The following is a 54698-nucleotide window of genomic DNA, read 5'->3' as shown; positions in this document are numbered from 1 at the left end:
TGCAGCTCGCTGCGGCTGCCCCAGTACGGTGCGCGCACCGAGACCCCGAACGGCGTCGAGAAGAAGCCGGTAGGCAGGAGGCCGCCGCCGATGCCCACGATACTGACGTACCCGTCGACGGCCACGGCGGCGCGGGCGATGTCGAGGGTGCTCTGCACGCCGACGAAATCGAAGACGGCCTGCGCGCCCTGCCCGCCGGTGAGCGCGCGGATCTCGTCCGCCGTGTCCGGCCCGGACATCAGCGTGTGGTGGGCCCCGACCTCGGCGGCCAGGGCGAGCTTCTCCTCGTTCTGATCCACCGCGATCACCGTCACCGCTGAGATGGCCCGAAGTATCTGAATTCCGACGTGCCCGAGGCCTCCCGCCCCGATCACGACCGCCGTCGCTCCCGGAAACAGCCTGTCCTGTGCCGCCCGGATCGCGTGATACGGCGTGAGGCCGGCATCGGTCAGGGACACCGTCTGCACCGGGTCGAGGTCGCCCAGCGGGACGAGATGCCGGGCGTCGTCGACGATCATGTACTCGGCCATGGCGCCCGGTGCGCCCAGTCCCGGAGGTGTGATCCCCAGTTCGGCGGCGCGCGTGCAGTAGTTCTCCCGGCCCTGCGAGCAGGCGTGGCACTGCCCGCATCCCCAGGGTCCGTAGACGGCATAGGAGCCGCCGATGTCGATGCCCTCGACTCCATCTCCCAGCTTGTGGACGATGCCGGTGCCCTCGTGGCCGAGCGTGAGCGGCAGACCGTACGCGTACTGATCGGCGGGCAGGTCCATCAGGAACCAATCCGAGTGGCAGAGCCCGGCGGCCGTCACCCTGAGGCGAATCTGCCCGGGGCCAGGTTCGGGGATGTCGATCTCGACCACCTCGGGACCTTTGCCGACCTCGCGATACTGAACAGCCTTCACATCGTCCTCCTTCGTGCGCACGGGAGTGCTGTCCTACTCTGCTCGCCTCCGCCCCCAAGCGATAGCCCGCCGGTGACACTCGACGAGATTGGCGACGCGAGCGCGATCCCGCCAGGATGGCCGAGTGAGCGTCGAGACCAGCAGAGACCAACGTCAGCCTCTGACGGCGGAGCGCCTGAAGAGCTTCACCGACGCGGTCGTCGCGATCGCGATGACGTTGCTGATCCTCCCGCTGATGGAGAGCCTCGGCGATGCGGCCGACGAGGGACTGCTCGCCGGCACCTGGCTCAGCGGCGAATGGCCTCAGCTGTTCAGCTTCGCGCTCAGCTTCGTGCTGACCGCGATCTTCTGGATCATCCACCACCGCCTGTTCGACCGCGTCCAGCACGTCACGATCGCGCTGCTCTGGCTCTCACTGGCGTGGATGCTCACGATCGTGTGGCTGCCCGTGGCGACCGGTCTGGTCGGCCAGCTCGCCATCGACCCGGTGCAGAAGGTCCTCTACATCGGGACGCTGCTCGCCACGAGCCTGATCCTGCTCGCCATGCGGATCTACATGCGCCGTCATTCCGAGCTGCACGCGATCCCCGATGACCGGCAGCGCGAAGGGATGATCGGCGCCGTCACGATGTCGGCCCTGTTCGCCGCGGCGCTCGTGCTCGCCGTGGCGGTTCCGGCGGTCGGCTATCTGGCGCTGTTCCTGGTGCTTCTCACCGTCCCGCTGACCGGATGGCTGTCGCGGCCGCGACGACGCTGACCGCGACTGGAAAGCGCGGGTGCTCGGCGGCGACCGGGAAGCGGCGTCAGCGGAAGAGAAGTCCCAGGATCCCCGATTGGCTCAGCAGCCAGAACAGCACGACGGCGCTGATCGCGACGATCGACACCCATGAGACTCCGCGCGTGAGCCGGCGGCCGGGCGGCGCGACCCCCGGTGGCGGGCGCAGCAGCCCGGCGGGAGCAGCGAACGGGAGGGCGCCCGGTCCGGATGCCGCCACCCCGGCCAGGCCGGGCGCGGAGGCGTCATCGGACCCTCCGCCCGCGAACGCCGCAGTGGCCGAAGCCGCGGCCGCGGCATCCGCCTGCAGTCTCTCGTCGCGCCAGCGCGCCCACTGGGCGAACTTCTCCAGCAGCGCCGCGACGACGGAGAACAGCCAGGCCCATGTCGTCGGGTCGAGACCGGAGAACTCGCGTTTGCCGTACAGGAAGAGCCAGTCATCGACGATCTCGACGTCCAGCGCGGCGGCATTGTCGATGAACCGCGCCATGATGTCGGGGGTGAACAGGTACAGCGCGTCGCGCTCGTACCCCTCCGGGCAGTACAGCGAGAAGTGCCGGTCGAAGTCGCCCTCCAGGCTCAGCCGCTGGTCCTTGTCGAAGGTCGCCGGCAGGTTGGAGCCGAACAGTCCGTTGTTGCTCGTGGCGTCCAGGACGATGTGCGGGAGCGGCACGTCGAGTTTGATCGCGACGTACCCCCACCGGTGCGTGGTGCGGTTCTTGCCCGAGCCGGTCGTGTACTGATAGTTCGCGAACTCGACGAACCGGGGCCGCTCGCCGCGAACGAGGTCGTTCGCGGACCGGGCGCTGCCGACCCCGAAGATCATGCCCGGCAGGGCGGGTGAGGACAGCGTCGGGACGTAGCTCATCCCGTTCGCGGTCGCGAAGCGATCCAGGCGGTACCGGCGCTCCTGCCTGACCCGACCGCCGCGGATGAGGAACAGGATCACGGCGGCGACGGCCCCGAGGACCAAGATGATCGGCAGAAGGCCGCCCAATGCCGAGATCAGGAACGGGGTTCCCGTGCCCGCGGACGCGAGTGAGCCGACGATCGATCCGGTCACCGTCACGACACTGGCGAAGATCAGGACGAAGGCGCCTCCGATCACGATGGGAACGATGGTGGCGGATCCGACCGCACCGCCGCTCTGCTTGAGCCGCTGCGCGTGCGCACGGATGGCGTTGCGGTCGGCCGGCTCGACGAGCGGCCGTGGGTCGAAGGAGAGGCCGGCCTGCGGTGCACTCATCGGTTCTCCGGCCCCCGGCATCCTGTCCATGCCGATCACGCTACCCGGCGACGTGTTCCACGCGGCGAACGGCGAGCAGCGCGCGCCGCGTCGAAAACGCGGGACGGAGTGGACCGGCGGCCTCTCCCGTGCGACCGGCGAGAACAGAACCCCCGGGGTTTCACAAGCGGCTCCACGCACGGCGCCGCGCGGTGCGGATTCAGGAGCGCGCCGCCGATCCGCTAGACTGTCAAGGTTGTCCGGCAGCGCCCCAGTGCGCGGAAGCCCGTGACACGTGCACACACCCTCCTGCTGTCGGGAAATGCCCGGCAGCCGTTCTAGTCCGAAGGAGGTGGGTCAGTGACGCACCAGTACGAACTCATGGTCATCTTCCAGCCCGAGATCGACGAGCGCCTGGTCGCTCCGAGTCTCGACAAGTTCCTGAAGGTCATCACCGCAGACGGTGGCTCGATCGACAACGTCGACATTTGGGGCCGCCGTCGTCTCGCGTATGAGATCCAGAAGAAGACCGAGGGCATCTATGCCGTCGTGAGCTTCACCGCGACGAGCGCTGCCACGCAGGAGCTCGACCGTCAGATGGGCCTCAGCGAGCAGATCATGCGCACCAAGGTCCTCCGCGCCGAAGAAGCGATCGCGATGATCGCCTCCGAGAAGCAGCGCGCCGACGAGAAGGCAGCGCGCAAGGCGGCCCGCCCGGCGAAGCCCGTCAAGCAGGACGCGTAACGACGATGGCCGGCGAGACGATCATCACCGTCGTGGGCAACCTCACGGCCGATCCCGAGCTGCGTTACACGCAGACCGGACTCCCCGTCGCGAACTTCACGATCGCGTCGACGCCGCGCAACTTCGACCGCCAGGCCAACGAGTGGAAGGACGGTGAAGCGCTGTTCCTCCGCGCGAGCGTGTGGCGCGAATTCGCCGAGCACGTGGCCGGATCGCTGACCAAGGGCTCCCGCGTCATCGCGACCGGTCGCCTCAAGCAGCGCTCCTACGAGACCCGCGAGGGCGAGAAGCGCACGTCGATCGAACTCGAGGTCGACGAGATCGGCCCTTCGCTGCGTTACGCGACCGCTCAGGTGACTCGCGCGGCGTCCTCCGGCGGCGGGCAGTCCCGTGGCCAGGTCTCCGAAGAGCCGTGGTCGACCCCTGGCACCCAGACGGCTCCGGCCGCCGGGGCACCCGCAGCGGCCGGCGGCGACTCGTGGGCCGCTCCCGGCGCATACGGCGACGACACACCGTTTTGAGTCGAGTCGGATCAGTGCCGCGAAGCGGCGTTGATGCGACGGCGACTCAGGGTCGAGAAGCCCGCGAGGCGGGCGTATCGAGACCTTCAGTTCCCGGAAGCTTCTGACGAGGCATCCGATCTTCTTCAAGTAAAGGAAACAACATGGCTGGAAAGTCAAGCGGCGACCGCCGCAAGCCGCGGAAGGGCGCGAAGAACGCAGCCCCGGCGAAGCCGACCCGCGTTGGCCTCATCGACTACAAGGATGTCGCCACACTCCGCAAGTTCATTTCGGAGCGCGGGAAGATCCGCGCCCGTCGTATCACCGGTGTCTCGGTGCAGGAGCAGCGTCTGATCGCACGTGCGATCAAGAACGCGCGCGAAATGGCGCTCCTGCCTTACGCCGGCGCCGGCAGGTAGGGGAACCGGATATGTCGAAGCTGATTCTCACGAATGAGGTCGCCGGGCTCGGAAGCGCCGGCGACGTGGTCGAGGTCAAGAACGGGTACGCCCGCAACTACCTCATCCCCCAGGGCTTTGCTGTGGCGTGGAGCCGCGGTGGCGAGAAGCAGGTCGCGTCGATTCGCGCCGGCCGCGAGTCGCGTGCGATCCACGACCACGAAGAGGCCGTCGCACTCAAGGACGCCCTCGAGTCGAACAAGGTCAAGCTCGCCGTCAAGGCCGGTGCCGAAGGACGTCTGTTCGGCTCGGTCAAGACCGGCGATGTCGCGGACGCCGTCAAGGCCGCAGGCCTGGGCGATCTCGACAAGCGCAAGATCCAGATCACCTCTCCGATCAAGTCGGTGGGCGAGCACGAGGCGACCGTTCGCCTGCGCGACGACCTCACCGCCGTGATCACGCTGCTGGTGGTCGCAGCCAAGTAGCAACACCGCTCGGGACCGCACAGGCGCATCAGCGCCGAATCGGGATCCGGGTATGACGGATGCCGCAGACGCCCTCCCCGAGGGTCCTGGTCTGCGGCATCCGCCTTTTCGCGACCGTCTGACCGGAGCGTGCGGCCCGCGCGGTCACGTGGAGAGCTCGTCCCCCTCGCGCGTACGGCGCCGGAATTGTGCACAGGGCGTCGTTGCACATCTCAACCTTCAAGTGGTACTTCAAGCACATCTGATTCCACAGCGTCCAGGGTGATAAAACCCTGGTCCGGATATGAAAATATTCTTGGAATCGGCTGAATGAGAAAGTTATCCACAGGTGTTGTGCACAGGCTGGGCGGCGTTTCGCGCAGCCTCTCCACAGAGTTATCCACAGGCGCTGTTGCGGGCCGTCTCGCCCCTGCCTAGCGTGGGGTGCGCCCAGGGGGAATGACGCGCTGCCGTCGGTGCAGACGGCTGTCAGGGGTTCGTGTTCTGCTGAACAGGGCGAGGGATGCCGGAGGCATTCGACGTCGCCTTGCCGGAGTGCGTCCGCGCCCAACGCAACCCCGGGTCGTAGCTTTTGCATGGCCAGAAACGTGGAGGACAGTGCATATGTCGATTGCCGACATCTCGGAGGAACGCCTCGGTGGCCGCCGGGAGCACGAGCGCACCCCCCCGCACGACCTGCTCGCCGAGCAGAGCGCCCTGGGCGGCATGCTCCTTTCGAAGGATGCCGTGGCCGACGTCATCGAGACCCTGCGCGGCGCCGACTTCTACGTTCCCAAGCATGAGCTGATCTTCGAGGCGATCCTCACCCTCTACTCGCATGGCGAGCCCACCGACGTCGTCGCGGTGACCGACGAGCTGATCAAGACCGGCGAACTGCAGCGCGCCGGCGGTGCGGATTACCTGCACACCCTGACCTCGATCGTGCCGACCGCGGCCAACGCGGGCTACTACGCCTCGATCGTCGCGGAGCGCGCGCTGCTGCGCCGGCTCGTGGACGCCGGCACGCGCATCGTGCAGATGGGCTACTCGGGTCAGGGCGAAGCGCTGGACCTGGTCAACAACGCGCAGGCCGAGATCTACGGCGTGACCGGGGCCGACGCCGCCGAGGACTATGTGCCGCTCGAGGTCGCCGTCAGCGCGGCCATCGACGAGATCGAGGCCGCCCGCGGTCGCGACGGTCAGATGACCGGCATCCCGACGGGCTTCTCGGGGCTGGACCAGCTCACCAACGGTCTGCACCCGGGCCAGATGATCATCATCGCCGCGCGTCCGGCCATGGGTAAGTCCACCCTCGCGCTGGACTTCGCCCGCACCGCCGCGGTCAAGCACAACTTTCCGACGATCTTCTTCTCGCTCGAGATGGGGCGCAGCGAGATCGCGATGCGCCTGATGAGCGCCGAGGGTTCCGTGCCGCTGCAGAACATGCGCAAGGGCACGCTCGACTCGCGCGACTGGACCACGATCGCCTCGACCCGCGGTCGCATCAACGACGCACCCCTCTACATCGACGACAGCCCGAACATGACGCTGGTCGAGATCCGGGCGAAGTGCCGACGACTCAAGCAGCGCGAGGGGCTGAAGATGGTCGTCATCGACTACCTGCAGCTGATGACGAGCGGCAAGCGCGTCGAGTCGCGCCAGCAGGAGGTCTCGGAGTTCTCGCGTGCGCTGAAGCTTCTGGCCAAGGAGCTGCAAGTGCCGGTCATCGCACTGTCGCAGCTGAACCGTGGCGCCGAGCAGCGTGCCGACAAGAAGCCCGCACTGTCAGACCTGCGTGAGTCGGGGTCGATCGAGCAGGACGCCGACATGGTCGTACTGCTGCACCGCGAGGCCGCCTACGAGAAGGACAGCCCCCGCGCGGGCGAGGCAGACCTCATCATCGCCAAGCACCGCAACGGTCCGACCGACACGATCACCGTCGCGTTCCAGGGTCACTTCTCCCGCTTCACCGACATGGCCGTGGGGCTGTAGCGCACAGTCGGATCGACACGACGGCACCGCGGGTACACGCGTCGGGCGACTCGCGCCCAGCGGGCCCACATGCGCGCACGAACTAGACTGGATGGATCCGTCCTGTGAACGCAGGAACCACTCCGCGCCAGGAATCCCCGTGACCAGAACCCCCGCAGCCCGCACCTTCGATGTGCGCCACGTGCAGCTGGCGAGAGCTGCCAGCGCGGCGATCGCGGCTGTCATGGTCACCTTCTCGCCCGATCACTCCGCGGCGGTCGGTCTGTCCATCTTCAGCGGGTTCGTGCTCGTGAACGCGCTGGTCCTGCTGGTAGCCGCGTGGCTGGTGTATCCCTCGGGCCAGCGCTGGCCGGCCGTGCTCCTGGGTGTCCTCTCCGTGGCCGCCGGTATGGCCGGCGGTGTCGTACCGCTGCGGTCGGTCACCACATTCTTCGTTCTCGTGATCGCGTGGGCACTGACGACCGGACTGGTCGAGACGATCGCCGGCGCGCGGAGTCTGCGCGAGGCTCGTCGTCTGCAGCCGCCGGCGGAACCCGCCCGCACCGAGTCTCGCGACGCGCTCGTCATCGGCGTCCTCACCCTCGTGCTGGGCCTGGCGCTGCTGCTCGTTCCGGCGCAGTACGCGTTGCAGTACCGGGTCGAAGACGCGAACGCGACCTTCACGCTCACCGGGATCATCCTGGCCGTCGGCATCTTCGGCGCCTACGCCGCGATCGTCGCGGTCTACCTCGGCATCGCCGGATTCTCGCCGCGCAAGCGGCAGCCCGTCACCACCGAGAGCGCGGAGGCCACCGCGCCCGCGACGGCGCGGCCCGCTGAGCCCACACGCACGACGAACGACGAAAGGGGCGTCTCATGACCGACGACAAGCCCACCCGCCGAGACCTGATGAAGCCACTGCAGCTGCTCGGGCTCGCCTTCGGGGCCGCGGTGTTCGCGGGCATCGTCACGCTCATCGCGATGGGGTTCTTCCAGCAGCGCGGCCCGGAGCAGGCGCCCGCGGCGCTGCAGCTGGCCCTCATCTTCGCCGGCGTCACCTTCATCGTCGTCCTGTTGTCGGTCTCGCTCCTGCTCCTCGCCATCGATCCGGCGCAGGTGACCAAGACGATCGATCGCCCCGTGCTGCAGCCGCGCGAGAACCCCGACACCGCTGCGGGCGGCACGCGTTCGGACGGCGCGGATCCGGATGCCGAGGCATCCGGCGGCACGCACATCTGACGCGAGCGGGATCGGGCTAGAGCTCGTCCACCAGCTGCGACGCCAGCCCGACGTACGTCGCGGGCGTCAGGGCGAGGAGGCGCTGCTTGGCCGCGTCTCCGATGTCCAGGCCTCCGACGAACTCCGCCAGCTGCGCACCGCCCACGCGGCGCCCGCGGGTGAGCTCCTTCAGCAGCGCGTAGGGGTCGGTGATCTGCGAGCGCCCGGCGGCGATTTCGGCACGCACCACGGTCTGGATCGCCTCGGCGAGCACCTCCCAGTTCGCGTCGAGGTCGGCATCGAGCACCGGCTGCGCCAGTGAGATCTCACCGAGTCCGCGCTGCAGGTTGTCCAGTGCGAGCAGGGAGTGCCCCAGCGCAACGCCGATGTTGCGCTGAGTGGTCGAGTCGGTCAGGTCGCGCTGCAGCCGTGAGGTCACCAGCGTCGCTGCGAGAGTCGTGAGCAGCCCGCCGGCGATCTCGAGGTTCGCCTCGGCGTTCTCGAAGCGGATCGGGTTGATCTTGTGCGGCATCGTCGATGACCCGGTGGCGCCTGCGACGGGGATCTGCGAGAAGTAGCCGAGCGAGATGTAGGTCCACACATCGGTCGCGAGGTTGTGCAGGATCCCGCCGGCGTGCCGCACCCGGTCGTAGAGCTCGACCTGCCAGTCGTGCGACTCGATCTGCGTGGTCAGCGGGTTGAACCCGATCCCCAGACCCTCGATGAACGTCCGGGTCAGCGCCGGCCAGTCGACATCGGGGTCGGCGGCGAGGTGGGCGGACCAGGTGCCGGTCGCGCCGGAGAACTTCGCCAGATACTCGGATGCCGCGACCTGCGCCGCGACCCGCTCCAACCGCCAGACGAAGACCGCGATCTCCTTGCCCATCGTGGTGGGCGTGGCGGGTTGCCCGTGCGTGCGCGCGAGCATCGCGGCATCCCGATGCTGCTGGGCCAGCCCGCGCAGTGCGTCGATCACCGCGCGCAGCTTGGGCAGCCAGACCGTCGTGATCGCGCGCTGGACGGTGAGCGCGTAGGAGGCGGAGTTGATGTCCTCGCTCGTGCACGCGAAGTGCGTCAGTTCGGCGACCGCCTCGAGACCGAGGCTCGAGAGCCGGTCGCGCACGAGGTACTCGACGGCCTTCACATCGTGCCGGGTGACGGCTTCCTTCTCGGCGAGCCAGTCGATCTCGACCTGGCCGAAGTCGCGATACAGGGCGCGCAACTGCTCCTTGTCCGTCTCGGGGAGAGGCGCGGTGCCGAACAGCGACCGGTCGGTGAGCGTGAGGAGCCATTCGACCTCGACCTCGACGCGCGCGCGATTCAACCCCGCCTCGGAGAGGTAGTCGGCGAGCTCGCCGACCGCAGCGAAGTAGCGGCCGTCGAGCGGGCTCAGCGGCTGGGGAGGAAGAGAAGACACGGGACTCCCGTCGGGACGCGTTCCGACCGCCGAGCGATGGATTCGCGGGGGCGGATCGCGGGGTGAGGACTGCCGGGCAGAGCACCCGGCGTGCAGTCCGATCATACCGAGCGGCCGCCACGCGTCCCTTGCCCGACGGGACCGCGGTGCACCGCCACCACCCGGTGCGGCGCGCGGGAGGGTCGGCGGGTGGGGTGTTGCCTGTCGGGGGTTTCGCATAGCCTGGCCGGGAACTTCCGACGACCCCCCTAGATCGGAGTGCGCCGTGCGCCGTCCCCCCGTTTTTCCGGCATCCATCCTCACCGTCGCGCTGGTCGCCGGACTGTCGGGGATGACTTCCCCCGCGGTGGCTGCCGATGGCGCGCCCGTGATCAACGAGTTCTCGGCCAGTACGACCGGCACCGACGTCGAGTATGTGGAACTGCTGGCCGCACCGGCCACCGATCTGTCCGGCGTGCGCGTCCTCGAGATCGAGGGCGACGCCGGCGGATCCGTGCCGGCCTTCGGCGTGGTCGATGAGGTCATCTCCTTCGCGGCACCGGACGCATCCGGTCGCTCGCTCGCCACCCTCGCCGCCAACGCGCTCGAGAACGGCACGATCAGCCTTCTGCTGATCACGGGGACGATCCCGGCCGCGGGATCGGACATCGATGCGAACGACGATGGGGTCATCGACGACGGCCTCGGGTTCTCGGTGGTCGACGCCGTCGCGGTCAACGACGGCGGCGCGGGCGATCTGACGTACGGCGGCGTGGCCCTCGGGGTCTCGTACGACGGCTTGCCGTTCGCGCCCGGCGCGGCCTCGCGCATCCCCGACGGCACCGATACCGACCTCGTCGGCGACTGGGTGCGCAACGACTTCGACCTTGCCGGCATCCCGGGCAATGCGGGCACGCTCGTGGCGGGTGAGGCCGCCAACACGCCCGGTGCCGCCAACTCGCTGACCGCGCCGCCGGTCGGTCCTCCTGCCGGCGAGGCGGGATGCGAACTCGAAGTGGTCACGATCGGGTCGGTACAGGGCAGTGGCGCGCTCTCGCCGGTTGCCGGGTCGACGGTGCGCATCGAAGGCACGGTGGTCGGCGATTTCCAAGCCGCCGGCGGGTTCGGCGGCTACTACCTTCAGGATGCCGGGGACGGCGACTCCGCGACCTCGGACGGCATCTTCGTCTCCGCGCCCACCGGGACGGACGTCGCGGTGGGCGCCATCGTCAACGTCGCCGGCCCGGTGAGCGAATCCGGCAGCGGAGGGGCAGCCGTGGAGCTGACCAGGATCGACGCCGCTGACGTCGAGGTGTGTGCGACCGGCGCCGCGCTGCCGGATGCCGTGCCGTTGACGCTGCCGGCGAGCACAGAGCAGCGCGAAGCAGTAGAGAGCATGTACGTGACGCTCCCCCAGAGCCTCACGGTCCTCGAGTACTTCGAGTACGGGCGGTACGGCACCATCGACGTGGGGCTGGACCGTCAGATGACACCGACGGCGGTGTTCTCTCCGGGGTCGGCCGAGGCGACCGCCCTGGCGCAGCGGAACCTCGCCGAGCGGATCACGATCGATGACGGTCGCAGCGCACAGAATCCGGATCCCGCCATCCACCCCAACGGCGAAGCGTTCACGCTGGAGAACACGTTCCGCGGTGGAGATCTCGTCACCAACGCGACCGGCGTCCTGGACTACCGGTCCGACACGTGGGCGATTCAGCCGACCGAGGGCGCCGACTACGCGTCCGTGAACGCGCGCACCGCGACCCCGGACGTCGGCGGCGATCTCACGGTGTCCAGCTTCAACGTGCTCAACTACTTCACCACCCTGACGGGACCGGACGCCCGCGGAGCGAACGACGAGGCGGAGTTCGAGCGTCAGCAGGCCAAGATCGTCGCCGCTCTCGCTGAGATCGACGCCGACGTGTTCGGCCTGATCGAGATCGAGAACAACGGAACCGCGCTCGCCGCCCTGACCACAGCGCTGAACGATCACCTTCACGGGGACGTGTACGACTACATCGAAACCGGCCCGATCGGCACCGATGTGATCACCACGGCGCTCATCTACAAGCCGGCCTCCGTCACGCCGGTCGGGAACTTCGCACTCATGGCTCAAGACAAGGACGCGCGCTGGCTGGATGATTACAACCGGCCGGGCCTGACCCAGACGTTCGCCGACGCAGACGGAGGCAAGGTCACGGTCGTGGTGAACCACCTCAAGTCGAAGGGCTCCGACTGCAACGCCGTGGGCGACCCCGACACGGGCGACGGCGCGGGCAACTGCAACATCACGCGGACGCAGGCCGCCGCCGCCCTCAGCGACTGGTTGGCGACCGACCCGACCGGACAGGGCGCCGGGCACGAGCTGATCATCGGAGACCTGAACTCCTACGACAAGGAGGCGCCGATCGCGGAGCTCCTCGCGGGCGGGTTCACCGACCTGCTCGCGCAGTACCAGGGCGAGAACGCCTACTCCTACGTGTTCGACGGACAGCTCGGCTACCTCGACTACGCGCTCGCCGGCCCGGCTCTGGCGGGCGATGTGACCGGAGCGGCCGCATGGCACATCAACGCGGACGAGCCGAGCCTGATCGACTACGACATGTCCTTCAAGGCACCCGCGCAGGATGCGCTGTTCGCGCCGGACCCCTACCGCTCCAGCGACCACGACCCGGTGATCGTCGGCCTGGACCTGACACCACCGGACACGATCCCGCCGACGCTCACCGTGACCGCGGATCCGGCCTTCCTCTTTCCCCCCAACGGCAAGACGCGCACGGTGACGCTGACCGTGGACGCGGCTGACGAGAGAGGCGAGGTCACCGTTCGGCTCCTGTCCGCCGCGGCGAGCGGAAACAAGAAGGCGATCGTGCGCCAGCTTACCGACCGGAGCTTCTCGGTGAAGGCGGTGGTCGGCGCGAAGTACACCTTCACGTACGAGGCGAAGGATGCCGCGGGCAACACCGCGACCGCGACCGACACGGTGTCCGTGGAACCGACGCCGAGACGTCTGCTGGCCTACATCTGTCAGATCGTGGAGCGGACCGCGGGTTCGATCTGCCGGTAGAGCGCGCGGCTCGCGTTCTCGATCATGACCAGGACGTCATCGAACATGCCCGGGCCGGCATAATACGGATCCGGAACGTCGAGGGTGGGTGCGGACGAGTCGAAGGACATCAGCAGCGCGATCTTGTCCGAGTCCGCCTCCGAACGCGCCCAGCCGTGCAGGATGCGCTCATGGCTTCTATCCAGCGCCACGACGAGGTCGTTGCGCGCGAAGTCGGCGTGGGTGAACTGACGCGCGCGATGCCGCGTCCCGTCGTACCCGCGACGCTCCAGCGCGTCGAGCGTGCGCTGATCCGCGCGTTCCCCGACGTGCCAGTCGCCGGTGCCGGCGCTCGTCGAGCTCACGCGGTCGCCCAGGCTGCCGGCATCCGCGAACCAGCGCAGCACCACGTCGGCCATGGGTGATCGACAGATGTTGCCGGTGCACACGAAGACGACGCGAAACGGCTCCAGCGCGCTCGCAGTCATGGATACATTGTGCGTCGGCCGGACCGCTCCTGCACAACGCGCGCCCGATCTCGGTTGTCCTCTGCCGGTGCAGTACGCGGGTCCTCGCGGCCCGGCGTCCGGGAGGGTGGAGGGATGTCGACCCCATCCGACCCCACGACGGAGACCCTGGACGTGCTGGCCCTCGTCCGGCGACATCTCGACGAGTTGATCGGGCGTCTGCTCGAGGTGTCCGCTCGCTCGGCAGGCCTGGCGGAGCAGACCGATTGGCGGACGGATGCCGCGACGGCGTTCCATACGACGGCCGAGACGTGGCGGCGGGATGTGGCGGCGCTCGTCCCGATCGTGGAGGACGCGCGCGAGGACCTGGACCTGGCGCGCGCACGGATGGAAGCGCACGCGTGGCGGCACGGGCTGTGAGCGATGGATTGGACATCCGCGGCGGCGGAGTCGTGGCGGTGGATACCGCGACGCTCCGCGCGGCGGCGGACGGATTCGAACGCCTCGCCGGAGACCTCGAGGACATCGTCGGCCAGATCGGTTCGGCGTCCACGCACCTCGCAGCAACGACCCGTGCCCTGTGGGATGTCGCGTACACGATGTCGTGCGCGTGCACACGGATCCGTGAGGTCGTGGGGACCGCGGGCGAGCTGATCGGGGCGCTGCGCGGGGCGGCCGCGGTCTACGAGATCGTCGAACTGCAGGCCGAGCGCGCGGCCGCCGACGCCGCGGGCGATGCCGGCGCCGTCCGGCGCATCGACTCCCGGCTCGCCGCGCTCGCCCTCGAGTACCCGGACGCCCCGGCCCAGGCGAGCCTCGGCGCCATCGGGCACTGGGTCGGTTGGCCGGGCGAACTGGCGCGCCAGGCTCCGGGTGCGCTGTGGTGGGTGACCCCCGGCTTCCCGCTGCTCGCGATGCCGACGACGTGGGCGCTGCTGCGCGCCGTCGGCACCCTCGGCGCGGGATCCGTGCCGGCGACGGCGCGTCTGCGCGGCCACCCCGGCGACCTGGTCGTCGCGCCCGTCGGGCCGCGCACGACAACAGCGGCTCCGACCACTCTCGCCGCCGCGGCGGAACGGATCCCGACCGGAGGGGATGCGCGGGTCCGGGTGGAGCGGTACTCGATGCCGGACGGCTCGAGCCGGTTCGCGGTCTACGTCGCCGGCACCCAGACGATCGCAGCCCGCACGACGGAACCGTTCGACATGGACTCCAACGTCGAGCTGTACACGGGCTCGCGCTCGGCGTCGTACGACGCGACCGAGATCGCGCTGCGGCAGGCCGGCGCGCGGCCCGGCGACGTCGTGCACGCCTTCGGCCATTCCCAGGGCGCCATGGTCGCCGCCCACCTGGCCCTCGAGGGCGGGTACGACACGCAGACCCTCGTCACGTTCGGCTCGCCGGTCGAGGCCGACGTCGGCGACGGCACGCTCAGCGTCTCGGTGCGTCACGTGGACGACCCGGTGGCGGCACTGACGGGCGGCGGTCACCCGGGCGCCGTCGGCGCGGCCGGCAGCTTCATCGCGGAGCGAACGGCCGACCCGCGTGCCGGCCTGCACGACCTCGGACTGCCCGCGCACGCTCTCGAGAGCTACACCGAGACGGCGCGGATGCTGGACGCCTCCGCCGATTCCCGCATGGCCGCGGTGCGGCAGGTGTTCGAGGATCTCGGAGCCGCGGCATCCGTCGAGGTCACCGAATACGCGGCCGAACGGGTTGTCGCGCTCCCGGAGCCCCGGCGGGGACCCGCGCCTGAGGCCGCGGTCAGTCCTTCTTCTTCGGACGCAGGATTATCCCGAAGATCCAGTTGATGAGCGAGATGATGATCGCGGCCAGCACGCCCCACCAGAAGTCCTCGACACGAAGCCCCCAGCTCCAGAAGCTGGTGATCCACGCGGTCAGCCACAGCAGGAACGCGTTGATGATGAGCCCGATCAGACCCAGCGTGAGGATGTAGATCGGGAACGCGAGGATCTTGATGACCGTGCCGATGATCGTGTTCACCAGAGCGAAGATCGCGGCCACGATCAGCAGCGTGAGGACGAACTGCAGGGTCTCTCCCGGCGGGAACGGGATGACCGAGACCATCAGCGCGGGGATCAGTGTGACGACCCAGATGGCGAACGCGTTGACGACGACACGGATGAGGAAGCCCATAGGTCGTCAGTCTGCCATGCGCCCCGTTCGCTTGCCCTAGATGTACGCGAAAGCGTGCATCGGGCGTACATCCAGGGCAAGCGAACAGACGGGAGAGAGGGATGCTGCACCCCGTGGGGCCCCGCCCCACACCCCCGGCCCGCTGACGCGTGGTGCTTTGTGGGGCCCTGCCCCACACCCCCGGCCCGCTGACGCGCGGTGCTCTGTGGGGCCCTGCCCCACACCCCCGGCCCGCTGACGCGCGGTGCTTTGCGGGGCCCCGCCCCACACCCCCGGCCCGCTGACGCGCGGTGCTCTGTGGGGCCCCGCCCCACACCCCCGGCCCGCTGACGCGCGCCCATAGACTCGACAGGGTGACCGATGCTCCGCTTCCTGACGACGCCGCGCAGATTCCCGTCCGGGTCCGGCCCGAGATCGCCGCCCTGCCGGCCTACCAGCAGGGCAAACAGGCCGGCGCGGACGCGTTCAAGCTGTCCAGCAACGAGAACCCGTTCGACCCCCTTCCCGGGGTGCTCGAGGCGGTGCACGCCGCGACCGCGCTGAACCGCTATCCGGACGCGACCGCCGGGCGGCTGCGCGAACGCCTGGCCGAGCGGTTCGGCGTCGAGCAGTCGTCGGTTCACGTGGGGGCCGGCAGCGTCTCGATCCTCACGCAGCTGGTGCTGGCCACCTCGGGACCCGGTGACGAGGTGATCTTCGCGTGGCGCTCGTTCGAGGCGTACCCGTGGCTTGCGATCGTCGCCGGTGCCACACCGGTGCAGGTACCGCTCACCGACGATGCCCGCCACGACCTTCCGGCGATGGCGGCCGCGGTCACACCGCGCACACGGGCGATCATCGTCTGCAGCCCGAACAACCCCACCGGCCCGATCGTCACGCAGGCCGAGTTCGACGCGTTCCTCGCCCTCGTCCCGCGGGACGTCCTGGTCATTCTCGATGAGGCATATGCCGAATTCATCACCGACCCGGACGCCGTCGACGGGTTGCGGGTGCTCGGCACGCAGGGGCACCCGAACGTGGTGGCGCTGCGCACGTTCTCCAAGGCCTTCGGCCTGGCGGGTCTGCGCGTCGGCTATGCGATCGGCCACCCGCGCATCCTCGATGCGGCGCGCAGCACCAGCATCCCGCTGTCGGTCACGGCGCAGGCCGAGGTCGCCGCGCTCGCCAGCCTGGATGCGGAGGATGCGCTGCTCGAACGTGTGCGGACCATCGCCGCGCGGCGGGACGCGCTGGCCGCGGCGCTTCGTGAGACGGGATGGCGTGTCCCCGACGCGCAGGGCAACTTCGTCTGGCTGCCCGGTGGAGCCGAGACGATGCAGATCGCGGCCGCGTTCGATGCCGCGGGGCTGATCGTGCGGCCGTTCGCCGGAGAGGGTCTGCGGATCAGCGTCGGCGAAGAGGACTCTGTCGAGAAGGTCCTATCGATCGCGGCATCCGTTGTGAAGGACCTCCCAGAGGCCCATCCTGGCCGCGGACTAGCGTAGAACGGTGACTCCGCCCCAGAACGCGCCTGCCGACGCACCGGAGCTTGTCCGTGTGCTCGCTGCGGACGGGTCGGTCGCGCCGACTCCGGCCGCGGAACCGTATCTCGAGATCATCGACGCCCTGCCGGATGCCGAGCTCGAAGGCTTCTACCGCGACATGTTCGTGGTGCGCGCCTTCGACCAGCAGGCCACGAACCTGCAGCGGCAGGGCCAGCTCGCCCTGTGGCCGCCGAGCTTCGGCCAGGAGGCCGCACAGGTCGGCTCGGCCCGCGCCGCGCGCCGTCAGGACCACCTCTTCCCCTCGTACCGCGAGCACGTGGTCGCCATGATCCGCGGGGTGGACCCGGTGGACATCATCCGCGTGATGCGCGGCCTGACCCACGGCGGCTGGGACCCGTACGACCCGAAGAACGGCAACACGCACATCTACACGCTGGTCCTCGGGTCCCAGACCCTGCACGCGACCGGCCTGGCCATGGGACTGACCTTCGACGGCAGGTCCGGCACCGGGGATCCCGAGACCGACCAGGCTGTCATCGTCTACTACGGCGACGGCGCCTCCAGCCAGGGTGACGTGCACGAGGCGATGGTGTTCGCGGCGAGCTACCGCACCCCCGAGGTGTTCTTCCTGCAGAACAACCAGTGGGCCATCTCGGTTCCCGTCGCGACCCAGTCGCGGTCACCGCTGTACCTGCGCGGCACCGGGTACGGCATCCCGAGCATCCCGGTCGACGGCAACGACGTGCTGGCCAGCTACGCGGTCACGCGCGTCGCCCTCGACGAGGCGCGGGCCGGTGCCGGCCCCCGCGCGATCGAGGCCCTGACGTACCGGATGGGCGCGCACACCACCAGCGACGATCCCACCAAGTACCGCACCTCGGACGAGGAGCAGTCCTGGGCCCGCCGCGACCCGATCGCGCGGATGCGCGCGTACCTCCGTGGTCGCGGAGCGCCGGACACGTTCTTCGCCGCCGTCGAGGCCGAGGCGGCCGCCGTCGCCGAGGACGCCCGGGTTCGCACCGGTGCGCTCGGCGGCGTACCCGCCGATCTCATGTTCGACCACGTCTACAGCGAACCGCATCCCCTCATCGACGAGCAGCGCGCGTGGCTCGCCCGCTACGAGGCATCGTTCGAGGAGGAGGCGTCATGACCGACCTCAAGGCATCGCCGACGGCCGCCGTCCCCGCACCGACTTCGATCGAGACGCTGCCGTTCAGCCGAGCGCTCAACGCGGGACTGCGCCGGGCGATGACCGAGAGCGACCGCGTGATTCTGATGGGCGAGGACATCGGGCGACTGGGCGGCGTCTTCCGCGTCACCGAGGGCCTGCAGGCCGAGTTCGGCGACCGTCGGGTGCTCGACACGCCGCTGGCCGAGTCCGGCATCGTCGGAACGGCGATCGGACTCGCGATGGCCGGATTCCGGCCCGTCTGCGAGATCCAGTTCGACGGCTTCGTGTTCCCGGCCTTCGACCAGATCACGTCGCAGCTGGCCAAGATCACGAACCGGCACGAAGGCGCACTGAGCATGCCGGTGGTGATCCGCATCCCCTACGGCGGCCACATCGGCGCCGTCGAGCACCACCAGGAGAGCCCCGAGGTGTACTTCACCCACACGCCGGGACTGCGCGTGGTGAGCCCCTCGACGCCCAACGACGCCTACTGGATGATCCAGGACGCCATCACCTCGACGGACCCGGTGATCTTCCTCGAACCCAAGAGCCGGTACTGGCAGAAGGGTGAGGTGGATGCTTCGGCCCGAGCTCTCCCTCTGCATGCCAGCCGCCTGGTGCGGCGCGGCACCGATGTCACGCTGGTCGGTCACGGCGCCATGGTCGCGACACTGCTGCAGGCGGCGGCGCTCGCGGAGCCCGAGGGGACCAGCTGCGAAGTGATCGACCTGCGCTCGCTCTCGCCCGTCGACTACGGCCCCATCCTGGACTCGGTGCGTCGCACCGGGCGGATGGTCTACGCGCAGGAAGCCCCGGGCTTCAGCAGCCTCGGCAGCGAGGTCTCGGCTACGGTCATGGAGAAGGCGTTCTACGCGCTCGAGGCGCCCGTGCTGCGCGTGTCCGGCTTCGACACGCCGTTCCCTCCGGCAAAGCTCGAAGGAACCTTCCTCCCGGACGCCGACCGCATCCTCGAAGCAGTCGACCGCACTCTGGCGTATTGACCCGACGATGTTCCGAAAGGACACCGGATGAGCACACAGACGTTCCTCCTCCCCGACGTCGGCGAGGGGCTCACCGAGGCCGAGATCGTGTCGTGGCGGGTCTCTCCCGGTGATGCGGTCGCCGTCAATGACGTCCTGGTCGAGATCGAGACCGCCAAGTCCCTGGTCGAACTGCCCTCCCCGTTCGCCGGAGTCGTCGGAGACCTCCTCGTGGCCGAGGGCGACACGATCGCCGTCGGTGCGGCGATCATCACCATCGCGAGCGCCGACGACTCAGCACCACCCGCGACGGCGGGCCAGAGCGAGCACGGCGAACCGCACGAAGCCGATGCCGGGGGTGCCGTGCTTGTCGGCTACGGCAGCGCGGGCCACGTGCAGTCGCGTCGGCGCAAGCCGGCCGATGCCGCGGCGGGCTCAGCAGCCGTCCGGGGATCGGTCGGTGTCATCGCCAAGCCGCCGATCCGCAAGCTGGCGCGCGACCTGAACGTCGATCTCGCCGACGTCGCACCCAGCGGCTCGGCCGGCGAGGTGACGCGCGACGACGTCATGAAGCAGGCGTCGCAGGCAAGCGTGTTCCGCAACATCGAGACTCCGGAGTGGGGTGCGGTGCGCGAGGAGACGATCCCCGTCGGCACCGCCCCGGTCGCGCCGGCGGCGCCCGCTGCCTCGGCACCGGCAGTGGATGCCGCGGGCCGCGAGGAGTCCATCCCCGTGCGCGGGGTGCGCAAGGCGGTGGCCAGTGGCATGGTGCGCAGCGCGTACACGGCACCGCACGTATCGGTCTGGACGGATGTGGACGCGAGTCGCACGATGGAGCTGGTGAAGCGCCTGAAGGCCTCACCGGACTTCGCGGACATCAAGGTCTCGCCCCTGCTGATCATGGCCCGTGCGGTGATCTGGGCGGTCCGGCGCACGCCGATGGTCAATGCCGCCTGGGTCGACGACGCCGAGGGCGGCGGGGCGCAGATCCGCGTGCGTCACTACGTGAACCTCGGCATCGCCGCCGCCACCCCGCGAGGGCTGCTGGTGCCGAACATCAAGGACGCGCAAGAACTCAACATGCGTGATCTCGCCCGCGCGCTGGAGAAGCTGACCGTGACGGCGCGCGAGGGCAAGTCCACACCGGCAGACCAGACCGGCGGCACGATCACGATCACGAACATCGGTGTGTTCGGGATGGATGCCGGTACGCCGATCATCAACCCGGGCGAAGTCGGGATCGTTGCGCTCGGCACGATCCGTCAGAAGCCGTGGGTCGTCGATGGAGAGGTCCGCCCCCGTTGGGTCACCACGGTGTCGGGATCGTTCGACCATCGCGTCGTGGACGGTGACGGCGTTTCACGCTTCATCGCGGACATCGCCGCGATCCTCGAGGAGCCCGCGCTGCTGTTGGATTGAGCGACGTGCGCGCCCGGTGAGTGCGGCGGCAGCCTGCTCCCCTCATGACTCCCGGACCCGCGGGCCTCGGTTGAGAATGATTATCAATAGCCTTAGGGTGGAGGTTATGCCTCGCAGAAACCGCCCCTTCGCGCTGTTCGCCCTCGGCCTGGCGGGCGCTCTCGCCCTCGCGGGCTGCGCATCCGCGAATGCCGAGGAGCCGGATGACGGGCGCATTCACGTTGTGGCCTCGACGAACGTCTACGCGCAGATCGCCGCGGAGGTCGGCGGCGACCTCGTGGACGCGACCGCGATCGTGTCCTCGACGGCGCAGGACCCGCACTCCTTCGAGCCCAGCGCGCGCGACCAGCTCGCCGTGCAACGTGCCGATCTGATCATCGAGAACGGCGGCGGATACGACCCGTTCCTGGACGCCCTCATCGAAGCGAGCGGGTCGAAGGCGCCGGTGATCACGGCCGCCGAGTTCTCGCCCGACTGGCCGGAGAACGCGGGCCACGACGACGAGGCCGCGGGCTCGGAGGCCGAGGGCGATCACGAGCACGGAGATCACGAGCACGTGGAGGGCTTCAACGAGCACGTCTGGTACGACCCGCACACGGTCCAGCACGTGGCCGAGGGGATCGCCGCGGAGCTGTCGGCGCTCGTGCCGGCGGAGACGTCGGCGATCGAGGCGCGGGTGACCTCGTTCGCGGCGGGCATCGCCGACCTCGAAGCGTCGCTCGCCGCGATCGCCACCGACGCCGCAGGCGCCGACGTCTTCCTCACCGAGCCCGTGGCGCTCTCGCTCGTGGAGGCGGCGGGCCTCGTGAACGTCGCTCCCGAGGCCTTCACCGAGGCGGTCGAGGAAGGACAGGATGTCGCCCCCTCGACCCTCCTGGAATCCCTCAAGCTGTTGCGCTCCGGCGATGTGCGCATCCTCATCGCGAACTCGCAGACCGGCGGCGCCGAGACCACCGAGGTCATCTCCGAAGCCGACTCGCTGTCGATCCCGGTCATCGAGTTCTCCGAAACGCTCCCCGACCGCCAGACTTACCTCTCGTGGATGAAGGCGAACATCGAGGCGCTGGCGGGCGCGCTGCACCCGTGACCGCGCCGCTGCAGATCCGCGACGCCGCGCTGCGCCGCGGGAGCCGCGAACTGTGGAGCGGACTCGATCTGACCGTCGATCCCGGCGAGCTGATCGCGGTCCTTGGTCCGAGCGGATCGGGCAAGACCACGCTCCTGCGCGCGATCCTCGGCCTCGATCGGCTCAGCTCCGGAAGCATCCAAGCGCTCGGCGAGGACGTGCGAGGGCGCGGCAACCGCCGTATCGGCTACATTCCGCAGCAGCGGCCGCTGCCCCGTGACGCAGCGCTGCGCGGTCGTGATCTCGTCGCCCTGGGGGTGAACGGTCACCGGTTCGGGCTGCCGTTCCCTCGCCGCAGTGACCGGGCGCGGGTGGAGAGTCTGATCGATGCCGTCGGCGCCGGCGAGTTCGCCGATCGTCCCGTGGGGCTCCTCTCCGGAGGCGAGCAGCAGCGGTTGCGGGTCGGCCAGGCGCTCGCCGATGAGCCGCGCCTCCTTCTCTGCGACGAGCCCCTGACGAGCCTGGACCTGGCCAATCAGCAAGCCGTCGTCGGTCTCATCGACCGGCACCGCAAGCAGAACGGTGCCGCGGTGCTGCTGGTCACGCACGACATCAACCCGCTGCTGGGCAAGGTCGACCGCATCCTGTACATCGCCAACGGGCGGTTCACGCTCGGAGCGCCCGACGAAGTGCTCCGCTCCAGCGTGCTGACCGAGCTGTACGGCGCGGAGGTCTTCGTCCTGCGCGCCGGTGACCGGCTGGTCGTGGTCGGCGCTCCGGATGCCGAGGAGTCCCACCACCACCACCACGACGAGGTCCACGAGTGAACTGGCCCGACATCGCCGACGCCATGTTCGGCGGCCTCGCCGACTACGGCGAGATCCTCGTGCTGGTGTCCAATTCGGTCATCGCCGGCGCCGTGCTCGGCCTGGTCGGCGGGCTCGTGGGCGTGTTCGTGATGCAGCGGGACATGGCGTTCGCCGTGCACGGCATCAGCGAGCTGTCCTTCGCCGGTGCAGCGTTCGCTCTGCTGGTGGGCTTCGACGTGGTGACCGGCTCGATCGTCGGCTCGCTCATCGCCGCGGCGATCATCGGCGTCCTGGGTGCGCGCGCCCGCGACCGCAACTCGATCATCGGCGTCCTGATGCCGTTCGGCCTCGGCCTCGGCATCCTGTTCCTCTCTCTGTACGACGGTCGCAGTGCCAACCGGTTCAGTCTGCTGACCGGTCAGATCGTGTCGGTGCAGAGCGGGCAGCTGGGCTGGCTCATCGCCATCAGCGCGGTCGTGCTGCTCGGCATGCTGCTCATCTGGCGTCCGCTGCGCTTCGACTCCCTCGACCCGCAGTCCGCGGCGGCGCGCGGGGTGCCGACCACAGCGGTATCGTTCACCTTCATGCTGCTTCTGGGGTTGATCGTCGCGGTCAGCGTGCACATCATCGGTGCGCTTCTGGTCATGGCGCTGCTGGTGACCCCGGCCGCCGCCGCCATGCGCGTCGCCACGGGGCCGATCGCGGTGCCGGTGCTGGCGGCGGTCTTCGGATTCGTGTCGGCGGTGGGCGGGATCCTCCTCGCGATCGCGGGGACGCTGCCGGTGAGCCCGTACATCACGACGATCTCGTTCGTGATCTACCTCGTGTGCCGCGGTGTCGGCAGCAGGCGCGACCGTGTGACGAGGGCCGCGTGAAACGGCCGGGAGAAACCGGCCCGGGGCCCGGGGTCGCGGCGGTTCCCGCGGCGATTTCTCCCCGCTCTTTGACGCTCACCGCTGCCGCGGCCCGGGATTCCGCCGTCCCCGGCCGCTCGCTCAGGGGCGATCGGTAGAATCCGGCACATGGCTCAGCGCAACACATGGCAACGCGATCGGGTGCGTGAGGCGCTCGGCGACGCCAGCGGCTTCGTCAGCGCGCAGAGCCTGCACGCCACCCTCCGCGAGGAGAACACCGGCATCGGCCTGGCCACCGTGTACCGCGCGCTGGCCGGGCTCGCCGCCCAGGGCGAAGCCGACTCGCTGCAGAGCCCGGAGGGCGAGAGCCTGTACCGGGCGTGTACATCCCCAGGGCACCACCACCACCTCATCTGCCGCTCGTGCGGGCTGACCGTCGAGATCGCAGCGACCGACGTCGAGCAGTGGGCGCGCCGCACGGCCGCGCTGCACGGGTTCAGCGAGGCCGAGCACGTCGTGGACATCTTCGGTCTGTGCACGCCGTGCTCCCAGGCCAGAGCACGTGATCGTGCCGGGGACTGACCGGGCGCGCGCCAGCAAGCCGGGGGTGCGGGGCGGAGCCCCGGAAGGCTCCCGAGCCAGCAAGCCGGGGGTCGGGGGCGGAGCCCCGGAAGGCTCCCGCGCCAGCACGGGCGGAACCCTGCAAGGCTCCCGCGCCAGCAAGCCCATCGTGGCGGTGGCCGTCGGCGCGCTGGTCATCGCCGCGCTGTTCCTGATCGACGCCTTCGCGCCGGCTCTGTTCGCGGCATCCCTTCCCACGCGCGTTCAGGACGGGCTCACCCTCGCGATCAGCGTGCTCATCGAGTCCATGCCGTTCGTCGCGCTCGGGGTGCTGCTCTCGATCGTCGTCCAGGTGTGGGTGCCGCCCGGAGTGATCGAGCGATGGATGCCGCGGCGGGCGTGGGCGCGTCGCGCCGTCCTGTCGCTGCTGGGCATGATCGTGCCGGTCTGCGAGTGCGGCAACGTGCCCTTCGCGCGGGGTCTGCTGATCCGCGGGTTCACGGTCCCCGAGACGCTCACGTTCCTCATCGCGGCGCCGATCGTGAACCCGATCGTGATCATCACGACGCACCAGGCGTTCGGATCCAGCGACGGCATCCTGGTCGCGCGCCTTCTCGGCGGATACGCGATCGCCAACCTCATCGGGTGGCTCTACAGCCGGCACCCGAACCCGGATGCACTGCTGACGGATCGATTCCGCGAGACGTGCGACCTCGTCGAGCAGGAGAGCGGCGGCCGGGGACGACGCAGTCTGGCGCAGTTCGTCGTCGAACTGCGCGCCGTCATGCCGGCCCTGATCATCGGCTCGGCGCTGGCCGGGGCGGTGCAGGTGCTGATCCCGCGCGACGCGCTGCTGGCGATCGGCTCGAACCCGGCGCTGTCGATCGTGGCCATGATGGCGCTCGCGATGGTCGTGGCCATCTGCTCCAACGTGGACTCGTTCTTCGCACTGTCGTTCGCCTCGACCTTCACGCCCGGCTCGATCGTCGCGTTCCTCCTGGTCGGACCGCTCGTGGACGTCAAGATGCTGGCGCTCATGCGCACGACCTTCACGACCCGCACTCTCGCGGGGCTCGTCGTCGTCGTGGTGCTCTCGGCGTTCGCGATCGGGACGGTGGTGAACCTTCTTGCGTAACTCGGGACCTCTGAGCACCCGCTGGTTGGGTGTGGGCCTGGCGGCGGTGCTCGCAGTCGTCACGCTCGGGCTGGCGCTGACGGGACGCCTGGGTCTGTACATCAACCCGGAATCGGCCTGGTTCGCGGTGACGATGGCCGTGGTGACGCTCGTCGGCACTGCCCTGAGCTTCGCTCTTCCCCTCGGAGCCGAGGCCGATCACGGGCACGACCACGGCGACGCGCACGTGCACGAGCGCACGGACGACGAACTCGTCTCGCCGGTGCGCTCATCGACCGCGACCCGGGCGACCGCGCACCGCGCGTCGGCTCGCACGACGACCGCCCACCGCCACGGGACCCGGCGTGCGCACCCCGCGGCGCTCGCCGCGACCGCGGTCGGCGGGGTCGCGGCATCCGGCATCGTGCTCCTGACACTCGTCCTGCCGCCCGCATCGCTCTCGGCCGAGCTCGCGATGGCGCGTGACGTCGGCGCACCGCCGCTCTTCGCCGGTGCGGATGCCGTCACCCTGGCCGCGACGGGCGACACGTCCTCGTTCGGGATCGGTGAGTGGGCCACCGTCTTCGCGACGGCGACGAACCCGGACGCGTTCGAGGGGGATGCCGTCACCCTCACCGGCTTCGTGACGCCGGGCGACCGCGGGGGATTCGACGTGACGCGCCTGGTGATCACGCACTGCGTCATCGACGCGCAGACCGCGAGCGTGGGCGTTGCGGCATCCGTTCCCCCGCCCGAGACGGGGCAGTGGGTGACGGTCACCGGCACGGTGCGCTCCAACGCCGACGGACGCCTCGAGATCGACGCGGCGGCGGTCGAGCCGATCTCCGAGCCCGAGGACCCGTATGAGTACTGAGGTCCGCACCCGCCGCGCACGCTCCCACGGGCGGCGCGGCCGCGCGTTCGTCGTGACGTTCGCGGTCGTCGTCGCCGTCCTCGGCGCGGTGGGGCTGGTCGGCGCGGCGGCCGGCGTCGCGCAGGGGCCTCGCGTGTCGCAGGCTCAGGTCGATCCGGCTGCGGCAGCCGCGGCATCCGGATCACGGTTGATCCTGACCACATCGCAGGCACTGGAGCCGGTCCGTGCGGGTCAGGTGACGGTCTCGCCCGCGGTGCCGTTCTCGGTGGACACGTCCGGGCGGAGCGTCGGCGTGCGATTCGGCCTGCCGCTGCATGACGACACGGAATACCGCGTGCATCTCGAGGACGTAAGAGGGTTGGGCGGCGGCGCGAGCGCGACCCTCACGCACACGTTCCGCACGCCGCCGGCCGAAGTGTTCATCCTGCAGCGCACCGAGAGCGGCGACACCGTCTTCCGCACGGATCTCACCGGCAAAGAGGCAGTGCCCGTGTTCAGCGACGAGCACATCGAGGATTTCCGTGCGACCTCCAGCCACCTGGTGATGTCCGTGCGCGACGGCGACCAGGCCGCCCTGATCGTGACCGACCTGGAGGGCGGTGCGCAGCGCCGGCTGACCCTTCCCGGGGAGGGGTTCGTCACGAACCTGCAGAGCGCCGATCGCAGCGAGCTGATCGGATACACCTTCTCGGACGCGGATCTGGATGAGACCGGCGGCCTGGAGAGCGCCCTGTTCACCGCCTCCCTGAAGGAGGGCGCGGCCGACGCGGCGCCCACACCCGTCGTCGTGGCCGGCGCCGAATCGCGGGTGGCGGAGTGGCGATTCGTGCCCGAGACCGAGAACATCCTGCTGCTCTCCTTCGACGGCTCGCTGCTCCTGACCGATCCGCAGGGGCAGAGCGCCACCGTCCTGGGCACCGCGCTGGCGATCGAGGGCATCGCGCGCGGATCGTCCGAGGCGGTCGTCCTGCGCGGCGGCGGCATGGTCGTGATCGATCTGGCCGACGCGAGCGAGGCCGCACTCGCCCGTGCCGACCTCGATCTCGGGCTGCTCGGTGCGGTGACGCCGGTGCCGGGCGGCGGCACGATCCGGTTGGGCTCACCGACCGACGAGGCAGGCATCCCCATCGGCACCACCGTCGCGGCGGCGACCGAGGACGGTCGCACCGCGGTGCTGATGGAGCTGCCCTCCACCGACGTCGCCCTGCAGACCTGCGTCTCGCCGAGCGGCCGCTACGCCGCCGTCGTGGTGGCTCCGGATGCTGTGACCAATCGCTACGACCTCTACCGGCTTCCGCTTCCCAAGAAGCTCCAGACGCGGATCGTCGAGATCGCGACCGGCGACGAGGTCGTGGTCGTCTCCGGCTTCGACATCTCGTGGTGTCAGGTGCCGCCGCGATGACCGATCCGATCCGCCCGGCGCCCGGGTCCCTGCTCCCCGTGACGCGCAGCGCGCTCGAGGGACTGCCCGTCGAGGTCGCACCACGCCTGCTGGGCGGAGTGCTGACGACCATCGTCGACGGCGATACGGTGGCGGTCCGCCTGACCGAGGTCGAGGCCTACCATGGCGCCGGCACCGGCGCCATCGCCGACCCCGGCTCGCACGCGCGCATGGGACGCACCCGCCGGAACGCCACCATGTGGGGCGAGCCCGGTCACCTCTACGTGTACTTGAGCCACGGCATCCATTCGTGTGTGAACGTCGTGTGCGGGCCCCCGGGCGTCGCCGGTGGAGTCCTGCTGCGGGCGGGCGAAGTGCTGCAAGGGCGGGATGCCGCAACCCGGCGTCGCCTCGAACGACGGGGGGTCGTGCGCTCAGACCGCGAGCTGGCCAGCGGACCCGGGCGATTCGGTGATGCGGTGGGGTTGCGCCATCCGGTGCACGACGGGATCGATGCGGTCACCGGCGTCGAACGGGCGGGCGCCGTGGCCCGTCTCGAGCTGCGCACAGAACCGCTCCACGACGTCGTCGCCGGCCCGCGGGTGGGGGTGGCCGGCGTCGCCGGGACGGACGTCTTTCCCTGGCGCTTCTGGATCGCCGGGGACCCGACCGTGTCCGCGTTTCGCTGGGGGCGCGGCGCGCGAGACTCCTGACCGGCGCGCAAGGAGGCGCGCCGCGCCATGCTAAACTGACTCCTTGTCTGCGCGCACTCCAGCACGCAGTTCGTATCCTCCCCGTGAATCCCGGCCCGCAAGGGTCATTTTTCCGGCGGGTGCAGACAAGGGATCTTGGGTGGAACCGTCCGGTTCCACGGTATTAAGGAGTAGAACCATGGCAGCAGTGTGCCAGGTGACCGGAGCGGTTCCCGGCTTCGGTCACAGCATCTCGCACTCGCACCGCCGGACGAAGCGCCGCTTCGACCCGAACGTGCAGAAGAAGACTTATTTCGTGCCGTCGCTGGGCCGTAACATCCGGCTCAACGTGTCGGCCAAGGGCATCAAGGTCATCGACGCCCGCGGCATCGAGTCCGTCGTCCGTGACATGCAGGCGAGGGGTGTGAAGCTCTAATGGCCAAGAAGGCTCAGGACGTACGTCCGATCATCAAGCTGCGTTCGACTGCGGGCACGGGGTACACCTACGTGACGCGCAAGAACCGCCGCAACAACCCCGACCGCATCGTGCTGAAGAAGTACGACCCGGTCATCCGCAAGCACGTCGAATTCCGAGAGGAGCGTTGATCCATGGCTAAGAAGAGCAAGATCGCGCGCAACGAGCAGCGCAAGGTCGTCGTCGAACGATACGCCGCCAAGCGCGCCGAACTGAAGAAGGCCCTGGTCGACCCGACCTCGACCGACGAGCAGCGCGAGGCCGCCCGCGTGGGCCTGCAGAAGCTTCCCCGCAACGCTTCGCCGGTGCGCGTGCGCAGCCGCGACGTCATCGACGGCCGCCCCCGCGGTGTCCTCACGAAGTTCGGCATCTCGCGTGTCCGCTTCCGTGACATGGCGCACCGTGGCGAGCTGCCCGGCGTGACCAAGTCGTCCTGGTAAGCACCAGCACAACGTAAGAAGAGGCGGACCCCGACGGGGTCCGCCTCTTCGCGTTGCAAGGCCCGATGTCGGCTCGTACGCCACAGGAGCCCCATCAGTCACACTGGCACCACCAACACGCCGACGGATTACGTCAAGAGCCATGGAGATCCGCGGAATTCCGCGGAAAGTGGGTATATTCGGGGACGGTCGATCCGACCAGCCCGGAGGGCTTCGCCCGTCCGGTCCGAGCAATGAAAGGCGGCTCTTCCGCCGCCTTGGAGGACAACCACATGGCTGACAAGTCCATCACTAAGACCGAACTCGTTGCGAGCATTGCCAGCGCGACGGGGCAGAGCCAGTCCGCCGTGTCGGGCGTGCTCGACTCCCTCTTCTCCACCGTCTCCGAGGCGGTCGCCAAGGGCAGCAAGGTGTCGATCCCCGGCTGGCTCTCGTTCGAGCGGGTCGAGACGTCGGCGCGCACGGGCCGCAACCCGCAGACCGGTGCAGAGATCAAGATCCCTGCCGGCCAGCGGGTCAAGGTCACGGCGGGCTCGAAGCTGAAGGCCGCCGTCAAGTAGAGGCGATTGCGGCTCTAGGTCGAGGAGCCGCCGCAGGCGGCGTATCGAGACCTACAGCACGAGACCTACAGCACGAGAACGAGGGGGATGCCGCACCATGCGGCGTCCCCCTTCTGCATGCCGCCTAGGCTTAACCCGTGATCCCCACCACCGCTCCATCCGGCGTCACCGCGCCGCGCGGAGACGCGTCCCGCGCACTGCGGGTCGCCGGCCCGGTCATCCTCATCGTGGTCGCGGTCGCCGCGCTCGTCTGGGGCCTGATCATCGGCGGCGGTGCGGCCCCGTTCGCGATCGGCGACCCGGGTCCGATCGTGCGGTGGGGTCTGCCGACCGCGACGCTGGCGGTCAATCTGTCTGCCGCGGGCATGGTCGGCGCCCTGGTGACGGCGCTGTTCGCCCTGAAGGCGGGCGAGCGGGAGTTCGACGCGGCGTTGGATCTGGCATCCATCGCGGCGGCCGTCTTCACCGTGGCAGCGGCATCCACCGGGTTCTTGACGTTCGTCAACACGTTCAACCCGGCCTTCGGGCTGGGCCCCGAGTTCGGAGCGCAGCTGGGCCGGTTCCTGGTGGAGACCGAAGCTGGACGCACGTGGCTGATCACTGCGATCGCCGGCGCCGCGATCACGGTGCTGACCTTCGCGGTCCGGTCCTGGACCCCGACCGTGCTCGTGGCGATCCTCGCCATCGCCGCACTCGTGCCGATGGGCACGCAGGGCCACTCCGGCGAGGAGGCGAACCACGGTGCCGCCGTCATGGCGCTCGTGCTGCACATCATCGCCGCGGCGGTGTGGCTCGGGGGGCTGCTGCTCATGGTGGTGATCCGGCCGCTGACCAACCGGGACACCCTGGCCGACGCGTTGGCCCGCTACTCCACCTTCGCGCTGGCGGCGTTCGTCGTGGTCGCGATCTCGGGCACTGTGCGTGCGGTCATCGGCGTCGGAGCGTGGGAGAACCTCGCTTCGCCGTACGGCGTGATCCTGCTGGCGAAGGTCAGCGCACTGCTCGTTCTCGGCGTTCTCGGGGCCTGGTACCGCAGACAGCTCATCGGCAGGATGCGCGAGGATGCCGCGGCCCGCCGATTCTGGGGGCTCATTGCCCTGGAACTGGCGTTCATGGGGCTGGCCAGTGGCGCCGCGGTGGCTCTGGCCCGAACGGCGCCGCCCACGACGTCGAACCTCCCGTCGGTGCGGACACCCGCTGAGATCCTCACCGGCGCGCCGTTGCCGCCCGAACTGTCACTGGACCGCTGGGTCACGTCCTGGAACCTGGACCTGCTGTGGGCGTTCGCGGCCGGATTCGGCATCTTCCTGTATCTCGCCGGCGCGCTGCGCCTCCGTCGCCGCGGCGACGGCTGGCCGATCTACCGCACCGTGCTGTGGGTGGCCGGCCTGCTGCTGCTGTTCTGGGTCACCTGCGGCCCGATCAACGCCTACGGCGAGTACCTCTTCAGCGTGCACATGGTGGGTCACATGCTGCTGACCATGGCGATCCCCGTGCTCCTGGTCGCCGGCGCCCCGGTGACCCTCGCCGCCCGCGCCATCCGCAAGCGCACCGACGGCACGCGCGGGGGGCGCGAGTGGATCCTGTGGGCCGTGCACACACCACTCGCGCGGATACTCACCCACCCCTTCGTCGCGGCCGGCCTGTTCGTCGGCTCGCTCTGGGTCTTCTACTTCACCGACCTGTTCCGCTGGTCGCTGTACGACCATCTCGGGCACGAGTGGATGACCGCGCACTTCCTGATCACCGGCTACGTGTTCGTCCTCTCGCTGATCGGCATCGATCCCGTCGCCTACCGGCTGCCGTACGCGGGCCGGCTGGTGACCCTCATCGCCGTCATGGCGATCCACGCGTTCTTCGGGATCGCCATCATGATGCAGTCGGGCCTGATGATCGCGGAGTGGTTCGGCGCGATGGGCCGCACCTGGGGCGCGACACCGCTCGAGGACCAGTACATCGGCGGTGGCGTCGCCTGGTCGATCGGCGAGCTGCCCACGCTGATCCTGGCGATCACGGTGGCCATCCAGTGGAGTCGCAGCGATGAGCGTGCGCAGCGCAGCGCGGACCGCCATGCCGACCGCACCGGCGACGCCGAGCTCGAGGCCTACAACGCCCAGCTCGCCGCGCTCGCCGAGCGGGACGCACGCGGCTGAACCGGCCGCCGCGCTCCGGTATCCCTCATGGGGTGCCGGGGGCGGTCACCGTGATCGAGGCGGAACCGTCCGGCTGCACCGCGATCGTCCCCGTGACGACGAACGGGACGTCTTCGGCCACGTCGCGCACCGAGCCGTCGAACAGAGAGCGGATCTCGACCTCGATGTGAGCGACGGCGTCGGCGGCCGGGATCGCCCAGCGGGCGCCGTCGGGAACGACCGTGACGGTGGGCTGGGCGGCGATCGACCAGGTCGGGGGCGAGACGATGCGATCCTGCACGACGAAGCCGAACGGGCACCCGGTGGGCTGCAGCACGTCCTGCGTCGCGCATCCGGAGAGGAACTCCTCGACCTTCTCCTGGACGATCTGCACGAATTCCTCGGTCGCCAGCGCCTGCACCTGGACCGGAACCATCGCGAACGGACTGTCGGAGAGGACCGCCACGCCCCGGGTCGCCGAGATCGCGGTATCGACCGATACGGAGTAGATGCCCGGCGAGAAGACCAGCAGCGACATCGGCGCCTGCGGATCCGCCGCGGCGCCGTCGGGCGAGACCTGGCGCTTGTCGATCGTGAAGCCGTTGACGTCGAAGGTCATCGAACCCTGCACGGAGAGGTCCATGAGGGCGAGCGGGCTGGTCGCGAAGCGCCACGTCGGCAGTCCGACGGAGTCGACGCGCTGCACCTCGAACGTGGTGGTGCCGGGAAAGGCGCCCGCTTGGTACCGAACGGTGACCAGCACGATGCCGTCCTCGCGCGTCTCCTCCGACACGATCTCGATGTCCGTGAGCGTGGCCAGCGCGTCGCGGCGCAGCAGCGCGTCGGAGGCGGCCGACGGGAGCCCGGCGGCCTCGAGCTGCGCGGAATCGACGGCGACGCCCGGTACGGCCAAGGCGTCGGCGGCGCTGCCTTCGGCGAGCATTCCCAGGTAGCGTTCCACGAACGCCGTCGGGCTGTAGAACTCGCGGTACAGCGATGCGGATGCCGCGACGACCGCCGCGATCAGCAGCACGCCCACGATCCCGAGCAGCACGAGATCCCCCACGAGGCGGGAACGCCTGCGCGGCGCGGCGGCGCCACGAGCCGCGCCATCCGGCGCCACCGCTGCCCGCGCGGATGCCGGCTTCGTCGCCGTGCCGCGTGCGTCCGTGTCCACGCCCTCAGTCTAGGAAGCCGCGGCTGGGAGAAAGCGGATGCCGTCATCCCGCGCCACGCGGCTACGCCCGGCCACAGCATCCACTGGTTAGCATGAATCGGTGATCACACCTCCGCTCTCGCCCGAGCAGGAGGCCCTCTACCGCCTCATCGAGGACACGCGGGAGCATGTCTTCGTGACCGGGCGCGCCGGCACCGGCAAGTCGACCCTGCTGCAGCACCTGGCGTGGAACACGTCCAAGCAGATCGCCGTGTGTGCGCCGACCGGGGTTGCGGCGCTCAACGTGGAGGGTCAGACCATCCACTCGCTGTTCCGCCTGCCGATCGGACTGATCGCGGGCAACCAGATCGACCAGACCGACACGACCCGCAAGATCCTCAACGCGATCGACACGCTCGTGATCGACGAGATCTCGATGGTCAACGCCGACCTCATGGACGGGATCGACAGGTCCCTGCGCCAGGCGCGCGGTCGCCGGGCCGAGCCGTTCGGCGGCGTGCAGGTGGTGATGTTCGGCGATCCCTATCAGCTGGCCCCGGTGCCCCCGCGCGGGGACGAGGCGCACTACATCCGCGACCACTACCGGTCGTTCTGGTTCTTCGACGCGAAGGTCTGGGTCGGCAGCGTCGCCGGCGACGGGATCATGGACATCGGGCAGTATGGCGCCGACCTGCACATCCGTGAGTTGATCGACATCCATCGCCAAGCGGATCCCGCGTTCAAGGCCATGCTCAACGCGGTTCGGCACGGCCGCGTGACCGCCGACATCGCTCAGGTGCTCAACGACACGGGAGCCCGCACCCCGCCCGATCCCGCCGACGGCGAGCATCCGATCATCACGCTGGCCACGCGCAACGACATCGTCAACAACATCAACCGCCGGCACCTGGCCGAGCTCGTCGGCCGGGAGCAGACCGCCAGCGCCCAGATCAGCGGAGACTTCGGGCGCGGGGATGCCTCGTATCCGGCCGATGCGGACCTGAAACTGAAGGTCGGCGCCCAGGTGATGTTCCTGCGCAACGACACCGGCTCGTACGGCGAGCCGCCGCGCTGGGTCAACGGCACGATCGGCACGGTGACCCGGATCGCCGGTGGCACGGTGCGGGTCGAGGTCGAAGGAAAGGAATTCGACGTCGAGCCGGCCGTGTGGGAGAGGTTCCGCTACGCGTACGACCCGGGCTCGAAGTCCCTCACCCGCGAGATCGTCGCCGAGTTCACGCAGTTCCCGCTGCGACTGGCGTGGGCGGTCACGATCCACAAGTCGCAGGGCAAGACCTATGAGCGGGCGGTCGTCGACCTCGGATCGGGCGCCTTCGCGCCGGGCCAGACCTACGTGGCTCTCAGCCGGCTGACCTCGCTCGAGGGACTGTACCTGTCGCGGCCGCTGCGGCCGAGCGACATCCGCGTGGATCCCGACGTGCAGCGGTTCATGTCGAGCCGGGACGGGTCGATGCGCGCATAGCGCGTTGCGCGTCCGCGGTTCAAGGTCGAGGAGGCCGCGCGCGGCCGTATCGAGAACCCGATGACGGCGTGCCTCGCCGCGGCATCCCGAGCCCTCTTCCCGCGGTGGGGCGGGGTGGGGCGCTCAGGCGACCTGCGACTGCGCCTTCGCGGTCGCGAGGTCTTCGAAGACCTCGGTGTTCATCCGGTAGGCGAGCAGCACTTCATCGATGACGCGTGCCTGCTCGGCGGCATCCCACGGTGCGGCATCCAACTGTCGGCGGTAGACGTCCTTGAACGCGCTGGGGTCGGCGATGTCGTCGAAGACGTAGAAGCCGATGCCGTTCGTCTCGAAGCCGAATCGGCGGGCCATCAGCCGGCCGATGAACTGACCGCCCGACAGGTCGCCCAGGTAGCGCGTGTAGTGGTGCGCGACGAATCCCCCCGCCCACGTCCTGCCCACGAGGTCGATGCGCTCGACGTAGCGACGTGTCGTGGGCAGCGGTGAGATCTGCTCGCGCCAGTCAGGGCCGATGAGGAACTCGAGGTCTGCCTCCAGCGCGGGCAGCCGCGTCAGTTTGTCGCTGATGAACACGGATGCCACCGGATCGCGCCGCATGCGCTCGGCGGCGCGCTCCAGGGCGTCGTACATGTACCAGTGCTGGACGACGAGCGCGATGTAGTCCTCGCGGGTGCCGTCGCCCTTCATGAGGTCGGACATGAATCCGGCCCCCTCGCTGCTGGAGTGGGCGGCACCCGAACGCTCGCGCAGCGCGGTGGAAAACGGGATCAGATCGCTCATGCTCCACATTCTAGGTGCAAGTAAGGTTCGCCTAACTTCCTGTCCTTGCGGCGCGCGCGGGGCGCTCAGGCGTGCGGTCGGGGCTCGACTCCCAGCCTCCGGCACGATTCGTCGTACAGTGCGACGATCTCGCGCCGCACGTCGCGCCGTTCGGTGATCGGCCCGCCCGGCCAGGGAACGCGGACGATCGTCTCCTCGCCGGTGGCCAGACGGGCCCGCCACTGACCGGCGTCCCCGTCGAAGCCGATCATCGTCGCGCTGACCACGTCCGTGGCGGGGGAGTAGGCCCGAGCGATGAGAAGATTGTCGTCGTCGTGATCGCCGTTCATGTGGGAGAGGACACCCGCCAGAGCAGCGTCGTCGAATCGATGGGTCATCCGTCCAGCCTACGGATGGCGTTGACGGGTACATCGCCGTGGTGTGTTTGAATTCATTGCAGAGACCGGGGGGTGAGGAATGCGGGCTCGACCGACAAGACGGCGTGCGGCGCTCGCGTTCGCGTCCGCCGTCGCGCTCTCGCTGGTGGCCACTGCGTGCGCTCCCGACGCGCATGTCGAGATCGACGTGCCTTCGCAGGTCGCCGCGGCACTCCCGGACGAGACGGTCCAGCAGCTGCAGGATGCCGTGACCCACGCGATGACCGCCGCCGGGGCGTCCGGTGCGATCGTCGGCGTCTGGGCGCCGTGGAGCGGTGAGCTCGTCACCGGGCTGGGAGTCGAGTCGCCGGCCGGCACCGAGCCGGTCACCGCCGACATGGAGTTCCGCGTGGCACAGCTCACACGCCCGATGATCTGCGACGTGCTCTACGCTGTCGCCGACGAGGGCGCCGTGCGACTGGATGACCCGGTGGCAGACTGGGTCTCCGGCTTTCCCGATCTCACGGACATCACCCTCGATCAGCTCTGCGACAGCACGTCCGGCATCGGGTCGTACAGCTCGCAGCTCGCCGGGATGTTCCTGTCGAACCCGGCACGTGTGTGGAATCCCCGCGAGCTTGCCAGCTATGGCATCGGACAGCCGCGCGGGGGTGAACCCGGCTCCGCATACCGCGACTCCGACGCCGGGTACGTGATCCTCGGCGTCGCCCTCGAACGAGCCACCGGTCGGAGCGCCGCACAGCTGCTCGCCGAGTACGTCTTCGATCCGCTGGATCTGACGCAGACGCGCTTGCCCGGCGGTGCTGCCGCGCCCCCGTCCGCGGAGGCCGTGCTGACCGGTCATCACTCGATGCGCGACGCGGCGGGCGTGATGAACTGCGCCGAGCCGCTCGAGATCACCTCGCTCTCGGCGAGCAGCGGCTTCACCGACTCGGGTGTGGTCTCCAACATCGCCGACGTCGGCCGCTACGTGCAGGGCCTTGCCTCCGGAGCGCTTCTGCCGCCGGGCGCGGACCGCTTCGAGCAGCCCCTCGCCGTCTACGCCGACGCCCCGTCCTGGTACACGACCCGCGGCGGCGCCATGCAGGCGGGTTCTCTCGTCGGGCAGTCCGGCTCGGTCCCCGGCTACGCCATGGCAGCGTTCTCCGACCCGAATTCGGGTCTGACGGTCGCGGTCGTCCTGAACAACTCGGCCGTCGGCGGTGGGTTCACGCAGTACCTGGCGTGGGAGCTCGCCGCGATCGCCTCGAAGGCTCCCGCCGCGGCAGGGGCCACTGCCCCCGACGCCGGGTTGCCGTGGACTGCGCAGCAGTACCACGACCTGATCGCGGCATCCGCGATCTGCTCCGCACCTCCTGCGTGAGCCCAGCGTGGTGACGTCCCGGGCCGGAACGACGCCCGCGATCGTCCTGGTGGTCGTCGGTCTGGCCTGCCAGGAAGTGGGGGCCTCCCTCGCCGTGCTGCTGTTTCCGCAGGTCGGACCACTGGGCATGGTCATGCTCCGCCTGGTCTTCTCGGCGGCGCTGCTCCTCCTGATCGCCCGACCGCGGCTGGGCGGGCATACGCGCGAGGGTTGGCTCGCCGTCCTGGGTTTCGGCGTGGTGCTGGCCGTCATGAACGGCCTGTTCTACCTCGCGCTCGAACGTCTGCCCCTCGGCGTCACCGTGACGATCGAAGTGCTGGGACCGCTGGTCCTGTCCATCGTCGCCAGCAGGCGGCTGTCGGCCTGGCTGTGGGCTCTGCTCGCGCTGCTCGGAGTCATCGCGCTCGGCGGCGGCGGGTGGGACCGCCTCGATCCGATCGGGGTTCTGTTCGCCCTCGGCGCGGCGGCGAGCTGGGCGTTCTACATCCTGGCCTCGGTGCGCGTCGGACGCGAGTTCCCGAAGCTCGACGGGCTGGCGCTGGCGATGACCGCCGGAGCGCTCATCGCACTGCCCTTCGGCATCGCGTCGGCGGGGGCTGCGCTCCTGCGCCCGGACCTGCTCGCACTCGGTGCGGCCGTCGCGATCCTCTCGTCCACCATCCCGTACGCCTTCGAGCTGGTCGCGCTGCGCAGGCTGCCGGCCGCGGCATTCGCGATCCTGATGAGCCTCGCACCGGCCACCGCGTCCCTCGCCGGCTGGCTGCTGCTCGGGCAGGAACTGGTCTGGCTCGAGATCTTCGGCATCGCGCTGGTCATCACGGCCAGCGTCGGCGCCGTGCGGTCGGCGAGCAAGGCGGCCAGAGAAGCGGCGGCGGCCCGGGATGCTGCGGCCCCTCGACCCGATCAGCAGCCGACCCTGGGTTTCCGTCAAGAACCCGAGGAGCCGTTCGCCGAGCCACTGGCCTGACGGCGGTCCGCGCGGCCGGGCCGCCGCGACACGCATGGCGCCGATGGAAGGCGCGCGCGTAGCCTGGTGGCCAGAGTGCTCCCGCGCCGCACCCGGAGAGGAACGACATGTGTCGCTGGCTCGCGTATCGAGGCGAACCCCTCCAGCCGTCCCTGCTGATCCTGGACGCGCAGCATTCGCTGGTCGCCCAGTCGCTGAACTCGCCACTGGGTGCCGAGACCGTCAACGGCGATGGATTCGGGCTCGGCTGGTATCCCGCCGATGCAGAGGCCGGCGGCATCCCCGCCGTTTTCCGCAGTATCGAGCCGGCCTGGTACGACCAGAACCTGCGCGAGATCAGCCGGGCGGTGCGCAGCCCGCTGTTCTTCGGTCATGTGCGCGCGGCCGGCGGGCCGCCTATTCAGCAGAGCAACTGCCATCCGTTCCGCTATGAGAACTGGCTGTTCATGCACAACGGATTCCTGTCGGAGTTCGACAGGGTCAAGCGCGACCTGACGTTCGCGATCGACCCGTCGCTGTACCCGCACGTTCGCGGCACGACTGACTCCGAGGTGCTGTTCCACCTCGCTTTGACCTTCGGGCTGCGCGAGGACCCGGTGCCGGCGATGGAGCGGGCCGTCCGCCTGGTCGAGTCGGTCGGCCGGGAACACGGCGTGACGTACCCCATGCAGGGGACCATGGCCGTCTCAGACGGCCAGACGCTGTGGGCATTCCGCTACTCGTCGCAGGGTAAGTCGCGCTCGCTGTTCCATTCGGTCGACATCCCCACCCTGCGGGAGATGTATCCGGACATCGAGCGATTCCGGATCTTCGACGACAACGCGCACGTCGTGGTGTCGGAGCCGCTGAACGACCTGCCCGGGTCGTTCGTCGAGGTGCCCGAGTCGACCGTGCACATCCTGGATGCCGGTGGCTACCACCATCGGCCGTTCCTCGCTGCGGCGTGACGCGGGCTGGGCCGGCAGTACGCGCTCGCGGCACGTGAAGCGTCTCGCGGCGCGTGGTGTGGGACGGGCCGCGAGCATCAAGGCGGGCCGCGATGTCATCGCCTCGCGCGGGAGGCTTCGTCGGTCGCCCCGGGCCCCCGGCGTTCGTAGCTGCGGCGTGACGCGGGCTGGGCCGGCGGTGCTCGCTCGCGGCACGTGAAGCGTCTCGCGGCGCGTGGTGTGGGACGGGCCGCGAGCACCAAGGCGGGCCGCGATGTCATCGCCCCGCACGGATGACTCGTCGGTCGCCCCGGGCCCCCGGCGTTCGAAGCTGGGGCGTGACGCGGGCTGGGCGGGCGGAGCATCAAGGCGGGCCGCGACGTCATCGCCTCGCACGGGAGGCTTCGCCGGCGTCAGACCGGCCGATTGCCGGCTCCCTCGTCCCCGAATCGGAGCTGGCCCAGCGGGCCGGAATGCCGCGCAGGAACCACTACCCGCCGCGCGCGGGCGTGCTATTGCGGCTTGCTGGCGATCCCGTCCAGCCAGAGGACGTCCGACTCATCACGGTGGACCCCGTCAGTGCCGACGTGCTTGGTGCTGATGACCGGCCCCTTCTGAATCACGTGCACGAGGGCCATTCCATGACCGCGTCCCAGGTCGTAGTCCTCATGGAGCCAAGCGAGGATCTCCCCGGCACGGACGGTGGGAGCGTCCAAACCGCGTTCGTGCGCAATCTCGAGGAACTGCCGCGGTGTGAGGCCCGTCTTCTTCTCGATGGTGTCCAAGTACGCCTGGAACGACATTGTTGTCCTCTCGGATGATCTTCGTGTCGGTACCGAACGGTACCCGCAAAATCAAGACGATTGCTCGCCGTGCCCGATGCTGGCCTGGCCGCGCAGCAGTTTGCGGGCACGCTCCTGTGGATCCCGGGCAAGCAGACCATCCCGAATGAGCCCAAAACTTCTCACTAATGCTTGACTCTAGAGGCTTCCTATAGTGAAATAGCCCCATGCCTCACGCGATGAAGCGTTCACGGACCGAGAAGACCGCCGACAACAGACGACGGATGCTGGATGCCGCGTTGGACTCGTTCGTGCAGTCGGGCTACCACGGCGCAACCATGGCGGCCATAGCAAAGCGCGCGGCTGTCGCGGAGCCCACGATGTACTTCACCTTCCACAGCAAGGCGGAGCTCCTGCAGGAAGTGCTCGCGCACGTCAGCGCCACGGCAGACGAACCGGCGATGATCGAGCGTCGGCCGTGGTTCCTGGCGATTCTCGACGAGCCCGATGCCCGTCGCATGGTCGCTCTGGTCGTCGAACACGGCACGAATGTCCTCCAGAGCCTCGCCCCGTTGGAGCCGACGATGCGGCAGGCGGCCGCGATCGACCCGGCCGCCGCGGGCGTCTTCGCCGACATCGACCACCGGCGCCGGGAGGCTTTCACGCGTATCGTCACGGCCGCCGGTCTGCGCGCGCCGCTAGCGCTTCCCATCCCTCGCGCCGTCGACATCATCGATGTCGTACAGAGCGCTCCGACGTTCAACGCATACCGGGCCCGCGGCTGGCAGCTCGTGGAATTCAAAGCATGGAGCTTTCACGTGCTCACCGAATGCCTGCTGCCTCTGCCGACTCGAGCCGCGACGAGAGCCGCTGATGCGGCCGCCACCGTCGGGGTCACCTTCAGTGACCTCGTCGAACGCGACGGACAGGCCGCCGCTACCTGAAGAAGGAGAAGCAGCATGATCACCTACGTCAAGACCCGACGCGTCAACCGCAGCGCAGAAGCTGCTTTCGATGTCATCGGAACGCATGTCTTCGAGAATCATCCGCGGTGGGAAGCTGAAGTCGTCGCAATACGACGTCTCGACGACGGCCCAGCGGGAGTGGGCGGCCGGGCCGTGATGGTCCGGTCCGAGCACGGGCGAACGAGCGAGACGGCATACTCGATCACCGAGTTCGACCCTCCGCGGCGGATCGCGTTCGACCATCCCGGATCGCCGCTGGGCTTCGCGCTCTCGACGACGATCACACCGGTGTCGTCGACATCCTGCGACGTCACCACGCGAGTCACCATGCAACCGCGCGGCTGGGTACGGCTGCTTGAGCCCCTCCTCCGACTCGGCTCAGCTCGCCGCGGAGATCGACTGACGTCAGAGCAGGCGCGGGTCATCGAGCAGTCCACTTCGGCAGTATCCACGATCGATTCAAAGGAGCCGGAGCAATGACCGCGACTGGTCGGCGCGGCGACCGCCCGAAAGCCGACCGGGGCACCGGAAGGGGGGTGCTGCACGTCAATCCGGCCATCAGTCTCCAGCCTGCCGTCCCGATGATCTATCTGGCGGCCGCGGCGGAGCCGCGCGTGGAGTACAGCTGGGCGACTCCGGAGTATGCCGCCCGATATCCCGGTGTCCTGCAGACGTTCGTGGACCGCTTCGCGCCGGCGAACTCCGCAGTGTGGATTCCCCACACTTCATGGAGGCGGCGATTCCCGAGGAGGTCGCCGACACCGTGCGAGAGGTGGCGGACATGGCGTCCGCGGACTGACGCAGCCCTACCGGCACAGCCCTTCGTCGCTGCGGGAACCGCGTGAACGTGAGACGGCGATTAGGCGGCGTCGGTGCGAAGGGCCAGCATCTTCCTATGCGATCTCCCGGGAAGGTCCTCCTGCGACTGTGGCGCCGGCTGAGCCCGCTGCCCGGCGGCACCTGGCTCTTCTCCCTGATCTTCGGCTGGCGCGTGCCCTATTCGCGGTCGGTGCGCCCGCACATCCGCGTACTCGCGCCAGGTCACGCCGAGGTCGAAATCCCGGACCGGCGCGCCAACCGGCAGCACCTTGGCTCTGTCCACGCCGTGGCGCTCGTTAACGTCGCGGAGCAGGCCAGTGGTCTCGCGCTGCTGACGGACCTTCCCGACGGCACCCGAGGCATCGTCTCCGCGATGTCGGTGCAGTACTTCAAGAAGGCGCGTGGCTCCATCCGCGCGGTGTGTCATGTCACCGCGCCCGCGGTCACAGGGGACACGGATTTCGACGTCACTGCTGACTGCATCGACCGCAGCGGCGAGGTCGTGGCTCGAGCCACCGTGCGCTGGCGGCTCGGCTTACAGGGCTGATCCTCGCGGCCGCGGTTGTCCTCATCCCGGTCAGGGAACGCGGACCCCGGCAAACGTCGTGCGCGAGCGAAGCGCGAAGCCGAGACGCTCGTATGCCGCGATCGCTCCGACATTCGTCGCCGCCGCGTGCATGAGCGCACGGTCTCCCCGCTGCTGGATGTGGAACGCGGCATCCAGCACGAGCCGTGATGCCAGCCCCTGCCGCCGGTACGCATCGTCGGTGGAGACCGCACTGATCTCTGTCCAGCCAGCCGGGTGCAGGCGCTCGCCCGCCATCGCCACGAGACGCCCTTCGCGACGGAATCCGATGTAGCGCCCGAGTTCATGCGTGCGCGGCAGGAAGGGGCCAGGCTGGTTGCGTTCGACCAGCGCGAGCATCTCCGGCACGTCGGCCACCCCGAGGAGGACAGTTTCTGGGTCCGGTACCGGGTGGAGCGCGTCGGTCTCGACGAGCTGCACTCCTTCGCCGCGCCACAATTCCTCCCAGCCATCGGGGAAATCGGGCACACCGCCGGACAGACCGATCTCCGCCCCGTGTCCGACCAGGTCGATCAGTGAATCCCATACCCGCGCATCATCCCAACTCCGCACCGCCACGAAGGGGGCGACGTCGGACTGGTAGCGGCGCACCAGGTCATCACCCTCCGCGAAGCGCGCGTGGGGACCGGACAGCGCGTGCCAGGCGGCATTGTCGAGCACGGTGGCATCGTGATGAGGGGATAGGACTTCTGTCATGTCTGGCGTGCTCCGGTTCGCTGTTGCCCGCCGGCTGGCTGCGTGATCGGGTTCCGCGATGATCCGGACAGGCCACTGTGGCAACGACGGCGGTCGACGCGGCATTCCGCGTCGTGCGATCCGGAATCGATGCGGCTCGTGACGACACGTCCCCGGTGAGGATCGACCTGCGGGCATTCGTCCGACGGGCCCGTCGATACACTCCCTGGGTGCGTGTCCGTCCGATCGACCTCGTCGATGTCCTGATCTACCTGGTGGTGCTCGGAGTCTTCATCCAGCTGTTCCCGGACGTCATCTCCGAATCGTTCTTGTTGGCCCTTCTGACCGCGATCCTGCTGAAGGTCGTACTCGAGGTGGTGCTGTGGGCGAAGAAGAAGATCGTGAACAGGATCCGGACGGCCAAGACATCCGCGGTTCGCATCGTCAGTGCGATCACTCTCCTGCTTGTGCTTCCGGGGAGCAAGTTCCTCGTGCTCGAGCTGGTCGCGCTCGTTTTCGGCGACGCCGTCCGCCTCGGCGGCTTCTTCCAGGTGACCGCGCTGATCATCGTTCTCATGCTCGCCCGCGGAGGTGTGCGACGCCTCCTTGCGAAGGCAGACACGACCTCGACGCAAGCCTGATCGGAGCCGGCGGGCTGATCCGGCGAAGGATCCCGGTGATCCCGCTGACCAGGTCGAGGGCGCCCGCGAGCGCCTCGATCTGCGATCAGTGCGCCATCGACAGGGCGTCCGGGCGGGCGTACGCTGACGCTCATCACCCAGGAGCGACAGTGAAAAGGCGCCACGCAGAACACGCCATCAGCGAAGACGAGCGGATCGCTCGGTATGCCTATGTCCTCGGGAACGTTCCCGCGAGTATCGCCGACAGAGCGTACGCGGCCGCCTACACGCGGCTTTCCGCAGCGCAACGGCGGGAGATCGTCGGCCAGTTGCGCTCGGAGTTGCCCGTCGCCCCGCAGGAACCGGCATCCGACGACCCGAACGAGTTCGCCGTGCTCATGCGCGATCTGCACGCGCGCAACGCGCTGGTCCGCATTCCCGGTGCGGCCATCATCGCGACCGAGTTCGTCGCGAGCCCTCCGATCGTCGCCTACTTCACGACAGGCGCAGGGTCGGTGACCATGGACCAGCAGCCGCCCTGGGTGCACGATCTGGCCGGTCACGAAACCGCCCCCATCGATGGAGGAAGAATCCACCACCGCCGTGGGGCGAACTCGGGCGAGTGGTACGGGAGCTGAGGGCGACGAGGCTCAATCGAGGGTTCCCGATACCCGCCCCCGTTGGGGACCGGCGCCCTCACGGGCAGACGCGGACCCTGCGCCCCTCGAAGGTGACGATGTCGCCGAGCTGAAGCTGCCGTCCGCGGCGACGGTCGACCTCGCCGTTCACGCTCACGTAGCCGTCGATGATGGCCTCTTTGACGTCTCCACCGGAGTCGAGGAGCCCAGCGAACTTCAGGAACTGCCCGAGGCGGATGATCTCGCCGCCGATCGGAACGTCGTCGATCGGAGCCGGGTTCGTCATGCCGGAATGCTAGCCGACCAGGTCCTGCCCGCAGGACCGTCGGGTTCCGCGCAAGGTCACGCGACCTATGACAGCCGTCAGGGATGAGCCGGCGGGCGGTTCCCGAGATCGCGCGCGTCAGGCGCTCTCTGCGAGAGTCCGGTCAGCCACCGCCGCTGCTCGCGCGTGAGGAGGATGGCGAAGATACCCCAGAGGCCGATGTCGTCTACGAAGCCCAAGGGGCCGAGTACAAGTTCGGGGATCAGGTCGATCGGCGCGAACGTGTAGATGACAGCGGCGATCGCGGCGACCCACGTCGTCGGCGCGACGCGATGCTGCCGCCTCTTGACGGCCTTGAGGAAACTCCACCACATTCGCCCAGTGTGCGCCAGGACGTGAACAATGCCGGACTGCTGCGGAAGTTTGACTGCAAGTTCACAGCGATCACCAAGTCTTGAGTGATCTCGGTGATACCCCGGTGCGCCTTGATGAGGTCCGCTGTCCCGGCCGAATCTCCTGCCCCTGTGGCGCAAGTGCGTCGGCCGGGAACGCGATCAGGCAGACTCGTCGTTCGCGGTCGCTTCGATCCAGTCGACTGCTTCGTCGGAGAGATAGAACCCCTCGGTTCCGGCTTCACCGATCCACCACGCGTCCGATGTCAATGACCCGCCTGCTGCCACGATCTTGCTCAAGACCTCTGTGGAGACGGCGTCGCCGTTGTGGGCAATCAGCCACGCCTGCGCGTCACCGTCCAGCAGCGGCCACCACTCGATGGTTTTCATCCGCTCAGACTGTCATCGATGGGCGCCGACCGTAAGGTGACAGCCGTCGAGCCATCGTCCCCGCGAGCTCGACCGCTACCGCGAGACGCCAGCGCATCGCGGAGCGTGAATCGCGTGGCGGCCCGGGTTGTCCGACGGGCCGTCAGGCGCAAGACGGGCCGGGAGCAAGCCGACAGTTCGTCAGGGCGTCGGATCTGATTCCTCGGACTAGCGCTCAACCCCATGACCGCCGCGCGGTTCTGAATCCGGTGCAGAGCGGTACCGTTGGCGCCATGGCAGGTTGGACAGACTTCGCGGTCATCACGGGTGGCGCGTCTGCAGCGCTTGTGGGTCTTCTCTTCGTTGCCGTGTCGGTTCGCGCGGAGCACATCGCCCAGTCGAAGGTGCTGCGTGCTCGCCTCGCACAGATTCTGACCATCTTCGTAGGCGTACTGGCCGCAAGCATCGCGATAGCACTGCCGAACCCTGCCGGATGGATCCTCGGGGTAGAGCTGATCGCCGTCTCGCTACTCATGGCGGCATCCCTGATCGTGCTGGGCAGTCGTGCCGAGCGGGCGGCCACCGTCGCACCACTCGAGCGGATTCTGGAGAAGCTGAACCCGAACATCACGACCGCGGCACTGATACTCCTCGGCGGCACAGGGCTCCTGTTGGGGTTCACTGCTGGGCTGTTCCTGGTCGCAATCGCGGCTCTGGTCGCATTCATCGGCGGTGTCATCGGAGCCTGGCTCGTTCTGGTCCGACCCGCGGGGTGACCAACGAGGCCGGAAAAGCGGCGAGGCCGTGAGTGGGCTCTCGTCGCTCGGTGGCAGCGCTTGCGCTTTCCGGCCTACCCATATTCGCGCGCACTGGGAGGATCGGCGGTCCGAACCTGTCGGCGCTGAGATCGTGCAGTCTCGAGGGTCTCAACGAGGCCGCGAATGTCTCAACCCGCGTGAGAACTCACATTGGAGGGGATGACGGGAATCGAACCCGCGCTATCAGCTTGGGAAGCTGAAGTTCTGCCATTGAACTACATCCCCGCACGCCGTGAGGCGCGGAGCCAGCATAACAAAAGCTCCACGGCGCCGAGCCCGCGCGACGTACGTCGAGCGCTCGGCTGTCACAACACGTCGTCGGGCGCGCCGATCGCGACAGGGGAGCGGCCGACGACGACGGGGGAGCCGACGACAGGGGAGCGGCAGACGATGACAAGGGAGCGGCGGACGACGACGGAGGCAGCGGCATCCCACCCCAACGGATGCTCGCTAGGCTTGCGGCGTGCTGCTCTCAGACCGCGACATCCGCCTCGAGATCGACGCCCGACGCATCGGGCTCGAGCCGTGGGAACCCGAGATGGTCCAGCCGTCGAGTGTGGACGTGCGACTGGATCGCTACTTCCGGCTCTTCGACAACCACAAGTATCCGTTCATCGATCCGGCCGAGGACCAACCCGAGCTGACGCACCTGATCGAGACCACCCCGCTGGAGCCGTTCATCCTGCACCCCGGCGAGTTCGTCCTCGGCAGCACGTTCGAGCTCATCACGCTCCCGGACGACATCGCGGCCCGGCTCGAGGGCAAGTCCTCGCTCGGCCGGCTCGGACTGCTGACGCACTCCACCGCCGGATTCATCGACCCGGGATTCACCGGCCACGTGACCCTCGAGCTGTCGAACGTAGCGACCCTGCCGATCAAGCTGTGGCCGGGCATGAAGATCGGCCAGTTGTGCTTCTTCCGCCTGTCCTCGCCGACGGAGAACCCCTACGGCTCGGGCCCCTACGGCAATCGGTATCAGGGCCAACGGGGGCCGACGGCATCCCGCTCATTCCAGAATTTCCACCGCAGCGATGTGGGAACAACGGATGCCGGGGCCGGCGGGCGCTGAGCACGCCAGCCGTCAGCGACGCCGGAGTGCGCGACCGAAGACGACGTGACCGTCTGCGCTCGCCGGTAGCGGCTAGATGCCCACCACGAGCGCGAGCGACGTATCCCCGCACGCGATGACCTCGACTCCGGCCGCAAGCCGTGTGCGCACGGGCTGAGAGTCGCGCAGGGGGATCAGTGCGTCAGCCAGATCCGCCAGCCTCAGCATGGATCCGGGCTCTCGGCGTGCGTCGGTCGCCGTGACGATCCGGCCCGACGCGTTGACGACCGCGATCGACTCGTCGCCGGCCCGCAGCAGAGGCAGCAGCTCGTGCTCGAGCCGGTCCACGAGCACGTCGGTGCCGACGACGCCCAGCAGCCGGTCATCCACGACGACCGGGCTGGTGATGGTGACGGTGTAGTCGTCGGTGCACACGTAGTCCACGTACGGCCCGGTCACATGGCGGTTTCCGGTCTTGGCGGGCAGGCGCCACCACTCCAGCGCCGTGTAGTCGCGGAACTGATCGCTCGCTGGATCGTCCACCGTGGCAAGACGACGGATGCCGTCACCTCCGCCGAGCCACCAGGCAAGATGCCAGTGCGCATCGGAGAGAACTCCGGGGGCGGCCACGAAACCGGCCCCCGTGACGAGACCATCGGCGGCGAGCGCCGGAACGGCGAACGCCTCCACGAGCGGATCGAGCGTCGCGGCGTTCGGAGCGTGATCCGCGGCGAGGTGCGCCTGCAGGAGATCGCGCCATTCGTCGATGGTCGTGAACAGCCGGTCGATGGTTTCGGCGACGCGCTCCGCGATGTGCACCGGCGACACGCTCGCGGTCGTTCCCAACGTCGGGGGATTCATCACGCTCCCTCCCGGGTGAGGTCGGCGGACGCCTCGATCCGGACCTTCTCGTCCACCAGCCAGTCCAGTGCGCCGGTCGCCTGAGCGATCGTCGCGGCCCTGGCCGCGACCGGGTCGACGTTTCCAATGGCATCGATCACGCGGGTCCGGTTCGCGGCGCTGACGTCACGGTACTCCTGATCGCGCAGGCACAGCCAGAGCAGGGGTCCGGCCTCGCCCTGCAGGCGGACCTCCTCGCGGACGAGGCGGGGCGACTGGCTGATCGCCGCGACCTCCAGCTGGAACCTGCTGAGAGCTCGGCGGGCGCCGCCGGCGGTGGAGAGATCGGCGGCGGCGTGGATTGCGAGGAGCGATTCGACATCATCCCGGCTGGCACGGTCGGCGGCGAGTTCGGCAGCGGTGCCGGCGATCGCGGCGACGTGCAGAGCGAGATCGCGGAGCTCGATGCGCGAGTGCCCTCTGAGCCGGGAGTCGAGCAGTCGGGCGGCGGCGTCGCGGTCGTGGGTCACGAAGCTGCCCCCGTCCCTGCCGCGGCGGGTGCGGACCAGGCCGCGCTCGCGCATGCTCTCCAGCGCTTCGCGCGCGGTGACGACGGCGACCCCGAGGCTGCGGGCGAGCTCGGACTCGCTCGGCAGCCGTTCGCCGTCGCGAAGGACACCGCTGACGATCGCGTCCGTCAACCGCTGCTCGACCAGCTCGGCGCGACCGGTGCCGTCGAGGGGGGCGAAGACGACGGACCGGGCGGCATCCTGACGGCCTGTGGCATTCGGCATGTGCGGCGCTCCCCTGCGTCTACCGGTGGCCTTCGCATCCGTGACAAGACCGTAACACGCGTACCCCCTGTTAGACATCTGGTTCCATATGATTTAGTAGCACCGACCGGCTAGGACCGACCGGAGGGACCGTCCATGACCGCGCAGCCTGCCATCCGACTGTCCGGGCTCACCAAGGAGTTCGGTGCGGTGACGGCCGTCGACTCCGTCGACCTCGTGATCGCGGCCGGAGAATTCTTCTCGATGCTCGGGCCGTCGGGTTCGGGCAAGACGACGGTGTTGCGCCTGATCGCGGGCTTCGAGCGTCCGACCAGCGGCACGATCGAATTGTTCGGGAAGGACGTCACCACGCGCGCCCCGTTCGATCGCGACGTCAACACGGTTTTCCAGGACTACGCGCTCTTCCCCCACATGACCGCCCTCGACAACGTCGCTTATGGCCTGCGCGTGCGCGGTGTGGGACGCACGGAGCGACGCGAGCGCGCGCTGAGGGCGCTCGCCTCGGTGCGCCTCGAACAGCTCGCCGCCCGCAAGCCCTCTGAACTCTCCGGCGGGCAGCGTCAGCGAGTCGCCCTGGCGCGAGCGACCGTCGTCCAGCCGAAGGTGCTTCTGCTCGATGAGCCGCTGGGCGCGCTGGACCTCAAGCTGCGCGAGCAGATGCAGGTCGAGCTCAAGCAGATCCAGCGCGACCTCGGCATCACGTTCATCTTCGTGACCCACGACCAGGAAGAGGCGCTCACCCTCTCCGATCGGATCGCAGTGTTCAGCGCGGGGCGGATCGAGCAGCTGGGGACGCCGCGCGAACTCTACGAGCAGCCGGCATCCCGGTTCGTCGCCGACTTCGTGGGCACCTCCAACCTGTTCGACGCGGATCGGTCCCCGCACCTGATCGGCTGCTCGGGCGAGCACACGATCCGCCCCGAGAAGCTCACGCTCTCTCTCGAGCCTCGGTCGGGGGAGGGCGTGCGCTCCGCGCCCGGCACGGTCGTGGAGTCGATCTACGTCGGCAGCGCCATCCGTCGCGTCGTCGATCTCGACGGGGGCCTGCGCGTCACCGTGCTGGAGCGCAACGATCGCTCGCGCGCCGCCGACCAGGAGCGCGGCGAGCGCGTGCACGTGAGCTGGCACGACGAAGACGTCGTCGCCCTGATACCCCCGGGCACCTGACCCGGGAACAGGCCGCGAGGCGCACGCCCCACGGTCGACCGCACGGAGAGGAAGAACAATGAGGCACATCACACGCGGTAGGCGGCACGCCGCGGTCGCCGCTCTGGCCGTCGGGGCGGTTCTCGCGCTGACCGCCTGCGGCACCGGGTCCGGTGGCGACTCGGGTGGCGACGCCGCCACGGAGCTCGGCGAGTTCGAGGACTCCGTCTCGATCCTCGCGTGGCCCGGGTACGTCGAGGACGGCAGCAACGACCCCGCCGTGGACTGGGTGACCGGATTCGAGGAGAAGACCGGCTGCACCGTCGAATCGAAGACCTACGGCACGTCGGACGAGGCGGTCAACCTCATGAAGACGGGCGACTACGACGTCGTCGCGGCATCGGGTGACGCCACGCTGCGACTGATCGCAGGCGGCGACGTCGCAGAGGTGAACACCGACCTGATCCCCAGCTACGCGGGCGTCTTCGACTTCTTGAAGGACCAGCAGTGGAACTCGGTGGACGGCAAATCGTACGGCGTGCCGCACGGCTACGGTGCGAACCTGCTGCTGTACAACACCGAGGTCGTCACGCCGGCGCCGACGTCGTGGGACATCGTCTTCGACAAGGCGAGCCAGTACACCGGCAAGATCACCGCGTATGACTCGCCGATCTACATCGCGGATGCCGCGGTCTACCTCATGGCGCATCAGCCCGACCTGGGCATCGAGAACCCGTATGCGCTCGACGAGACCCAGTTCCAGGCGGCGGTCGACCTGTTGAAGGAGCAGCGCCCGCACATCAGCGAGTACTGGTCGGACTATCTCAAGGAGATCCAGGCGTTCGAGACCACCGATTCGGTCGCAGGGACGACCTGGCAGGTCATCCAGAACGTGCTCGCCGGCGAGGACGCGCCGACCGATGTCGTCCTTCCGGACGAAGGGGCGACCGGATGGTCGGATACCTGGATGATCGCGTCCGAGGCGAAGAGCCCGAACTGCGCATACGCATGGCTCGACTGGATCGCGAGCCCGGAGACCAACGCGCAGGCGACCGCCTACTTCGGTGAGGCGCCGTCGAGCCAGGAGGCCTGCGACTACCGCGACGACTGCGAGGCGTACCACGCCGGCGACGCGGACTATGCGGCCCAGATCTGGTACTGGACGACTCCGATCGCCGAGTGCGTCGACGGCCGGACCGACGTCGAGTGCGTCGACTACGCCCAATGGACCGAGGCCTGGTCCGAGATCAAGGGCTGACCCACACCGAGCGCCGGGGGCGGCGGACCCGAACCACCGCCCCCGGCATCTTCCCGGAGCACACATGACCGCGACATCCCTCGCCGAAGAGCGCACCACGCCACCGGTTCCACCGCCGCGGAAGAGCGGGCCGCGGCGGCTCTCGTCGTTTCTGATCGCACACCCGCGCACGCGACTCGCGCTGCTGCTGTCGGCACCGTTGTTCTGGTTGGGCGTGGTCTACATCGTCGCGCTCGTGCTGCTGCTGGTCACCGCGTTCTGGTCTGTCGACTCGTTCACCGGCGAGATCACCACGGAGTGGACGCTCGAGAACATCATCACCGTGCTGACGGGCTCGCTCTATCAGACGGTCACCCTGCGCACGCTCGGCGTCGCGCTGCTGGTGACGCTCATCGATGTGGTCGTGGCGCTGCCGATCGCGTTCTACATGGCGAAGGTCGCCTCCCCGCGGGCGCAGCGCATCCTGCTGATCGCGGTGCTGATGCCCCTGTGGGCGAGCTACCTCGTGAAGGCCTACGCGTGGCGCTCCGTGCTGTCCCAGGACGGCATCCTGGAATGGATGCTGGCACCCCTGGGGCTGAGCACCCCCGGGTACGGGCTGCCGGCGACGGTCATCACGCTGTCGTACCTCTGGCTTCCGTACGTCATCCTGCCGATCTACGCGGGCCTGGAGCGCGTGCCCGACTCTCTGCTGGAGGCATCGGCAGACCTCGGGGGCAAGACCTGGCGGACGCTCGGAAGCGTCGTGCTGCCGCTCGTGTTCCCGGCGATCATCGCCGGCACGATCTTCAGCTTCTCGCTCTCACTCGGCGACTACATCACGGTGAACATCGTCGGCGGGGCCAGTCAGATGCTCGGCAATCTCGTCTACACGAATGTCGGGGCTGCGAACAACCTGCCGCTTGCGGCGGCGATCGCGCTCATCCCGATCGTGATCATCTTCGGCTACCTCGCTGTCGTGCGCCGCACCGGCGCCCTGAACAACCTCTAGGACCCGCGCATGCGACTCGGACGGACGGCCCGGCTGGTGCTGGCGGCGGTGACGGGAATCATCCTCGTCGTGATCTACGTGCCGCTGGGAGTCGTGCTCGTCAACTCGTTCTCGACGTCCGCGTCGCTGACCTGGCCGCCACCGGGGTTCACGCTGGACTGGTGGGTGCGCGCGTTCGAGAGCGCCGGCGCCCGTGAGGCGGTGCTGACCAGCGTGCAGGTCGCGATCATCGCCACGGTGATCTCGCTCGTGCTGGGCACGCTCATCTCGATCGCCCTGCAGCGGTTCGACTTCTTCGGCCGCGACGCGATCAGCCTGCTGATCATCCTTCCCATCGCGCTTCCCGGCATCATCACGGGCATCGCGCTGAACAACTTCTTCCGCACCATCATGGGCATTCCCCTGTCGATCTGGACGGTCGTGATCGCGCACGCGACGTTCTGCATCGTGACGGTCTTCAACAACGTCATCGCGCGGCTGCGACGAACGGGGACCAGCCTCGAGGAGGCCTCGGCCGACCTCGGAGCAGGACTGTGGACGACGTTCCGGCTCGTGACCTTCCCGCAGTTGCGGTCGGCGCTGCTCGCGGGCGGCCTTCTCGCCTTCGCGCTGAGCTTCGACGAGATCATCGTGACGACCTTCACCGCCGGTTCCGGAGTGACGACCCTGCCGATCTTCATCCTGAACAACATGTTCCGGCCGAACCAGGCGCCGGTCGTGTCGGTGATCGCCGTCGTGCTCGTGATCGTCTCGATCGTGCCGATCTATCTCGCGCAGCGGCTCTCCGGCTCGGAGCAGACGCGCCGGTAGCCGAGTGGGGCACGACCCTTTCGGATCGTGCCCCACCGCGCATTCGGGTCAGGCGGCGTCGGTCGCGCCGTCGGTGCGGCCGCGAGAGAACCCGGCGTCGAAGCCGCGCTCAAAGGCGCGCTGCTCCGCACGGCCGGAGCGCTCGCCGCGCCCGTGATGTCCGCCGCGGTACTCGGCGGGGTGGTGCGGGTGGCAGGGGTGGGCGCCGTGGGGACCGTAGCCCTCACCGTGCTCGTGGCCGCCTTCACCGTGGCCGTGGCCGAAGCCGTGACGACGGCCGAAGCCGGGGCCGAAGCCGCGCCCGGGACCGAACCCGCGACCGAAGTCGCGTCCTGGACCGAATTCGCTGCCGAAGCCCGGGCCGAAACCGCGCCCCGGCATCCGCGCGTTCTCGTCCCAGCCGAGTTCGCGGGCGATGGCCTCGAGTGAGGCCGTCGTGGCGGCGTAGTCCTCGGGCGAGACCGCCCCGGAGACGCGGGATCGGATGCCGTCCACGATGTCGCCGAGTCTCTCTTTGGCGGCGCGGCCTTCGTCGGTGAGCACCCAGGTGCCATCGCCGGTCTCTTCGACCCAGCCGCGTTCGGCCAGGCCACGGAGGCGCTTGCCCTTGCGAGCGAAGCGCTCGGCGAGCGGGGGAAGCTCGGCGTCGCCCGAGAGCGCGTTGAGCAGCATCCACTCGCGACGTGTCACGTCGGCGTCGGCGAAGGCGGCGCCGAACTCGCGAGTGATCAGGCGGTCGACGGTGCGCAGCCAGTAGCCGAGCGGTCGACGGTCTGTGGGCGCACCCTGCGGCGCGCCAGCGGTTCCCTCATCGGAGGGCTCGTTGGTCGGGGTGTCTTCGTTGTTCATGAGAAGTCCTTTTTATATGTAGTGTGACATGCAAGCCGAGAATATGTCAAGTCACATGTAAATTCGAGATATGACCTCCGCACCCTCCGACCCTGCTGACGTGATCGCTGCGGCGCTCGCCCGACTGCGAGGGCGACGGATGCCGCGCCCGCCGTGGGACGGGGGCCACGGTCCCGCCGGCCATCACGGCGACCCCGGGCACCACCGCGGCGACGGCGGCTGGATGCGAGGCGGTCCGCATAGTGGCATGCACGGCGTGAACGGCGGCATGAGTGGTCCACCACCGTGGGGTGCGGGGCCCCGCATCGGCGGACCGGCGCGACTGAGGCTGCTCGAGGCGCTGGCCGCGGCATCCGGCCCGCTGTCGGTCAATGAGCTCGCCGACGCGGTCGGGGTGGATCAGCCCCGGGCGTCCCGGCTGGTGCAGCAGGCGGCGCAGATGGGGCTGGTGCGCCGTGAAGCCGATTCGGACGACGCCCGACGGACCCGCGTGGCGCTCACCGATCAGGGGCTCGCGATCGTGCGGGGCTTCCGCGGCGAGCGTCGCAGCGCGATCGACGCGGCCCTGGGCGCATTCAGCGACGAGGAGCGTGCGGAGCTCGCCCGGCTGCTGACCAAGCTGGCGGACGCCTGGCCGACGTGACCTCGCGCGGCGTCAGTCCTTCAGCCGCTCCTGGACGGCCTTGACGGGGATCAGGAGCACCAGGCCCACCGCGAGCACGAGGACGATGCCCAGGATGCCGAAGTACGCCGCCCCGAAGACGGAGACGAAGACCGCGAACATCGTCGGAGCGAGGAAGGAGACGGCGCGTCCGGTCGTGGCGTACAGGCCGAATACCTCGCCTTCGCGGCCCGGTGGGATGATCCGGGCGAGGAAGGTGCGCGAAGCCGACTGCGCCGGACCGACGAACAGGCACAGGGCCAGGCCGGCGGTCCAGAACACGATCTGCCCGCCGTCGTGCAGGAAGAAGACGAGCAGCCCGGAGATGATCAGGCCGATCAACGCGGCGACGATGACGGGTTTGGCCCCGAGCCGGTCATCGAGCGCGCCCACCAGGATGGTCGAGACGCCGGCGACGACGTTCGCGGCGATCGCGAAGATGATCACCTCGCCGGGGGAGAACCCGAAGACGGATGCCGCGAGCACGCCGCCGAACGTGAAGACGCCAGCGAGTCCGTCGCGGAAGACCGCGCTGGCCAGCAGGAACCACACGGTGTGACGCGACTCGCGCCACAGCTTCGCGATGTCGCGCCCGAGGCGGACGTACGAGGCGAAGAAGCTCACGCGCTCCCGCTTTGCGCCGGCGCCCCGGTACTCGGGCACCGCGAACAGGACGGGGATCGCGAACAGGCCGAACCAGAGCGCCGCGACCAGCATCGCCACCCGGATCGGGAGTCCGTTCTCGTCGGGAACGCCGAACAGGCCCTCGATGAAGCCGAAGTAGACGATCAGCAGGAGGACGATTCCGCCGATGTACCCCATGCCCCAGCCGAACCCGCTGACCTTGCCGATCGACCGCGGCGTCGAGACCTGCGAGAGCATCGCGTTGTAGTTGACACCGGCGAATTCGAAGAACACGTTGCCGGCGGCGACCAGGAGCAGTCCGAGCCAGAGGAACGACGGATCGGGCTCCACGAAGAACATCGCTGCGGTCGCGGCCACCACGATGTAGGTGTTCACGGCGAGCCACAGCTTGCGCCGGCCC

The 54698-nt window shown here is 69.0% G+C and carries 61 protein-coding genes and 1 tRNA gene (2 of these 62 running past the window's edge); 44 read left to right on the top strand and 18 right to left on the bottom strand.

Annotation, left to right across the window (positions count from 1 at the left end; translation table 11 throughout):
- Nucleotides 1–902: the 5' portion of an NAD(P)-dependent alcohol dehydrogenase gene (locus ABD655_RS01625; protein WP_344711000.1), read on the bottom strand. Its footprint begins 133 nt before the window's first position; 902 of the gene's 1035 nt are visible here — the first part of the coding sequence; its start codon is at nucleotides 900–902; its stop codon lies beyond the left edge, outside the window.
- 124 nt (nucleotides 903–1026) lie between these two features.
- On the opposite strand from ABD655_RS01625, the gene ABD655_RS01620 reads away from it, so the two are divergent.
- Complete coding sequence (locus ABD655_RS01620) at nucleotides 1027–1659, top strand: TMEM175 family protein (RefSeq protein ID WP_344710998.1); 633 nt, start codon at nucleotides 1027–1029, stop codon at nucleotides 1657–1659.
- A 46-nt stretch (nucleotides 1660–1705) separates the two neighbouring features.
- On the opposite strand, the gene ABD655_RS01615 is transcribed toward ABD655_RS01620, so the two are convergent.
- Nucleotides 1706–2923, bottom strand: a complete 1218-nt coding sequence (locus tag ABD655_RS01615) for a hypothetical protein (protein WP_344710995.1) — start codon at nucleotides 2921–2923, stop codon at nucleotides 1706–1708.
- A 339-nt stretch (nucleotides 2924–3262) separates the two neighbouring features.
- Between ABD655_RS01615 and rpsF the strand changes: the two genes are divergently transcribed.
- The 7 genes from rpsF to ABD655_RS01580 all read left to right on the top strand — a co-directional run bounded on the left by rpsF (nucleotide 3263) and on the right by ABD655_RS01580 (nucleotide 8218).
- On the top strand, nucleotides 3263–3646 hold the full coding sequence (gene rpsF / locus ABD655_RS01610; protein ID WP_344710993.1) for a 30S ribosomal protein S6: 384 nt from the start codon (nucleotides 3263–3265) through the stop codon (nucleotides 3644–3646).
- Between the two features lie 5 nt (nucleotides 3647–3651).
- Nucleotides 3652–4167, top strand: a complete 516-nt coding sequence (locus tag ABD655_RS01605) for a single-stranded DNA-binding protein (RefSeq protein ID WP_344710991.1) — start codon at nucleotides 3652–3654, stop codon at nucleotides 4165–4167.
- Between the two features lie 143 nt (nucleotides 4168–4310).
- Nucleotides 4311–4565, top strand: coding sequence for a 30S ribosomal protein S18 (gene rpsR / locus ABD655_RS01600; protein WP_257500985.1), 255 nt, complete (start codon nucleotides 4311–4313; stop codon nucleotides 4563–4565).
- Nucleotides 4566–4576: 11 nt separating this feature from the next.
- Nucleotides 4577–5029: a 50S ribosomal protein L9 gene (gene rplI / locus ABD655_RS01595; RefSeq protein WP_344710989.1), complete on the top strand. Its 453-nt coding sequence runs from the start codon at nucleotides 4577–4579 to the stop codon at nucleotides 5027–5029.
- A gap of 603 nt (nucleotides 5030–5632) precedes the next feature.
- A complete protein-coding gene (gene dnaB / locus ABD655_RS01590) occupies nucleotides 5633–7000 on the top strand; it encodes a replicative DNA helicase (RefSeq protein WP_344710987.1) in 1368 nt (455 codons plus the stop codon).
- A 139-nt stretch (nucleotides 7001–7139) separates the two neighbouring features.
- Nucleotides 7140–7859, top strand: coding sequence for an acyl-CoA synthetase (locus ABD655_RS01585; protein WP_344710985.1), 720 nt, complete (start codon nucleotides 7140–7142; stop codon nucleotides 7857–7859).
- Complete coding sequence (locus tag ABD655_RS01580; RefSeq protein ID WP_344710983.1) at nucleotides 7856–8218, top strand: amino acid transporter; 363 nt, start codon at nucleotides 7856–7858, stop codon at nucleotides 8216–8218. The genes ABD655_RS01585 and ABD655_RS01580 overlap by 4 nt, the downstream gene beginning before the upstream one ends.
- A 16-nt stretch (nucleotides 8219–8234) precedes the next feature.
- Here the strand turns inward: ABD655_RS01580 and purB are convergent, their stop codons facing one another.
- Nucleotides 8235–9614: an adenylosuccinate lyase gene (purB, locus tag ABD655_RS01575; protein WP_344710981.1), complete on the bottom strand. Its 1380-nt coding sequence runs from the start codon at nucleotides 9612–9614 to the stop codon at nucleotides 8235–8237.
- A gap of 265 nt (nucleotides 9615–9879) precedes the next feature.
- Here purB and ABD655_RS01570 point away from each other — a divergent pair, with 265 nt between their 5' ends.
- The gene (locus tag ABD655_RS01570; protein WP_344710979.1) at nucleotides 9880–12660 is read left to right on the top strand and encodes an ExeM/NucH family extracellular endonuclease; all 2781 of its coding nucleotides are present in this window, start codon (nucleotides 9880–9882) and stop codon (nucleotides 12658–12660) included.
- On the opposite strand, the gene ABD655_RS01565 is transcribed toward ABD655_RS01570, so the two are convergent.
- Nucleotides 12621–13127 (bottom strand): low molecular weight protein-tyrosine-phosphatase, encoded by a 507-nt coding sequence (locus ABD655_RS01565; RefSeq protein ID WP_344710977.1) that lies wholly within the window; start codon nucleotides 13125–13127, stop codon nucleotides 12621–12623. The genes ABD655_RS01570 and ABD655_RS01565 overlap by 40 nt on opposite strands.
- Before the next feature lie 114 nt (nucleotides 13128–13241).
- On the opposite strand from ABD655_RS01565, the gene ABD655_RS01560 reads away from it, so the two are divergent.
- Both ABD655_RS01560 and ABD655_RS01555 read left to right on the top strand, forming a co-directional pair.
- Entirely contained in the window at nucleotides 13242–13526 is a 285-nt protein-coding gene (locus tag ABD655_RS01560; protein WP_344710975.1) for a hypothetical protein, read from the top strand.
- Nucleotides 13523–14917, top strand: a complete 1395-nt coding sequence (locus ABD655_RS01555; protein WP_344710973.1) for an alpha/beta hydrolase family protein — start codon at nucleotides 13523–13525, stop codon at nucleotides 14915–14917. Before ABD655_RS01560 ends, ABD655_RS01555 begins: the two co-directional genes overlap by 4 nt.
- Here ABD655_RS01555 and ABD655_RS01550 read toward each other — a convergent pair.
- Nucleotides 14871–15263 carry a phage holin family protein gene (locus ABD655_RS01550; protein ID WP_344710971.1) on the bottom strand — a complete coding sequence of 131 codons (393 nt, stop codon included), beginning with the start codon at nucleotides 15261–15263 and terminating at the stop codon, nucleotides 14871–14873. The genes ABD655_RS01555 and ABD655_RS01550 overlap by 47 nt on opposite strands.
- Before the next feature lie 353 nt (nucleotides 15264–15616).
- Between ABD655_RS01550 and ABD655_RS01545 the strand changes: the two genes are divergently transcribed.
- The 17 genes from ABD655_RS01545 (at nucleotide 15617) to ABD655_RS01465 (ending at nucleotide 31296) form a co-directional block, all read left to right on the top strand.
- On the top strand, nucleotides 15617–16747 hold the full coding sequence (locus ABD655_RS01545) for a histidinol-phosphate transaminase (protein ID WP_344710969.1): 1131 nt from the start codon (nucleotides 15617–15619) through the stop codon (nucleotides 16745–16747).
- 4 nt (nucleotides 16748–16751) lie between these two features.
- Entirely contained in the window at nucleotides 16752–17897 is a 1146-nt protein-coding gene (locus tag ABD655_RS01540) for a thiamine pyrophosphate-dependent enzyme (RefSeq protein WP_344710967.1), read from the top strand.
- A complete protein-coding gene (locus tag ABD655_RS01535; protein WP_344710965.1) occupies nucleotides 17894–18919 on the top strand; it encodes an alpha-ketoacid dehydrogenase subunit beta in 1026 nt (341 codons plus the stop codon). The genes ABD655_RS01540 and ABD655_RS01535 overlap by 4 nt, the downstream gene beginning before the upstream one ends.
- A 27-nt stretch (nucleotides 18920–18946) precedes the next feature.
- On the top strand, nucleotides 18947–20317 hold the full coding sequence (locus ABD655_RS01530; protein WP_344710963.1) for a dihydrolipoamide acetyltransferase family protein: 1371 nt from the start codon (nucleotides 18947–18949) through the stop codon (nucleotides 20315–20317).
- A gap of 106 nt (nucleotides 20318–20423) precedes the next feature.
- A complete protein-coding gene (locus tag ABD655_RS01525) occupies nucleotides 20424–21404 on the top strand; it encodes a metal ABC transporter solute-binding protein, Zn/Mn family (protein ID WP_344710961.1) in 981 nt (326 codons plus the stop codon).
- On the top strand, nucleotides 21401–22210 hold the full coding sequence (locus tag ABD655_RS01520) for a metal ABC transporter ATP-binding protein (protein WP_344710959.1): 810 nt from the start codon (nucleotides 21401–21403) through the stop codon (nucleotides 22208–22210). The genes ABD655_RS01525 and ABD655_RS01520 overlap by 4 nt, the downstream gene beginning before the upstream one ends.
- Nucleotides 22207–23067 (top strand): metal ABC transporter permease, encoded by an 861-nt coding sequence (locus tag ABD655_RS01515; protein ID WP_344710957.1) that lies wholly within the window; start codon nucleotides 22207–22209, stop codon nucleotides 23065–23067. The genes ABD655_RS01520 and ABD655_RS01515 overlap by 4 nt, the downstream gene beginning before the upstream one ends.
- 147 nt (nucleotides 23068–23214) lie before the next feature.
- Entirely contained in the window at nucleotides 23215–23628 is a 414-nt protein-coding gene (locus ABD655_RS01510) for a Fur family transcriptional regulator (RefSeq protein ID WP_344710955.1), read from the top strand.
- A 169-nt stretch (nucleotides 23629–23797) separates the two neighbouring features.
- Nucleotides 23798–24742 (top strand): permease, encoded by a 945-nt coding sequence (locus ABD655_RS01505; protein ID WP_378720996.1) that lies wholly within the window; start codon nucleotides 23798–23800, stop codon nucleotides 24740–24742.
- Nucleotides 24743–24767: 25 nt separating this feature from the next.
- Nucleotides 24768–25595, top strand: coding sequence for a TIGR03943 family putative permease subunit (locus ABD655_RS01500; protein WP_425561666.1), 828 nt, complete (start codon nucleotides 24768–24770; stop codon nucleotides 25593–25595).
- Nucleotides 25585–26997 carry a hypothetical protein gene (locus ABD655_RS01495; RefSeq protein WP_344710953.1) on the top strand — a complete coding sequence of 471 codons (1413 nt, stop codon included), beginning with the start codon at nucleotides 25585–25587 and terminating at the stop codon, nucleotides 26995–26997. Before ABD655_RS01500 ends, ABD655_RS01495 begins: the two co-directional genes overlap by 11 nt.
- The gene (locus ABD655_RS01490) at nucleotides 26994–27689 is read left to right on the top strand and encodes a DNA-3-methyladenine glycosylase (protein ID WP_344710950.1); all 696 of its coding nucleotides are present in this window, start codon (nucleotides 26994–26996) and stop codon (nucleotides 27687–27689) included. The genes ABD655_RS01495 and ABD655_RS01490 overlap by 4 nt, the downstream gene beginning before the upstream one ends.
- A 178-nt stretch (nucleotides 27690–27867) precedes the next feature.
- On the top strand, nucleotides 27868–28104 hold the full coding sequence (gene rpmB / locus ABD655_RS01485; protein WP_344710947.1) for a 50S ribosomal protein L28: 237 nt from the start codon (nucleotides 27868–27870) through the stop codon (nucleotides 28102–28104).
- Nucleotides 28104–28274: a 50S ribosomal protein L33 gene (gene rpmG / locus ABD655_RS01480; protein ID WP_005051772.1), complete on the top strand. Its 171-nt coding sequence runs from the start codon at nucleotides 28104–28106 to the stop codon at nucleotides 28272–28274. The genes rpmB and rpmG overlap by 1 nt, the downstream gene beginning before the upstream one ends.
- 3 nt (nucleotides 28275–28277) lie before the next feature.
- A complete protein-coding gene (rpsN, locus tag ABD655_RS01475) occupies nucleotides 28278–28583 on the top strand; it encodes a 30S ribosomal protein S14 (RefSeq protein WP_257501010.1) in 306 nt (101 codons plus the stop codon).
- Nucleotides 28584–28855: 272 nt separating this feature from the next.
- Nucleotides 28856–29143 carry an HU family DNA-binding protein gene (locus tag ABD655_RS01470; RefSeq protein WP_257501011.1) on the top strand — a complete coding sequence of 96 codons (288 nt, stop codon included), beginning with the start codon at nucleotides 28856–28858 and terminating at the stop codon, nucleotides 29141–29143.
- 140 nt (nucleotides 29144–29283) lie between these two features.
- Complete coding sequence (locus ABD655_RS01465) at nucleotides 29284–31296, top strand: bifunctional copper resistance protein CopD/cytochrome c oxidase assembly protein (RefSeq protein WP_378720995.1); 2013 nt, start codon at nucleotides 29284–29286, stop codon at nucleotides 31294–31296.
- A gap of 25 nt (nucleotides 31297–31321) precedes the next feature.
- Here the strand turns inward: ABD655_RS01465 and ABD655_RS01460 are convergent, their stop codons facing one another.
- Entirely contained in the window at nucleotides 31322–32452 is a 1131-nt protein-coding gene (locus ABD655_RS01460; protein WP_344710939.1) for a hypothetical protein, read from the bottom strand.
- A 100-nt stretch (nucleotides 32453–32552) separates the two neighbouring features.
- On the opposite strand from ABD655_RS01460, the gene ABD655_RS01455 reads away from it, so the two are divergent.
- Nucleotides 32553–33914 (top strand): ATP-dependent DNA helicase, encoded by a 1362-nt coding sequence (locus ABD655_RS01455; RefSeq protein WP_344710936.1) that lies wholly within the window; start codon nucleotides 32553–32555, stop codon nucleotides 33912–33914.
- 123 nt (nucleotides 33915–34037) lie between these two features.
- On the opposite strand, the gene ABD655_RS01450 is transcribed toward ABD655_RS01455, so the two are convergent.
- Nucleotides 34038–34694: a biliverdin-producing heme oxygenase gene (locus ABD655_RS01450; RefSeq protein ID WP_344710932.1), complete on the bottom strand. Its 657-nt coding sequence runs from the start codon at nucleotides 34692–34694 to the stop codon at nucleotides 34038–34040.
- A gap of 65 nt (nucleotides 34695–34759) precedes the next feature.
- A complete protein-coding gene (locus ABD655_RS01445; RefSeq protein WP_344710930.1) occupies nucleotides 34760–35071 on the bottom strand; it encodes a DUF2470 domain-containing protein in 312 nt (103 codons plus the stop codon).
- 145 nt (nucleotides 35072–35216) lie between these two features.
- Between ABD655_RS01445 and ABD655_RS01440 the strand changes: the two genes are divergently transcribed.
- The 3 genes from ABD655_RS01440 to ABD655_RS01430 all read left to right on the top strand — a co-directional run bounded on the left by ABD655_RS01440 (nucleotide 35217) and on the right by ABD655_RS01430 (nucleotide 38348).
- On the top strand, nucleotides 35217–36434 hold the full coding sequence (locus tag ABD655_RS01440; protein WP_344710928.1) for a serine hydrolase domain-containing protein: 1218 nt from the start codon (nucleotides 35217–35219) through the stop codon (nucleotides 36432–36434).
- Between the two features lie 7 nt (nucleotides 36435–36441).
- Nucleotides 36442–37401, top strand: a complete 960-nt coding sequence (locus ABD655_RS01435; protein WP_378720784.1) for an EamA family transporter — start codon at nucleotides 36442–36444, stop codon at nucleotides 37399–37401.
- A gap of 107 nt (nucleotides 37402–37508) precedes the next feature.
- Entirely contained in the window at nucleotides 37509–38348 is an 840-nt protein-coding gene (locus ABD655_RS01430) for a class II glutamine amidotransferase (protein WP_344710926.1), read from the top strand.
- Between the two features lie 491 nt (nucleotides 38349–38839).
- Here ABD655_RS01430 and ABD655_RS01425 read toward each other — a convergent pair whose 3' ends face one another.
- Nucleotides 38840–39130, bottom strand: a complete 291-nt coding sequence (locus tag ABD655_RS01425; protein WP_344710924.1) for a DUF4287 domain-containing protein — start codon at nucleotides 39128–39130, stop codon at nucleotides 38840–38842.
- 218 nt (nucleotides 39131–39348) lie between these two features.
- Here ABD655_RS01425 and ABD655_RS01420 point away from each other — a divergent pair, with 218 nt between their 5' ends.
- The 3 genes from ABD655_RS01420 to ABD655_RS01410 all read left to right on the top strand — a co-directional run bounded on the left by ABD655_RS01420 (nucleotide 39349) and on the right by ABD655_RS01410 (nucleotide 41440).
- On the top strand, nucleotides 39349–40053 hold the full coding sequence (locus tag ABD655_RS01420) for a TetR/AcrR family transcriptional regulator (RefSeq protein ID WP_344710922.1): 705 nt from the start codon (nucleotides 39349–39351) through the stop codon (nucleotides 40051–40053).
- 15 nt (nucleotides 40054–40068) lie between these two features.
- Nucleotides 40069–40554, top strand: coding sequence for an SRPBCC family protein (locus tag ABD655_RS01415; protein ID WP_344710919.1), 486 nt, complete (start codon nucleotides 40069–40071; stop codon nucleotides 40552–40554).
- A gap of 415 nt (nucleotides 40555–40969) precedes the next feature.
- Nucleotides 40970–41440: a hotdog fold domain-containing protein gene (locus ABD655_RS01410; RefSeq protein ID WP_344710917.1), complete on the top strand. Its 471-nt coding sequence runs from the start codon at nucleotides 40970–40972 to the stop codon at nucleotides 41438–41440.
- Nucleotides 41441–41470: 30 nt separating this feature from the next.
- Here the strand turns inward: ABD655_RS01410 and ABD655_RS01405 are convergent, their stop codons facing one another.
- Complete coding sequence (locus tag ABD655_RS01405) at nucleotides 41471–42175, bottom strand: GNAT family N-acetyltransferase (RefSeq protein ID WP_344710915.1); 705 nt, start codon at nucleotides 42173–42175, stop codon at nucleotides 41471–41473.
- Nucleotides 42176–42384: 209 nt separating this feature from the next.
- Here ABD655_RS01405 and ABD655_RS01400 point away from each other — a divergent pair, with 209 nt between their 5' ends.
- Together ABD655_RS01400 and ABD655_RS01395 are read left to right on the top strand one after the other, a co-directional pair.
- A complete protein-coding gene (locus tag ABD655_RS01400; protein WP_344710913.1) occupies nucleotides 42385–42795 on the top strand; it encodes a hypothetical protein in 411 nt (136 codons plus the stop codon).
- 149 nt (nucleotides 42796–42944) lie between these two features.
- The gene (locus ABD655_RS01395; RefSeq protein ID WP_344710911.1) at nucleotides 42945–43412 is read left to right on the top strand and encodes a hypothetical protein; all 468 of its coding nucleotides are present in this window, start codon (nucleotides 42945–42947) and stop codon (nucleotides 43410–43412) included.
- 58 nt (nucleotides 43413–43470) lie between these two features.
- Here ABD655_RS01395 and ABD655_RS01390 read toward each other — a convergent pair whose 3' ends face one another.
- The 3 genes from ABD655_RS01390 to ABD655_RS01380 all read right to left on the bottom strand — a co-directional run bounded on the left by ABD655_RS01390 (nucleotide 43471) and on the right by ABD655_RS01380 (nucleotide 44459).
- A complete protein-coding gene (locus ABD655_RS01390; protein ID WP_344710908.1) occupies nucleotides 43471–43698 on the bottom strand; it encodes an RNA-binding S4 domain-containing protein in 228 nt (75 codons plus the stop codon).
- A 77-nt stretch (nucleotides 43699–43775) separates the two neighbouring features.
- Entirely contained in the window at nucleotides 43776–44051 is a 276-nt protein-coding gene (locus ABD655_RS01385; RefSeq protein ID WP_344710906.1) for a YkvA family protein, read from the bottom strand.
- Nucleotides 44052–44231: 180 nt separating this feature from the next.
- Nucleotides 44232–44459, bottom strand: a complete 228-nt coding sequence (locus ABD655_RS01380; protein ID WP_344710904.1) for a hypothetical protein — start codon at nucleotides 44457–44459, stop codon at nucleotides 44232–44234.
- 272 nt (nucleotides 44460–44731) lie between these two features.
- On the opposite strand from ABD655_RS01380, the gene ABD655_RS01375 reads away from it, so the two are divergent.
- Entirely contained in the window at nucleotides 44732–45214 is a 483-nt protein-coding gene (locus ABD655_RS01375; protein WP_344710901.1) for a hypothetical protein, read from the top strand.
- Nucleotides 45215–45407: 193 nt separating this feature from the next.
- On the opposite strand, the gene ABD655_RS01370 is transcribed toward ABD655_RS01375, so the two are convergent.
- Nucleotides 45408–45481 (bottom strand) — tRNA-Gly (locus ABD655_RS01370).
- A gap of 238 nt (nucleotides 45482–45719) precedes the next feature.
- Here ABD655_RS01370 and dcd point away from each other — a divergent pair.
- Nucleotides 45720–46325 (top strand): dCTP deaminase, encoded by a 606-nt coding sequence (gene dcd / locus ABD655_RS01365; RefSeq protein WP_344710899.1) that lies wholly within the window; start codon nucleotides 45720–45722, stop codon nucleotides 46323–46325.
- A 72-nt stretch (nucleotides 46326–46397) separates the two neighbouring features.
- Here dcd and ABD655_RS01360 read toward each other — a convergent pair whose 3' ends face one another.
- Together ABD655_RS01360 and ABD655_RS01355 are read right to left on the bottom strand one after the other, a co-directional pair.
- Entirely contained in the window at nucleotides 46398–47165 is a 768-nt protein-coding gene (locus ABD655_RS01360) for a cache domain-containing protein (RefSeq protein ID WP_344710897.1), read from the bottom strand.
- Nucleotides 47165–47938, bottom strand: a complete 774-nt coding sequence (locus ABD655_RS01355; RefSeq protein ID WP_344710895.1) for a FadR/GntR family transcriptional regulator — start codon at nucleotides 47936–47938, stop codon at nucleotides 47165–47167. The genes ABD655_RS01360 and ABD655_RS01355 overlap by 1 nt, the downstream gene beginning before the upstream one ends.
- Before the next feature lie 135 nt (nucleotides 47939–48073).
- Between ABD655_RS01355 and ABD655_RS01350 the strand changes: the two genes are divergently transcribed.
- The 4 genes from ABD655_RS01350 to ABD655_RS01335 all read left to right on the top strand — a co-directional run bounded on the left by ABD655_RS01350 (nucleotide 48074) and on the right by ABD655_RS01335 (nucleotide 52143).
- Nucleotides 48074–49105 carry an ABC transporter ATP-binding protein gene (locus tag ABD655_RS01350; protein ID WP_344710893.1) on the top strand — a complete coding sequence of 344 codons (1032 nt, stop codon included), beginning with the start codon at nucleotides 48074–48076 and terminating at the stop codon, nucleotides 49103–49105.
- 58 nt (nucleotides 49106–49163) lie between these two features.
- On the top strand, nucleotides 49164–50342 hold the full coding sequence (locus ABD655_RS01345) for an ABC transporter substrate-binding protein (RefSeq protein ID WP_344710891.1): 1179 nt from the start codon (nucleotides 49164–49166) through the stop codon (nucleotides 50340–50342).
- 64 nt (nucleotides 50343–50406) lie between these two features.
- Complete coding sequence (locus ABD655_RS01340; RefSeq protein ID WP_344710889.1) at nucleotides 50407–51333, top strand: ABC transporter permease; 927 nt, start codon at nucleotides 50407–50409, stop codon at nucleotides 51331–51333.
- 9 nt (nucleotides 51334–51342) lie between these two features.
- The gene (locus ABD655_RS01335) at nucleotides 51343–52143 is read left to right on the top strand and encodes an ABC transporter permease (RefSeq protein WP_344710887.1); all 801 of its coding nucleotides are present in this window, start codon (nucleotides 51343–51345) and stop codon (nucleotides 52141–52143) included.
- Between the two features lie 48 nt (nucleotides 52144–52191).
- Here ABD655_RS01335 and ABD655_RS01330 read toward each other — a convergent pair whose 3' ends face one another.
- Nucleotides 52192–52992 (bottom strand): MarR family winged helix-turn-helix transcriptional regulator, encoded by an 801-nt coding sequence (locus tag ABD655_RS01330; protein ID WP_344710885.1) that lies wholly within the window; start codon nucleotides 52990–52992, stop codon nucleotides 52192–52194.
- A gap of 70 nt (nucleotides 52993–53062) precedes the next feature.
- Between ABD655_RS01330 and ABD655_RS01325 the strand changes: the two genes are divergently transcribed.
- Nucleotides 53063–53635: a MarR family winged helix-turn-helix transcriptional regulator gene (locus ABD655_RS01325; protein WP_344710883.1), complete on the top strand. Its 573-nt coding sequence runs from the start codon at nucleotides 53063–53065 to the stop codon at nucleotides 53633–53635.
- 12 nt (nucleotides 53636–53647) lie between these two features.
- Here the strand turns inward: ABD655_RS01325 and ABD655_RS01320 are convergent, their stop codons facing one another.
- Nucleotides 53648–54698 carry the 3' portion of an MFS transporter gene (locus tag ABD655_RS01320; protein ID WP_344710881.1) on the bottom strand. It continues 323 nt past the right edge of the window, so 1051 of the gene's 1374 nt are visible here — the last part of the coding sequence; the start codon falls outside the window, past its right edge; its stop codon occupies nucleotides 53648–53650.

It is taken from the genome of Microbacterium terregens (genome assembly GCF_039534975.1).
Classification (GTDB): Bacteria; Actinomycetota; Actinomycetes; order Actinomycetales; family Microbacteriaceae; genus Microbacterium; species Microbacterium terregens.
The sequence above is the reverse complement of the archived record's forward strand: the minus strand, read 5'-3'. Positions and strand labels throughout refer to the sequence as shown.

Bases quoted from the DNA above. Each gene is read 5' to 3' on its own strand.
- ABD655_RS01615 (WP_344710995.1), bottom strand. From the start codon at position 2,923: ATGAGTGCACCGCAGGCCGGCCTCTCCTTCGACCCACGGCCGCTCGTC.
- ABD655_RS01605 (WP_344710991.1), top strand. From the start codon at position 3,652: ATGGCCGGCGAGACGATCATCACCGTCGTGGGCAACCTCACGGCCGAT.
- rpsR (WP_257500985.1), top strand. From the start codon at position 4,311: ATGGCTGGAAAGTCAAGCGGCGACCGCCGCAAGCCGCGGAAGGGCGCG.
- rplI (WP_344710989.1), top strand. From the start codon at position 4,577: ATGTCGAAGCTGATTCTCACGAATGAGGTCGCCGGGCTCGGAAGCGCC.
- dnaB (WP_344710987.1), top strand. From the start codon at position 5,633: ATGTCGATTGCCGACATCTCGGAGGAACGCCTCGGTGGCCGCCGGGAG.
- ABD655_RS01580 (WP_344710983.1), top strand. From the start codon at position 7,856: ATGACCGACGACAAGCCCACCCGCCGAGACCTGATGAAGCCACTGCAG.
- ABD655_RS01565 (WP_344710977.1), bottom strand. From the start codon at position 13,127: ATGACTGCGAGCGCGCTGGAGCCGTTTCGCGTCGTCTTCGTGTGCACC.
- ABD655_RS01560 (WP_344710975.1), top strand. From the start codon at position 13,242: ATGTCGACCCCATCCGACCCCACGACGGAGACCCTGGACGTGCTGGCC.
- ABD655_RS01550 (WP_344710971.1), bottom strand. From the start codon at position 15,263: ATGGGCTTCCTCATCCGTGTCGTCGTCAACGCGTTCGCCATCTGGGTC.
- ABD655_RS01535 (WP_344710965.1), top strand. From the start codon at position 17,894: ATGACCGACCTCAAGGCATCGCCGACGGCCGCCGTCCCCGCACCGACT.
- ABD655_RS01530 (WP_344710963.1), top strand. From the start codon at position 18,947: ATGAGCACACAGACGTTCCTCCTCCCCGACGTCGGCGAGGGGCTCACC.
- ABD655_RS01525 (WP_344710961.1), top strand. From the start codon at position 20,424: ATGCCTCGCAGAAACCGCCCCTTCGCGCTGTTCGCCCTCGGCCTGGCG.
- ABD655_RS01510 (WP_344710955.1), top strand. From the start codon at position 23,215: ATGGCTCAGCGCAACACATGGCAACGCGATCGGGTGCGTGAGGCGCTC.
- ABD655_RS01495 (WP_344710953.1), top strand. From the start codon at position 25,585: ATGAGTACTGAGGTCCGCACCCGCCGCGCACGCTCCCACGGGCGGCGC.
- ABD655_RS01490 (WP_344710950.1), top strand. From the start codon at position 26,994: ATGACCGATCCGATCCGCCCGGCGCCCGGGTCCCTGCTCCCCGTGACG.
- rpmB (WP_344710947.1), top strand. From the start codon at position 27,868: ATGGCAGCAGTGTGCCAGGTGACCGGAGCGGTTCCCGGCTTCGGTCAC.
- rpmG (WP_005051772.1), top strand. From the start codon at position 28,104: ATGGCCAAGAAGGCTCAGGACGTACGTCCGATCATCAAGCTGCGTTCG.
- rpsN (WP_257501010.1), top strand. From the start codon at position 28,278: ATGGCTAAGAAGAGCAAGATCGCGCGCAACGAGCAGCGCAAGGTCGTC.
- ABD655_RS01470 (WP_257501011.1), top strand. From the start codon at position 28,856: ATGGCTGACAAGTCCATCACTAAGACCGAACTCGTTGCGAGCATTGCC.
- ABD655_RS01450 (WP_344710932.1), bottom strand. From the start codon at position 34,694: ATGAGCGATCTGATCCCGTTTTCCACCGCGCTGCGCGAGCGTTCGGGT.
- ABD655_RS01445 (WP_344710930.1), bottom strand. From the start codon at position 35,071: ATGACCCATCGATTCGACGACGCTGCTCTGGCGGGTGTCCTCTCCCAC.
- ABD655_RS01430 (WP_344710926.1), top strand. From the start codon at position 37,509: ATGTGTCGCTGGCTCGCGTATCGAGGCGAACCCCTCCAGCCGTCCCTG.
- ABD655_RS01425 (WP_344710924.1), bottom strand. From the start codon at position 39,130: ATGTCGTTCCAGGCGTACTTGGACACCATCGAGAAGAAGACGGGCCTC.
- ABD655_RS01420 (WP_344710922.1), top strand. From the start codon at position 39,349: ATGAAGCGTTCACGGACCGAGAAGACCGCCGACAACAGACGACGGATG.
- ABD655_RS01415 (WP_344710919.1), top strand. From the start codon at position 40,069: ATGATCACCTACGTCAAGACCCGACGCGTCAACCGCAGCGCAGAAGCT.
- ABD655_RS01410 (WP_344710917.1), top strand. From the start codon at position 40,970: ATGCGATCTCCCGGGAAGGTCCTCCTGCGACTGTGGCGCCGGCTGAGC.
- ABD655_RS01405 (WP_344710915.1), bottom strand. From the start codon at position 42,175: ATGACAGAAGTCCTATCCCCTCATCACGATGCCACCGTGCTCGACAAT.
- ABD655_RS01390 (WP_344710908.1), bottom strand. From the start codon at position 43,698: ATGACGAACCCGGCTCCGATCGACGACGTTCCGATCGGCGGCGAGATC.
- ABD655_RS01385 (WP_344710906.1), bottom strand. From the start codon at position 44,051: ATGTGGTGGAGTTTCCTCAAGGCCGTCAAGAGGCGGCAGCATCGCGTC.
- ABD655_RS01380 (WP_344710904.1), bottom strand. From the start codon at position 44,459: ATGAAAACCATCGAGTGGTGGCCGCTGCTGGACGGTGACGCGCAGGCG.
- ABD655_RS01375 (WP_344710901.1), top strand. From the start codon at position 44,732: ATGGCAGGTTGGACAGACTTCGCGGTCATCACGGGTGGCGCGTCTGCA.
- ABD655_RS01360 (WP_344710897.1), bottom strand. From the start codon at position 47,165: ATGAATCCCCCGACGTTGGGAACGACCGCGAGCGTGTCGCCGGTGCAC.
- ABD655_RS01355 (WP_344710895.1), bottom strand. From the start codon at position 47,938: ATGCCGAATGCCACAGGCCGTCAGGATGCCGCCCGGTCCGTCGTCTTC.
- ABD655_RS01350 (WP_344710893.1), top strand. From the start codon at position 48,074: ATGACCGCGCAGCCTGCCATCCGACTGTCCGGGCTCACCAAGGAGTTC.
- ABD655_RS01345 (WP_344710891.1), top strand. From the start codon at position 49,164: ATGAGGCACATCACACGCGGTAGGCGGCACGCCGCGGTCGCCGCTCTG.
- ABD655_RS01340 (WP_344710889.1), top strand. From the start codon at position 50,407: ATGACCGCGACATCCCTCGCCGAAGAGCGCACCACGCCACCGGTTCCA.
- ABD655_RS01335 (WP_344710887.1), top strand. From the start codon at position 51,343: ATGCGACTCGGACGGACGGCCCGGCTGGTGCTGGCGGCGGTGACGGGA.
- ABD655_RS01330 (WP_344710885.1), bottom strand. From the start codon at position 52,992: ATGAACAACGAAGACACCCCGACCAACGAGCCCTCCGATGAGGGAACC.
- ABD655_RS01325 (WP_344710883.1), top strand. From the start codon at position 53,063: ATGACCTCCGCACCCTCCGACCCTGCTGACGTGATCGCTGCGGCGCTC.